We start from the raw sequence: 56,281 nt of genomic DNA, 5'->3' as shown, positions 1-56,281 counted from the left end.
CCCAACGAGATCATTGGGCAGGAAGCAAGGATTGCGCTCTATGCGAGCCGTCCCATTCACGCTGGCGATATCGGACCGCCAGCGCTCGTGGATCGCAACGATCTGGTGAAACTCATCTTTCGCCACGGCGGTCTCGAAATCTCTACAGAAGGTCGTTCGCTCGGCCGAGGCGCGGAAGGTGAACTGATCCGCGTTATGAACCTGTCCTCGCGCACCACGGTCACAGGCCGGATCAGGGCGGACGGAAATATTGAGGTAAATTGATGAAACCCCTTCTCGCAGTAAAATGTGCGGTTCTTGGCCTTAGTCTTGTGGGCGGGTGCGCCCGTATGGACCACATCGGTAAACCACCAAGCTTCACGCCAGCAGACGAAACGCAGGAACACGTGGCGATGCTCTATCAGGGCCTGCCGCTGACGTCTCAAACGCAACGCGCGGTAGACAATGCCTCGCTCTGGAGTGGATCTCGCGCTTCCCTGCTCGGTGATCGGCGTGCCACCAAAAAAGGTGACATCCTCACTGTGGTGATTGAGATCAATGAGAAAGCCTCAATTTCCAACGACACAAAGCGTTCCAGAAACTCCTCGGAAAGCATGCAGGTGCCACAGCTCTTGGGCTTGCCTCAGCGCCTTGACGAAAGGTTGCCCGATGGCGCGTCCAGCGCCGATTTGATTGACTTGGGGAGTAACTCCTCATCCGGTGGCAGTGGTTCAGTGAGCCGTAGTGAAAAGCTGGAACTGCGTGTCGCGGCGACGGTTGTGGATGTGCTGCCAAACGGCGTTCTTGCCATTAGCGGATCGCAGGAGTTGCGCGTTAACTTTGAACTGCGTGAACTACTTGTGTCCGGCTACGTGCGCCCCGATGATATCAGCCGGCAAAACGAGGTGACCTACGATAAAATCGCGTCAGCTCGTGTATCCTACGGTGGTCGTGGCCAGATTACAGATGTGCAGCAACCGCGCTATGGCCAGCAGGTTCTTGATGCCGTGCTGCCGTTCTAAAGGAGGTCATAATGGCGAAATTACTTCCTATAATCATGCTGCTTATCGGCATTGGCGGCGGCATCGGTGCGGGCATTATGCTCGCACCTGCGCCCGAAGATTCTGAGGTCGCTGCCGCGGGCGAAGGCCATGATGCAAGCCAAGAGGAAAACGCAGAAGAGCACGCCGAAGAAGACGCGGCCGAAGACGAAAACGCCGAACCCAATGAGTTCATCAAGATCAACAACCAATTCGTGATTCCGGTGGTCGAGCGTGACCAGATGACTGCAATGGTGGTCTTGTCGCTCAGCCTGGAAACAAAGCCCGGCATGTCTGGGAAGGTACATTCCTTCGAACCCAAACTTCGCGATGTATTCCTGCGCGTGCTGTTTGATCATGCCAATATGGGGGGCTTCCGTGGCGCATTCACCCGCTCTGAAATCTTGGATCCGCTTCGAACCTCTCTTCGTGAAGAGGCACGGCGTTTCCTTGGCAGTGACCTGGTTGATGTCCTGATCCTGGAAATTACACGTCAAGACGTCTGATCGGGCAACATACCCTCCAAATATGAGAAAGCCGCCTCCCCGATCGGGAGGCGGCTTTCTTATTGTTCGGGGTTGGCTGAGAGCTCAAAGCCGAGTTTTGTGTGGTGCGTTACCCGTATCACCAGACCCGGCCATGGTAAGAGCCTGTAGTCCAGATGCCGATCAATCCAGCTTCATAAGGCGGTCGAACAGCATCTTATTGCGGAGTTCCTTTGCATCAGACTTATGCTGGTTTTCCATGGTTTCCACAGCATGCTTACGTCCAAAAGCATGACGCAGCTTATCCATCGCTCGGAACTTCTGTGCGGTGACCTGCGCCAGATCCTGATTGATGTCGCGCCGCGCATTCGTATGCCATTTTTGCCATTGCAGATCGACGCCAAGCGCTTTCATCTCGTGACTTTGATCAACGAGCGCACGCGAGTCTTCGACTTGCTGCTTCAACATCGCAAGTTTGCCACGGAGTTGCGCTTCACGATCCAAGATCGGTTTCACCTTCGCATGCTCTCGCAAGTAAACCGCATTCGTCACAGCTTTCATCTGCGCAAGCATTTTGTCTTGTTTCATAGAATGCTCTCCTTGGCCTTTTTGCGCATCTCTTCTGCAAATCGAATAGCGGCTGCGACCGGTGCATAGTGTTCCTCGGCAATCTCATCACCGACCTCAACAGTCGCATACAACGCCCGCGCAGTTGGCGGGTCACTGTGAAGCGGCACCCCATTTTCCTGAGCGATCTCGCGGATCATGGCAGCAACACCGTCGACCCCTTTGGCCACACATTCCGGCGCACTGCCCGAGACGCGGCTCCACTTCAGTGCAACCGCATAGTGCGTCGGGTTCACGATCACCACGTCAGCCTCAGGCACAGCTGCCGCAATTTGCTTGCTGACAATCTCGCGACCTTTTTGTTTACGCTGGCCTTTCGTGTGGGGATCGCCTTCAGAGTTTTTCATCTCATCCATGACATCTTTGCGCGACATCATGTTCTTGCGGATGAATTCAGCTTGCTGAAACGGAGCATCCACCAAGCCAATCGCAAGCGCGATGATCAGCGTCAGAATGAGAAACTCCATCGCGAGTTGTACCAAAAACGGTACAACCGAATACGGGCTGGTTCCAACGGATGCGATCATTTCTGGTAAACGCCACGACAGATATATGCCTAGCGTGATGGAGTAGAGTAACAGCTTGAAAAAGCTCTTGGCGAATTCGAACAGTCCTGAACGACCAAACTTGTTCTTTGCGTTCTTGATCACTGACAGACGGGACAGTTTCGGCTCGATCCGTTTGGGTGCAAAAACCATCGCCTTTTGGGCAAATACCGCGAGCAAAACCAATGCTGCGGGCACAATAAACCATGCCATCACGGAGGTTAAAGCCGCTGAGATGAATTCTCCCGCAACCGGAGCGGCAATCCCATCGCCAAAAAACACCGGTGCCAGCCTATCAGGCTGATCGATCATGCTCATCAAGACGGTGCCGAGCGCCTCTACCGAGGAGCCCCCCGCAGTATAGAATGCGATCAAGAGCCCCAGATAGGAGGCCGCCTGCAAAAGGTCATTTGACTTTGGAACATCGCCTTCAAGCCGCGCTTTTCGCAGCTTCTCCGGTGTCGGTTCAAATGACTTATCTGAGTCGTCGCTATCGTCGCTCATGGCATCCCCACTCCAGGGTCCGCAAAGAACATCAATAGGTTACGCCCCCAGACCTCGAGCATCATAGGCGCGCCGATCATCAATATCGACAAGCCGCCGAATGTAATAACCGGCGCCCCCACAAAGACCACCATCAGCTGTGTCATCGCCCGGTTGATAACACCAAGCGTAAGGTTATAGATCACCGCCGTAATCAAAAACGGCGCAGCTAACGTAAACGCTTGGGCAAAGGTCGCCGACACGCGATGCACTCCCCATTCGGAAAGTCCTGCAGCATCCGGGAACCGACCGACAGGGAACAAATCGTAGGACCGGATCATCAATTGTGCGGCGTGGATGTGAAAATCGAGCATTACCGCGACCGCAATGCCGGAAATCCATAAAACCGCACCCAACGCCGGCATGGGATCCGCGCCCGCACCGCCAAGCACCTGACTAAGAGAAGTACACTGCGCGGCAATCGACCCAGCGGTTTGCAGCATATGCATGAACATCCGAAGCCCGAGCCCCAGCGAAAGGCCCACCACCACCTCCGTGGCTATAAGACCTGCATACTGCATGACCGTTTCCGGTATCGGCATTTGCGGCAGGGCTGGCGCTACAATTGCTGTAAACACCAACCCGGCAACGAGACGGATTTGCGTTGGGATCAGTTGTTCACCAAATCCCAGCATAATCGATGTCATCGCACCGATCCTAAGGAACACAATGGCTCCGTGCCAGAACCCTGCCCCGAACAACGCCATCAGCTCGGGTGTTATGCCGACAAAATTCATGCTGCGACCATGCCGACGAGGGCAGGACGTGCCTCCAATCCGATCTCCTCGAAGGACAGCACCGGGTTCTGAATACCCCGCGACCTCAGAATTGTACGCAAGTAGCGGCGGCGACGGGTCGAAGTTACAATCGCCGCAAAGATCCCCTGCTCCGTCACCTGATTGATTTTGTCGCTCATCGCGTCAACCAGCTTGTTGAACGTATCAGGCGGCAGAGCGATATCCAGCCCGGATTGCGTTTCAACCTGATAGGTCGTGAAGGCATCTTCCCATTCGGGTGCAAGTTGCACCAGAGGAATCGTCCCATCGTCGCGTTTCATTTCCGCCACCAGCTGGAAGCCCAGACGTTGACGAACATGTTCTGTGATAAGTTCCGGCGACGTGGTGCGCATCCGTGCTTCTGCAATCGACTCGAGAATGAGTGGCATATTGCGGATCGACACGCGCTCCTCCAGCAACAGGCGCAAAACAGCATGCAGCGTATCAATCGGAACCTTGTCTGGGATCAGTTCATCAAGGAGCTTCTTGTTGGCATTGGCACGGAATTCATCGCTCAGTTCTGTCATTTCGCGCAGCAGACGGCGCAGTGCTTTGAGTGTCAACAAACGTGGGAAGCTCTGTTTAACAACTTCCAATAGATGAGTCGCGAGGATCTCTGGCGGGGAAACGACGGTCGCCCCCATGAGCGCAGCATCCTCTTGATGCTTGGTCGCAATCCAGCGGGCAGGCGCACCGTAAACAGGTTCTGTCACATCATTGCCTGCAGGCAATGCGGCATGGTTGTCCGGCATCAGTGCCAACACCATATCAGGATGCAGCGTGCCGCGCGCCTGCTCGACACCCTGAATGCGAACCACATAGGTTCCGTTGTCCAACTCCGCTTCATCGGTCAGTCGGATTTCAGGTAGAATCAAGCCGAATGTTGTCGCCACATGCGTGCGCATGTTGGCAATTCGCGCATCCAGTCCGGTTCCCGGATCCAACACCATGGACACCAGATCCTGCGAAAACTCCAAATGCAGGTCGTCAAGATCAAGGATGTCGCCGAGGGCTTTGGATTTTTCTGGTGACTGAACTTCTTCGACTTTTGCATCAAGCTCTTTTTGAGCGGCTTCATCGTTCGTTTTCTTAACCCGGTACGCGAGGTAACCTAAGGCTGCGCTCCCCGCGATGAAGGGGATAAACGGCAAACCCGGAACCAATGCAAACAACGCCATCAGCACCGCCACAGCTCCTATAGCGCCTGGGTATTTTGCAAACTGCGAGAAGATTGCGGTATCGGTTGATCCGGATGCACCACCTCGTGCCAGCAAAAGCGCCGCAGCGATGGAAATGATGACAGAAGGAATTTGCGACACCAGACCATCACCCACGGTCAAAATCGCATAGGTTTCAAACGCAGTACCTACGGGCATACCGTGGATGAGAACCCCCATGATGAGGCCCACGATCAGGTTCAGAAGGGTGATGAGAAGGCCGGCAATTGCATCGCCTTTCACGAACTTCGACGCACCGTCCAAAGATCCAAAGAATGTCGTCTCACGCTGTTCGGTTTCGCGGCGTTCCTTTGCGGTCGCATGGTCAATCGCGCCTGCGGACATGTCGCTGTCGATAGCGAGCTGTTTCCCCGGCATCCCATCAAGAGCAAATCGCGCGCCCACTTCGGCCATGCGCGCGGCACCCTTCGTGATCACCATAAAGTTCACGATCAAAAGTACGCCGAACACCACAAGCCCGAGGAAAACGCTGCCCCCCATCACAAAGTTGGCAAACCCCTCGATCACGTTTCCGGCCGCGTCGGTGCCAGTATGACCTTGCCCGATGATGAGCTTGGTCGACGACACATTCAGCGACAATCGCAACATGAGCGAGCCGAGCAAGATCGTCGGAAAGGACGAAAAATCCAACGGTCGCTCAATAAAGAGCGTGATCGTGAAAATCAGGATGGCGAGAGCGAACGAAGTCGCAAGCCCCACATCCAGCACCCAGGCTGGCATCGGTAGGATCATCATCACGATGATCGCCATCAGCGCCATCGCTAGGAGAATGGTCGGACTAAAAATCTCTTTGACTGACAGATTCGGCACGGATTTTCTCTTATGTGAAAGCGATCAGAAGCGGTCCGGCGGTGCCTAGGCACCGGGAGTGAGAGTGGGAGAGTTTCTGATCTAGAGAGGCCGAAATGCCGCAAACCGCACCAACAAGTCCTGTCACCTGTTGCGCGGTTGCTAAAATCCGAGCTTTACGCCCGGTTTGTCTAATGTCGTTCACTGGCATTCTGCCCGTTCCAGATGAGGATTCTTCCCTGTCCCCAAGCTAGGCTGCTATGCTTTACAAAGTGTTAGCATCAGAATGTGAAATGGCCGCACCAATGGCACGGCCATGTCGTCGAAATTCGACGATTACCTTAATCTTCAGCCGCTTGAGGCGTACGCTCCACCTGACGCAGCAATTCTTCAATCGAAGATCTTGCGCCAGCGCTGCTTTCGACCAAAGCGCGCGCCTCGGCAAGCGGTGGCAGACCTTCGGGGTCGCGTACAGCCGAGTCGATCTGTTTGGTCACTTCAGCCACGGAGCGGAAAGGTGCTGCGTCCTGATCGATGGCTTCTGCTGCCTCAAGATCCTCAGAAAGCCAGTATCCTCGGGCGGCACCATTCAGATCTTCTGCGGACATCATGTATTCGCTAGCGCGCTCATATTCCTTATTGCGCCACAACGCCTCAGCGCGCATGCGGTCTGCCTGCTGCCCTTCTAGCCCCATTAGCTCAACCAATGCGCGTTGGGGTTGGTCCAGCTGCAAATGCGCCTCCGCACTCATCATGCGGCGCTCTTGATTCTGTGGCTCAAGGCTCATCTTGCGCAGAAGCATTTCAGCCTGTTCCGCGAAACCAAGGTCCAGCAGTCGACGGGCAACAAGATCACCGACTTGCGCCGCACGCGTAGCGCCGGATTCTTCTGCAAAGATAAGAGCGTACTTTAGGAATGTTACATCGTCTGCATTTTCAGCCAGCAGTGTCATAAGCGGAGCGTTCACCGCGTTTCGCGATGTCGGGCCGTCGCGTTCCTCAAGCTTTGTGGCTTTGTGAAATGCTGCGTCGAAACTTCCGGTGAGTGCCAAAGCCATAACCTCAGCTTTGCGCAGATCTGCACCGAGTGACGTCCCACGGTTCTCCAATTCATATGACGCTGTCAGGTCTGGCACATCCGGCGACAGTGCGCGCCGTTCAGCATAGCTCAATTCAATCAAGTCGATCAGGGCCCGCGGCGTATTTTGACTTTGCTCCGCAACCTCTTTTGTAAGGTTGCGAGCTACGGCTTCTGTATCCCCATCAAGCTCCGCAATCGCCGCTTCAGCCAGATTGCGATCGGGGATACCCTCGACCCCGGTGCGATCAACAGATCGCAATGTTGCCTTGGCGACGCTAGGATCGCCGGCTTTGGCAAACAATGTACTCATCCGCACCCCAAGTTGCACACGCAAATGGGCGGGCAAACGTGCAAACGCTTGCTGAATCGCATCCGTATTTGCACCTTTTTTAACAACCCCATCCGCCATGGCCGCCCAGAAAGCTACGCTCCCATTACAGGTTTGCTGACCGGAAAAGACCGTATTCACCGGAAGCTCGCCTCCATCAACAATCTTTGCCAAGGTAGTCATGACTTCACGTGAGCGCGGCTTCAGGCTGTTTTCAGGCAGCATGTGCAACATCGCAACCGCCTCAGCGCCAAAACCAAAGTAAAGATAGGTGCGCGCAAGTTTGAGCGTTGCGTCACGATCCACCTGATCAAATTCACCCAACATCGCGTTTCGTAAGGTGCCAATTTGCTCTGAGAAAGGTGTATCAGTGCCCCATTTGTGAACAGCAAGTTCACGGTCGGGGATACAATGCGAGTCGGCCTCATCCCTGCCGCCACCCACCGCAAACAATCCCGTTTCCCTGTCAATCGCTGATGTGACAGACATGTTGTCTAATGGGTTGAGAGGGCGATTGTCATTGCCCAACGGATCAAGATGCAGATTTTCTTGGCGTTGTTCGCTCGGCTCCAATAGCCCCTGATTGCTCGCTCGCCCAATTTGTTGCAGCAGACGGGCCTCGGTGTCATTTACCATCGCGGCGCGCTGGTTTTCCTCAAGATCCATGAGCAAGCTTGCGTCCGACGTCAGTGTCTCAGGCGCTGATTTACCATCTTCGTCTTTTACGTCCGCAGGGGCGGCCACCTCGCGCTTGCGATCAGACCTGATCGAAGGACGCTCATCTGACAACAGTGGAAGCTCTACAGGACCGGTGTGAACTGGTTGGCGTTTTGACGACCCAAATGTCTGCTCAACAGCATCTTCGAGCCCCATTGCAACCCGCGCACTCGCAAGGTCACGCGGGTCAATATTGAACTCTCGCCCCTCACCGTTGCTGGGAAACGTCAGAGGCAGGCTGCTGCGGTCAGCAGGTGCGGCAAGTGCCAGCGGACGCCCCTCGCGCACGTCAATCACAAGGTAGCCATCAGACTGCTGATAATAGTCAACGCTGCATTCACAGCCCAAATCGATCCGGAGCGGCTGCCCCGGACCGTTCTGGCTAACTGATTGAATGCGGGTTCTTGGAATGAGGTCAAATACGCTTTGTGTATTAAAAACCGCCGTCGGAGAGCCGACATTCACCGTTGCGACGTTCTCATTTTGGGTCAGTGACCACTCGACACCCTCAGGAAGGCGCATCACCAATCGGGTGAAATCCTCGTGCTCTCCTGAGCGTGTCACAATGGTTTGTGCTTCTGCATATCCGGCGACCACTACTGCAGTCGTCAATGCGATCGCTCGCGAAATCATGCTGCGTCCTGTTTCACTTCATTCAAAGCTTCCTCCAGCTCGGAGAACCCGGGCCGGATGTGGGAAGGCGTATTCTGACGCCCCACTTCGATACAGATGGCTGCCGCATGGTTGTGGAGATTGGCCACAAGAACCTCGCGGATCAGCTGATAAAAATGCGCGTCTTCTTCGACAACGGATTTTACTTTACCCGCAAACGGCGCCACCAGACCGTAGGACAGGAACACCCCAAGGAAGGTCCCCACCAAGGCACCACCGATCATCTTACCCAAAACCTCTGGAGGTTGGTCAATCGACGCCATGGTTTTGATAACACCCAAAACGGCGGCAACAATTCCGAGCGCAGGCAGGCCGTCGGCCATGGTCTGCAGCGCATGGCTAGAGTGCAGCGCATGGTGCAGGTTGGCCTCGATGCGTTTTTCCAGAACTTCCTCAACCTGATGTGGATCGTCGTAGTTCATTGAAGCGGAACGCATTGTATCGCTGATCAGGTTGATCGCTTCTTTGTCCGCGAGGATTTTGGGGTATTTTCCAAAAACGGTAGAATTTTCCGGGTCTTCGATATGTTGCTCAACTTCGACTGGATTGGCCCGAGCAATACGAATCAACGCGAAGAGCAGGCAGAGAAGGTCCTTGTAGTCGTCAGGCTTCCATTTCGGGCCTTTAAACACCTTACCCATGTCTTTGAGCGTGTGTTTCACACCGCCCATGTCATTGCTGATCAGGAATGCCCCGACAGCCGCACCGCCAATCATCATCATTTCGAATGGCAGTGACTTAATGATGATGCCCAGTTTACCGCCAGCCAGCAGATAACCACCAAACACCATGGCAAAGATCACAATGATCCCTACAATCCCGATCATAGGTAAGCTCCAAATTCCGTCACTGGCTCAAGAGTAGGATAGTCTTGTTAAAAAAGACTGAGTGAGGGCCCAAGTTACTCCTTGGGCACCTCGCCATTTCGACCGGCAAGCACCACACTGATGGTATAAGCTGCCTCTGGGCTAAGCCCCGCCATAACACCCGCAGCAGCCTCAGGCTTCATGCGTGCGAGAAAACCTGCCGCAAAGGTTGGGTCCATCTCTTCAAAGAGAGCTGCGGCGTCTTTGGGCTTCATCTGTTCATAAACGGTGGTGAGCTTGGTCACATCTTGTTCCGCAGCGCCATCCGCCAACGCGAGTGTGGCAAGCAGCTTTTGCTCGGCTTGTTGCAAGTCCTGAAGCTTCTTGTCGATTGCCTCATCAGCAATTTCCAAAGCTCTCATTCTGTCTTCAAGCTCAGCCTCTCGTTCAGCCAAATTGGCCTCACGCTTCTTGAAAGCTGTGAGCATGGCTTGCATTTCGGCCGAATCGGGAACCGATGCACGCCCCGGCGCGGATGGTGCCGCCTCGTCGCTCTCACCTGCTTTGATTTCGGCCACCTCGCGCGCGATTGCCGGCGCTGCCTCAAGTGCGATTCGAACCACCGCAGACCCCATCAGGAAAAGAGCCAACAGCATCAGTGTGCCGCGTCGGGCTTTCTCCATCTTTTGGGATTTATTTGCCTTCGCCATCACGCCACCCGATTTTGGTTGCGGCTGTGCCGCACAAACATCAGACCTGCCGGCTTGGCTTCTTCCTGTGGCTCGGGCTCAGCGACGTCTTCGGTCACTTCAGCCTGTGCGTCAGCTTCATAAGCCTCTGCGAGAGCATCATTTTCCTCGGTCGCTTCGGGTTGAGCCTGTGCCTCTTGCTGAGGTGCGATGTCGTGCATCGACGCCATCATCAACTCCAGCTTATGGGCCACCGATTCGGCGCGTCCGGTCAGCTGCTCCAGCGCTTGACTGGAGCCATCAGACATTTTTCGAGCCGCAACCAGCGACTTGTTCAGATCATCCACTTGCGATGAGAGCACTGCCACCGCGCCTCCTACCCCTTTTTCAAGATCGTTGAAGCGTTTCAATCGGCGCGACAGCACCAGGCAATAAAACCCGGCACCCAGTGCTCCGGCCGCAAGCAGGATATCAGCGATAAGTTCCATCCTGTCCTCCTAGTTGAGTACGAAATCCATGATCAGCAAATCACGCACGCGACCTTGTCCGGTTACGATGTTGATCCGCCGTAGCATCTGTGCCCGCAGTTTTGGCAGAGCCATCGGATCGGTCAGATCCTCAAGCTCCAGCGCCCGCAGGTAGCTGTTCAGAACGTCGACAACTCTGGGGAGGACTGTTTCAACTTCGGCCTGATCGGCTTGGTTGACCTCGAGTTGCGCACGGAATCGAAGTTGTTGCACGCCACTGGCTCTGTTCAGTGTGACAACAATCGGTTCCATTTCAATAAAGGCAAGATTGGCGATCTCTTCCGCCGACTCACCCTTGTCCACGCCTTCTGGCGCCTCTTTGGTAACCTGCGCAACTTCTGGCGCGGGCTTATTACCAAAGGGAAGAAGGCCTGACTGAACGGCAAAGAAGCCGCCCCCTGCGCCAGCGATTCCAAGTACGAGCCCTATGATAAGGGGCATCTTACTCTTCTTCGCCGGTTCGTCTGTTTCTACATCAGCTACAGCGTCTGTCATGGCTATCCCTAAAACGTCGTGCATCCCGTTCATAACCCGACAGGAACTAACCGAATGTTAAGGCCAATCGGAGAAAAGGGTTGCAGACCGGAGAGAACGCCGGTGCGACGGAGGTTAATGTGCAGCAGATCAAGAATGTCTGGGCAGGTTTGGACACGCGGAAGCGGATGATGGCGATCGGGGCGACCCTCGCTGTGATCTTTACTTTCTTCCTCATGTCCATGGTGGCGAATAAGCCATCCATGCAATTACTATATGCTGGGCTGGAGAGCAGCTCGGCCGGAGATGTGGTCAGCGCTTTGGAACAAAGCGGTGTCGACTATGAAGTGCGCGGCGGGTCGATTTATGTACCTTCCAATAAGCGTGACGAATTGAGAATGACGCTGGCGAGCCAAGGTTTGCCTGCAAATGGTGGCAAAGGGTACGAGCTGCTCGATTCGCTCAGCGGGTTCGGAACCACTTCGCAAATGTTTGACGCTGCCTACTGGCGCGCCAAAGAAGGCGAATTGGCCCGCACTATTGTAGCGAATCCGCACGTCAGCCAGGCGCGGGTACATATTGCCAATACTGGCAGCAATCCGTTTCAACGGACAATTGAACCCACCGCCTCCGTGTCGGTCACACCTATGGGCACGCCAATTACACCGGCACAAGCAAACGCGATTCGCTTTCTTGTCGCCTCGGCGGTTGCCGGGCTTGCGGTCGATAATGTTGCCGTAATCGATGCCAATGGTGCACTGATCGGCTCCCCAGAGGCTGCTGCGGCAGCTGGCGCTGGCACGGATGACAGATCCCAAACCCTGCGCGAGCGCGTGTTGCGACTGGTCGAAGCGCGGGTGGGTCACGGCAATGCTGTGGTTGAGATCAGCGTTGAAACAGTCACCGACACCGAATCAATCCGAGAAAAACTGGTCGATCCGCAAAGCCGTGTTGCCATCAGCACCGATGTCGAGGAACGTACCGATTCCTCTCAGAATCAGGCAGGAGAGGTCACCGTCGCCTCCAACATTCCTGATGGTGATGCAGGCAACGGAGAAGGGTCTCGCGCTAACACCAATGCTACACGGGAACGCGTGAACTATGAGATTTCTGAAACCGAAAAAGAAATTGTACGCGGTCCCGGAGCAATCAAGCGCCTCACCGTCGCGGTGCTGATCAACGGCGTCACGACCCCAACCGCTGATGGTCAGGCCACATTCGAACCGCGACCAGATGAAGAACTCGACGCTTTGCGCGAATTGATTTCTGCTGCGGTTGGCTTTGATGCTGAACGCGGAGACGTCATCACACTGAAGTCGATGGATCTGCCCAACGTGGAACCAGAAGGAACCGCCGTTACGTCGTCCATGTTCGACAATCTCTACTTTGATGTGATGTCGATCATTCAAATGGCCGCGCTTGCTGTCGTTGCACTGATCCTTGGCCTCTTTGTTGTGCGCCCGATTCTCGCAGGCAACGGCGCTTCGGTGCAAGCTCTGCCGTCGCCGGACGGAATGGCGGCTGGTGGCTTGCCGGAACTCCCCAACATGGGAGGCGGTGATGCGGGCTTTATGACCAATCCTGATCTGGGTTCGAATATCGCTCTGGACGGGGAGATCGACAGCGGCGGTGACGGGCAATTCCAACCCTTGGGCGGACTTCCCGGCATGGGTGACGGTCTCGCCACCTTCGGCGGCGGCGGTGGCATGAGCGACGACCCTGTGGATCGTCTGCGCTCCATGATCGGCGAACGCCAAGAGGAAACCGTGCAGATTCTGCGCGGGTGGCTGGAAGAAAACAATGAGGAGCGTGCGTAATGACAATTGCCCATCTTCTGGAAGATTTCGGCATTAAAACTCCTGTCGAACCCGTCAGCAGCTTTTCCGAGGAAATTGTCGAAGAAGCCAAGCTGGTCTCTTTCGAGAAAGGCTACACGGCAGGTTGGGATGACGCGATCGAAGCCAAAGACAAGGAGACAACGCATGTCTCCGCCACTCTTGCTACATCGCTCGAAGATCTGAGCTTCACCTACCATGAGGCGCAATCTCAGCTGATGGAATCACTCGATCCGATGTTCAAGGTCCTGACCTCAGTGATTCTACCTGACACAATGGCTGCAACATTCGGCCATCATGTGATTGACCACCTCAATGAGATGGCCAAAGGCCAGATCAACGAACCGATGGAAATCGTGGCGGCTGCTGGAGAAGGCAACGCTATCCGGGCTCTGTTGGGTGAAGATCCGACCTTCAACGTCCGGGTGCGTGAAGACGCAAATCTCTCCGCCGGTCAGGCACAACTCCGTGTTGGCAAAAGTGAACGTGAACTCAACTCCGAGGCCCTGATCGAATCCATTCGCGATTCTATCGATGCCTTCTCCTATCAATTCAAAGAGGACAGCCATTATGGATGAGACTGGCGAACTGAACCCAAAATCGGCCGATGCTGGCAATCCGTTTGTCTCAGTGCCGGTTGAGGTGATTGTTTCGGTCGGCAAGGCCCGCCCGCTGATCCGAGATCTCGTCAACCTTGGCGAAAATGCCATCCTCACTCTCGACAAGAAAGTCGAGGATCCGGTGGATCTCTATGTCGGCGACCGCCTGGTGGCGCGTGGACAATTGGAAGAAATGGAAGGCGATCAGGCAGGTCAATTGGCCGTACGTCTGACAGAAATCGCCGATCTGCAAAGCGGTTTGGGATGATACGGAAAACTCTCGCTCTGGGCGCGCTGGCAATCTTTGTATTGCTGGTGCAGCCACAGGTAGCGCTGGCGCAAGAATTGAGCCTCAACCTCGCCGATGGTCAATCAATCTCGGCCCGTACGATTCAGCTGATCTTATTGATCACCGTGCTCAGCGTCGCGCCGGGCCTGTTGGTCATGCTCACCTGTTTTCCGTTCCTGATTACGGTTCTGTCGATCCTACGTCAGGCCATCGGTTTGCAGCAGGCTCCACCGAATATGCTGATGATCAGCCTCGCGATGTTCCTGACCTATTTCGTCATGGAGCCCGTCTTTACCGAAGCTTGGGACACCGGCATTGCACCTTTGATCGACGAAGAGCTCGAGGTTGTCCCAGCACTGGAACGCGCCGTCGAGCCTTTCAGGGTATTTATGGCCAATCGACTGGACCCTGATACTTACTATGCAATTGCAGATCTGCGTCCCGGAACGCAAGGCAGTGACCCTTCGCCGGAATCACCGCTCTCCGTACTGATACCGAGCTTTATGCTGTCGGAAATCACCCGTGCTTTCGAGATCGGATTTTTGGTCTTTCTACCGTTTTTGGTGATCGATCTTGTGACGGCAGCAGTGCTGATGTCCATGGGGATGATGATGGTGCCGCCGGCGCTGGTATCATTGCCGTTCAAACTGGCGTTCTTTGTCGTTGCCGACGGCTGGAGCCTGATCGCAAGCGCCCTGGTGCGAAGTTACTACCCCTCCTAGCGCATTCAGCAAATATAATCCTACAAAGCCCCGGCCCGCTTAGCGGTTCGGGGCTTTTCATGTTTCCAGTACAACCTCAGGCGAACACGCGCACACGATGCCAATTCGAGGCTGACCACTTGCATCAGTGTCCCGCCATCTATCGGCAAAGAGCTTCGGGGGCGCGAGTAAGGTATCTCTATCCATATCGGTTCATGCAAAACCTGATCACCACACCGTTCCGGCGGTGGTCCCGGGCACTCGTCCCAGTGGTTTTATTCAGTGTGGAACCTGACGCCCCTCCCAGAACACCGTCATGTCGATCCTCAAATCGGTGCTCCTGACCTGAGAGCGCGACCAATCGGCGGTAAAGGCCGTCAGGAGATCAGGGGTGGGCAAGTCCCCTGCTCTGCAGGGCGTCACATCCGGCCTGAGTACGAGCAAATACCCGAACACGGGCACAAAAAACACCCCGGGCGGGTCTCCCGGGGTGTTGGTCAGGGGGCTGTGGTTAGCGGGTCAACGCACGACGAACTCCGCATGCAGCGCCCCTGCGGCCTTGAGGCTCTTCAGGATGTCGATCATGTCACGCGGCGATACCCCCAGTGCGTTCAGACCTGCGACGACTTCAGACAATGAGGTGGTTTCCGGGACTTCTGCCAGCTGAACACCTTCTTCTTCTTCGATGGCGGCGCCAGTACGGGGCACCACAACGGTTTCGCCTTCAGCAAAGGGGTTTGGTTGCGACACCAGCGGTGCTTCCTCGACCCGTAAGGTCAGGTTTCCCTGTGCAACAGCCACATTTGAGATACGCACATCGCTGCCCATCACAATGGTGCCGGAACGCTGATCCACCACAACCCGGGCCTTGCGCTGCGGCTCCACCAACACGTTTTCCATTCGACCCACCGCGTGGGCTGTGGAGCGCGCATTGGTCCGTTGGATATTGACCTCAACAGTGCCAGAATCCCGCATGACCGCGACGTTGCGACCAAATTCGCTGTTAATCGCCTGCTCAATGCGGCCAGCTGTGGTGAAATCCGGTTCCCGTAGGGCAAGGCGCATGGAATTCAGCGATGACAGATCAAAGTCGATCTCGCGCTCCACACGTGCGCCCGACGGTATCACGCCAGAAGTCGGAACGCCTTGCGTCACCGTCGCGGCTTCGCCTTCCGCAACGGCACCACCAGCGAGAATAGTCCCTTGCGCCACGGCATAGATCTGACCATCGGCTGCGTTTAGCGGCGTCATAATGAGCGTTCCGCCCAGAAGACTGCTGGAATCACCGATGGCAGAAACCGTAGCGTCAATCGTACCACCGACACGCGCGAAGGGGGGCAGCGTCGCAGTCACAAACACTGCAGCAACGTTCTTGGGGCGAAACTGCTCACCGCTGACGTTGACACCGAGGCGTTCCAGAATGTTGGCCATGATCTCTTCGGTGAAGGGTGAATTTCTAAGCCCATCCCCGGTTCCGTCTAGACCGACCACAAGCCCATAGCCCACCAGGTCGTTCCCCCGGACCCCGTCAAATTCGACGAGATCCTTGAGGCGAATTGCATTGGCCTGCGCCAGCGTCGGCAGCAACAGGCACGTCATCAGGATATGAAGAAACTTACGCATTACATGTAGTTCAACAAATTGAGTTGCGAGGAGCGCACAGTGATCGAATAGAGCGCTTCGAGTTGGAACTGCACTTCTTCTACCCGGCTGGCCGTTTCGGCTGGGTCAGCAAGGATCAGATCATTCAAAGTGGTCCCCATCGAGGTGAGCGCCGCAGTGTTCCGGGTCTGAGTTTCGTCGATGCGCGCCTGGATGAAACCGAGATCAGACTGAACATCCGTAAGTTCAGATTGCGCGTTCATCAGTTCTGTCCCGGCCCGCTTGATCAACGCAGACGACTCTACAGTTGAAAGATGAGAAAGGCTGTCCGAGCTCGCGAGTGCACCGAGCGCGAAACTCTGCATCGCTTGCTTTAGGCGGTCATCATCGGCGCGCAAGGCAAAGTTAACCTCTTCGTTTGCACCGATCCGCACTGCGCTCATATTGTTGGTGGAGCCGTTATACATAATCGCATCAAAGCCGGCAGGATCGTTGAACCAGTTCTCGACAGCTTGAACGATGTCATCGACATCCGTAAGCGCGCCGACTTCGGCGATAAGCGCAGTCATCATGGTATCTGCGCTTTCAAGTGGAGTAGAGCTGGTATCTGTGCCCGCAAAAAGGCTACGTCCGGAGAGCTTACCGTTCAGGTTCGCGATCGTCTCCGTCAGGAAATTCGCTGACTGCGTTGCCATTTCCTGCGTGGTGGTGTCGTTCGAGGTACTGGACAGCGCCAGAATATCCGAGCCGAGATTCAATGCGTTATCATTGATCCGTTCAAGATAGCTTTGTGCGGTGGAGGCAAAAAGACCTGCCTCCTGTGCCGCCACTTTATAGCTGTCCATTTTTGAAATTGAACGCTCAAGATCGACCACAAAGCCCAGATCACCACCCAGACGCTCCGGCAGATTGGACGCGATCCCAGTACTCATTTCCTGAGTCAGTGTATCAAGCGTTTTGTTCAGCTCTACCGAGCGGCGACGCAGGAAGAGATATTGCGCCATGTCTCCAAAGGATTGCACATTCATAGCTTAAAGCCTCATCAGTTCCTGCATCATTTCATCAATCGCCTGAAGCATCCGGGCGTTTGCACCATAGACCGTTTCGATCATCATCAGCGTTTGCAGCTCTGCATCGGTATCAACGCCTTGTTCCAGTTCACGGGACTGGATGTCGCTGTAAATCGCCGAGGAATAGGCCAGTTCCTGTTCCGCCCAGGTGTTTTCCTGAGTGAAATTGGTCATCAGGTTAGCGGCAATCGCATAGGCACTGTAATCACCCGACCCCAGACCGGGGGAGGTGATCGTGTTTGTGGCTTCCATCGCCTCGGCATAGTTGTTGAGGATTGTGGTATCGCCCCGGTCCCCAATCGCCGTAGCATTGAGGCCATCACGCAAACGCCAAGTCTCAGCGCTGCCGCTCATTGAAATCACTTCGTTGAGCTCAATCCGGTTGGCGGCCCCCAATGTATTGACGGGATCAAAGAAAGCACCCGCATCGGTAAAGATACCGGGATCCGTTGCACCAAGGGTCGGATCCACGGCGGGATCCTGAAAGCGCCCGATCAAATCAGCCGCCATAGTGTCCAGATCTTCCTGAGCTTGCACAGAAGCAACGTCACGCACATGGAACTGTGCAGCAAGGCTGCCGCCACCGATCTTACCGTTGATGGAGGTGTCAATGGATCTGCCATCGATTTCCAGCCCCGACAGCTGCCCATTGTCGATAGACATATATGGGGTGACCAAACGGGTTTCGTCGAAAGAAAACTCTGCAACCGATCCGCCGTCAATGAGCTTGATGCCAGAGTTGGTGTAGAGCGCTGTTTGATTGTTATCGCGCTTGTGCACCTGCACCGGGATCACCTCGTTGATGGCGTTGATCAGGTTATCACGCTGATCTTCAAGGCCCGAGGGATCCTGGCCACGGATTTCTGCGGCCAAGATCTTTTTGTTGAGATCGTTGAGCGTCTCCAGATTGGTCTGAAGCCCTTCTACAAGCGCTCCAATTGAATCCTCTGCTTTGTTCCGCAGAGTCGACACACCCTCTGCTGCATTGCGAATGGACATCGCCAACTCGCCCGCCTGCATCGACAAATCGTTCAGTCGCGCATCCGAATCCGGCAAGGACGTTGCTTCGATCAGCGCCGTTTCCATGTCCGTCATTCTCTGAGCGATCGAATAGTCATCATTGACTGTACCGACCTGGTCGGAGATGCGCGCATAAAATCCCGCCGTGACCGAGGTTGCTGCAAAGTTGGCCTCTGCAGATCGCACGCTCTTTTGAATCGCGGGATCGATCATGCGTTGGACGGAACCGATCCGCACGCCTCCTGCAGAACCATTGGAGCTAAGGTCCAAAGTCCGGCGGTAATACCCCTCTGTCAGGGCATTCGCGAGGTTGTCGGATACCACCGACGTCGACCTGCCGGCCGCCGTGATACCGGTCATCGCGCTACTGAGGGCAGTCGATAGAGACATCCCAAATCACCTTCTGTGACTAAGTTTTACCTGTTCGAAGCGCTGATTTTATCAGCGCTTGATGTTGGTGGTTTCCTGAAGCATCTCATCCACGGTCTGAATGACCTTCGCATTCGAGGAATAGGCGCGCTGCGTCTGGATCATCGAGGTCAGCTCAGTCGCGACATCCGTTCCGGATTCTTCCTGACGATAGCTCGCTACCTCACCAGTCGGGCCTGCGCCCGCATCCCACAGGTAGTACGCACCACTATCTGGAGAGGGCATAAATGTCTGGCTGTCCAGCGACTTCATTCCATTGGCGTTAGGCATATCCGCCAGCGGAATCTGGTAGACGATACGGCTGCTACCGTTTTCATAAAGGGCGTGCACAAAACCGCCCTCGTCCACCTCGACACCGGCAAAGCTGGCTGCTTCATAGCCATCCTTCTCGATGGTCGCGGCCGAGAAGGCGCTTGAGAGCTGCGTCATCACGCCAATCTCAATCTCTATTGGGCCACTATCCGTCGTCACGATGATCGTGCCGGTGGCAGCATCATACGCGCCGCCGGTCGTAGTCGCGACGGTGTCCAACGTGCCTTTGCCAGTTGCTGAGTCATCGAATGTGAGAGTGTATTCGCCAACAACGGTGCCTGTCGCCCCATCGGTAAGCGTCATGGTCCACTCATTGTCGTTGGCACCTGTCGGAGTATAGACGATGTCCAGTTCCTGCTGACCGCCAAGGTTGTCGTAGTATTGAATGGCGTTCTCTTCAGGGTCACCAGCCGCACCCGCGACGGCACTGCCAGCGGGCAGGTTCACACCAAGGCTTACTGCGGTGGTGGGCGCCGCACTCAGCTGAGAGGTGTCAAATCGAACGGGCTCCAAGGGCCCATCCGTATCACGGGCAACCGTGGGAATGGTTCCGTCCGCGTTCGCTGGCCATCCCAGCAGCACCAGACCAGACGTAGTCGTCAGATACCCTTCGTCATTGGTACGGAACGAACCTGAGGTGGTGAGGAGCATGGTGGGGTCGCCGCCAGAATCAACTTCTGCAAGGCTCGCGACCGGGAGGAAGCCACGTCCTGCGACCGCAAGGTCGGTGGCATTGCTGGTGGAAATCAGCGAACTGCGCTCATCAATCATACGCGTGTTGTTCACAGACACACCGCCCGCGGCGTAAGAACCGCCATTTTGCGAAATGACCATAGATTCAAATGAGGTCACCACACGCTTGTAGCCAGCAGTCGAAGCATTCGCGATGTTATCGGAAATGGCTGCCAAACGAGTGGAATTCGCGGCGAGCCCTGCTACGCCAGCATTCAGCGAGGAGGAAATAGTCATTAGATACGCCTTTCTGCTGCATCTTGATTTATTCTCGCTGAAAGGATTACCGCGCTTGTACTTAACGTGCGGCTAACAGATAAAATCCTATCTATCTGCCAGCCGCATTTGCCTTAGTTTTATGGCGCAATCATTTCCGCAGCAGCGTGATATTGATGCGGTTGTTGCGCGCCGACATGGGATTCTTGGAAGCCAGATCGCGATCCGCGTAGCCTGTTACCCGAGAGATTCGCTTGGCCTGCATACCGCCGGTTTCCAGCAATTCACGAGTGGCATCCGCACGGGCGTGGGACAGTGCCCATACCGGGTTATTGGCGATCACCACCGGGGTCGAGGCGACATGACCACCAATCGCCACGTTGTTCTCTACCGACGCCGTTACCCGTGCAACCATGCGCAACAGATCTCGCATCAAGATCGTCGGGCGTTCGCTTCCGTTTTCAAACAGCTTGGCATCTTCGGTTTCGAAAAGTTCGATGATCAGGCCCTCGTCAGTCACACGGGTCACGATATGGCGCGCCATATCAATGCTGACCATGCTCTCACCGCCACGCCCCATCAACGCTTCTTCGATCTTGAGGAAGTTGGCCTCTTCGGCCTCATCACTTTGTTGGTCATCAGCGACACCGGTATCGCCCTGCGAGCGCGAGGCGTCGGTTGGATTCTCTTTGGTCGCGCCGATCCCGTTTTGCGGCTTCACGTCTTCAGTGAACATAGTGTCCCCCTGAAACGCGCCGTTGCCGCCACCGGAGACACGGCTGAGCGGGATAGATGGCGAGAAGTAGTCTGCAAGCCCCTTACGCTGCTTCTCGGTTGTGGCGTTCAGGAGCCACATCAACAAGAAGAAGGCCATCATCGCAGTCACGAAGTCGGCATAGGCCACTTTCCAAGCGCCACCGTGGTGGCCGTCACCGCCACCCTTCTTCACCTTCTTGATAATAATAGGAGCTTCGTTGCTCTGTGCAGTCATGTTCCCACCACCTTTTCTGTTCACCCAAAACCGGGATACAGAGGGCTTTCTTAACTAGGTCTTAACAGATAAAATTGACCCGAGTAACACGTCTAAACGTATGTTTTTCAAGGCAAAATCAGGGCCATACTGGCTTTTCGGGGGAGAACCTGCGGCGCATTGCGGGCAGCAATGTGACCCAAATATGGCAGGACGCAGAAAGGCACAACTTGCTGCCATCTTTGCCCGCGCATTGGCGGTAGGTCACTATACGATTCGCGGAGGATGTTCTTCTGAACCTTGCCGGTTCCACCGAGCAGCAACTCCATCAAGAATGCCAGAGCATTCGAGGCCTGCCACCGAGTGATCCTGCCAGCATAGAGTTAAGAACCTCTACCCAATTGTGTAAATCAGCAATCTTTAGATGAGCGTCTCCACTCTCGCTGTTCTTTCGAGAACTCAAAATACCCGGAAGGCGCGAGCCATACCCAAAGTCCACTCGCATGGCGCACATGCGCTGAACATTGGCTTAACTTAATTGGTGTAACTTCGGGCCTCAGGAACTGTTCAAAAGAGGCGCCTCGCCCATGAAATATTCAATCCGTACCGCGATTCTGTCCATTGTCGGTTTGGCCGCCATTAGCATGTGCGCGCTCGTCGGGCTGTCTTTCTATACACATGATGCGCGGGACACGTCTCAAGCTGAGGTCGAGCGCGTCGAGAAATTGGACGCGACGTTGGTTCAACTCGAGTTGGCCTTCCTTCAGGCGCGTCGGGCAGAGAAAGATTTCCTCCTGCGTCGCGACGACAAATATGTCGACCGGCACGCAGAGGTCGTCACTCAGCTCAACAGCACCATGGACTCCGCCCGCAATCAGACTGTGGATTTGGCTGGCATGGAAGACATCTCTTCCAACCTTGATCTATTGCAAGATGCCGTAGCATCCTACGCCAGCAGTTTTTCTGATGTTGTCGCAACGTCCAGAGCGCTTGGTTTAGATGAAACCGTTGGCCTTCAGGGGGAACTCCGCAGTGCGGTCCATTCCGTCGAGGAGAGCCTGAAAGCGACGTCCTACCCCGAAATGCAGGTGAAGATGCTGATGATGCGTCGGCACGAGAAAGACTTCATCATGCGCAAGAATACAAAGTACCTGGATCGCCTGCAAAAACGGGTTGAAGAATTCCGTGCTTTTCCAGACAGCTATTATGATAGTGCCGCACAACAGACGGAGATAGACGCGCTGCTGGAGCACTACCGTGTTACCTTCGCAGCTTTTGTCGAAGAAACGATGGCGCTGGACAAACAAACCGGTGTCATGTCGGAGCGCTACGCCACTGCCGAACCTATTCTCGCAGATACGCTCAACCTGATCCATGATCGCCGCGATACCATCGTATCCAACGCTCGGATTGCGCAGGATGAGTTGATGCAGCGCTCGACATTGATGGCGGGTATCGGACTTCTCGTATTTATCGCCCTTGGTTTCGCGTTGGCTCAGAAGATCGCAAAACCGTTGCTGAAAATTCAGAACGTACTGAATAAGATGTTTGAGGGAAAATTCGACGTAGCAATCCCACAGTCTTCTATCAGCGAAGTGCAGGCTGTAAGCACAGCCATCGACAACTTCCGCAAAGGGCAAATCGAACGCGAGCGCTTTGCGGTTGAGATTACCAAAGTCATCAGTGCCTGCGCACAGGGGGATTTTTCCTTGCGCATCCCGGTTGAGGACGATGACAGCGAGTTTGCCGAGTTGGGTCACGGTGTGAATGCCATCGGAACAGTCGTGGAGAACGGACTCGCCGACGTCCGTTTCACCGTTGACGCACTTGCAAGCGGCGACCTCACGGTGCGGATGCCTGATACCCATCGCGGAGTGTTTGCAGACATCGCTATGGCTGTTGATACGCTCAGCCAAACGCAAACTGACGTCATCCGCCAACTCGCCGAAAGCAGCATCACGCTGAATAACACCGCGAATGAAATCGCTGCAGCGACATTTGATGCATCCAAACGCGGTGAAGACACCGCTGCGTCGCTTGAAGAAACCACTGGGGCCATCCAAGTACTGAACGATTCTGTTCAGGATACCGCATCCAACTCTCGCCAAGCCTATGATTTCGTGCGCGACGCCCAGAACCGGGTCAACTCCACTCTGAGAGTGGCCGAGGAAACAACCGCGTCCATCAACCGGATTCGCGAAGCCTCAGAAGCGATCAGCAAGATCACCGATCTGATCGAGGGTGTATCGTTTCAGACAAATCTACTGGCGCTGAATGCTGGCGTAGAAGCAGCCCGTGCAGGCGAGGCTGGAGCAGGTTTTGCAGTCGTGGCATCCGAAGTACGCGCCCTCGCACAACGTTCTGCGGCAGCCACCCAAGAGATCAATGAGCTGATCCGAAACAGCTCAAACGAGGTCACTCAGGGTGTTGAACTTGTTAGCCGCACGGGTGGTGAACTAAGCGCAATCAAAGAGAGTGTCGCCAGTATCGTCAAAATGGTCGACCAGATCAGTGCCGCAAATGTTGAGCAATCCAGCAGCCTCACTGAGGTGAACAGTGCGGTCACGCATCTAGATCAGAGCTCGCAAAAGAACGCCGCCATGCTGGAACAAACCGCCGCATCAACACAAATGCTGCGCGATGAGGCGGCTAAGCTGGTGGCATCGGTAAATCGGTTCAAAATCGAGGAGACGGGTTCAAGCCACTCCGCCAATCTGGATCAGGCCTACGACACTCCGGGCGAGGGGCATATGGTCGCCTAAAGTCTCGTCACTCTGCTGCTTGCAAAGGGCTGGTTCCATCAAGAACCGGCCCTTCTAACTTAAGACTGTGACCCTTTAGTACGCCGTCAACACGATAGTGGTGATAGAGAACCTCACGGGTGAGCACATCTTCCGGCATGCCTTCGGCCACCAATCGCCCCTCCTGCATCAAATGCACCGTATCGCAATAGCGCGCCGCCAGCCCGAGATCATGAAATGACACGATCGCGGTACGCCCACGGCGCCTGACCTCATCCAGCAGTCTGAGCTGGTAGTGCAAATCCAGATGGTTGGTCGGCTCGTCCAGAACATAGACCTCAGGATCGCAGGCCAGAAGCTGAGCGAAATAGCAACGCTGCAACTCGCCGCCAGAGAGGCTCTCGGCGTCTTGGTTCGCCTTGTCCTGAAGCCCAACCAATTGCAGCGCATCCTGCGTTGCTTCTCTGCGCTTTTCGCAAGGAATGTCCCGCATTGTCAGGCCAATCTCTACGATATCAGCAGGTGTCAGACCTGCGAGCAGCCCCCCACCCTGCACCAATGCTCCCACATGCCGAGACCATTCGATGGGGCTATACTCTGACTGCGCACGGCCATGCAGACGTACCTCGCCCGCCTGAGGCCGCAGCGCACGATACAGAACCCGCAGAAGTGTGGTTTTACCGGCGCCATTGGGACCAAGAAGCCCGTGGAATTGCCCGCGTTTGACCCGGAGCGACAGATCCCGCACATAAGGCTGCCCACCCACGTCTACCGAGAGATCACAAATTTCGAGTATTGGCTCATCGGACACGCGCCATCCCCCTCAGGATATATATGAACGGCGGGGCAGCCAGCAATGCGAGCAGAACCCCGAGCGGTAATTCCTCAGGCGCGAGGAGCACCCGACAAGCCAAATCCACGAGGATCAAGGTGATCGCTCCGAGGATCACAGCCTGCGGGATCAGCACCCGGTGGCGCGCGCCAACCAGCAGCCGCGCCATATGCGGCAAGATCAGACCAACAAACCCCACAATCCCCGCAATCGCAACTGCGATACCCGTCAGTGCAATGGTGACAAAGAACACCAATACCCGGATGCGCCCCACGTTCACCCCAAGAGATTGCGCACGCTCGTCCCCCAATAGGGTCGCATCCAGCTTGGATGCCGTTCGCAAGGCGAGAAACAGGGAGATCACCAGTATCACCAGCAACAGCGGCAGTTCATGCCAATCGGTGCCAGCGGCGGTTCCCATCAACCACCCCATGGCGTTGCGGGTGGCATGCGGATCGCCGACATAAAGGAAAAACGCAGTGAGCGCCTGAAACATCAGAGACACCGCAACGCCCGCAAGAATGACCACCAAAGGATCGAGGGATCGCCCACGGCGTGTCGATAGCGATATGGTGAGCAAAAACGCCGCAGCCGCACCAAGGAACGCGATCAACGGCACGCCCAGCGTCTGCGTAACGCTTGCGGGAAACCAAATAATCGCTCCAACCGCAGCAGCGGACGCGCCAGATGACACCCCCATGAGATAAGGGTCAGCCATCGGGTTGCGCAGCGCGGTTTGCATCAACAAACCCGCAAGGGTCAGCCCCGCACCGATCATGCCCACCGCAAGCACCCGAGGGATGCGCCACTGCCAAACAATCATCGACAAACCGCGCGGCGCGTCTTCACTGCGCAAAAGGATCGCCAGCCGTTCGCTCCAAGTGATCTCAGCCGTGCCCCAAAGGACACCGGCCGCCGTCGCGAGCAGTAGCACCGCAACAGAAAGTGGCAGCAAGAGCGGCGATCCTCGGCTCACTTATTTCAGCCCTGCAAGCTGATCGTTCAGGTTTTCAACACCATCGGCAAATCGCATCCCCAAGAGCGTTTCGGAAAACGGCACGGTAACAAAACGGCCCTCTTTGACAGCGCGCAACTCTCTCAACACCGGGTCCGCCTCCATGTAGGCACGCTTGTCGGCAGCCGTGGACCAGTCGGCCTCAATCAGCAGGATGACATCCGGATCAGCGGCCACAACGCGTTCCCACGACAGATCGACCCAAGTGCCCGGAACATCGCTGCTGATGCTATTGAGACCCGTGAGCTGAGACAGAAGCGCAGGCCCGCCGCAACAACCAATAGAAAACGGCGTATCGGTACCGCTGTCGTAGATAAACGCGGATTGGCCTTCGCCCGCAGGCGTGGCCGTCACTGCGTCCAGACGGGCTTTGAGCGTGCCCACTAGGTCTTCTGCACGATCTTCGACTGCAAAGAGTTTCCCAACCGTTTCAATGTCGTGGAAGATCGGCTCAACAGTCAAAGGCACGTCCTTGGGGTGCTTTTCCTTACATGAAGCATCCACCAGATAGGTGCCAACGCCAAGGTCATGCCATTTGGTCGCCTCGCCGAGATTGTCCTCAGAGAAAGCAGAACCAAATCCGGCAAAGAGGAAATCAGGCTCCTTTGCCAACACCACCTCAGCAGCTGGGTATTTTTCAGCCAGCACGGGCACGGTGTCATAGGCGGCCTTCCATTGTTCCGGGATGGCATCATCCATATAGGCGGTGCCAACCATCGCGTCCTGCAACCCCAACGCCAGCATGACTTCTGTCGCCTGCTGATTGAGGGTGATGGCGCGGCTCGGTGGGTTCTCAAAAGTATGTGAGACGCCACAGCTTTCAATGGTGACCGGATCGGCATGCGCCGCCGAGGCCAGCAACCCGAGCGGCAGCAGCAAATTACGCAGGTTCATGGGACACTCCCGTTTGATGAAAAATAAGATGTTCAAGTCGGCCACCCTTTGCGAGGACGGTCGCGACAAAGCTCTGGATGTCTGAGAGATCGGCCACGCGATACCAATCGCCGCGCGGGTAATGCACGATCACCGGTCCGGCGTTACATGGAAACACGCAACCGGTGGTGGTCACCAAGCAGCTGTCACTGAGCCCGGCGCGCCGAATTTCCACCTTGAGTGTGTCAGCAAGGTTGGGCGCGTCTTTCACATGGCAACGCGGACCTGTGCAAACCAACAGGTGGTGCCGATGCGCAGGCGGCAAATCCCAACCCTTCCCCATCTCACCCGCAGGTTTTTCACCAATCCGGCGCAGGGGTACCTCAGCCCGCGCAATAGCGCGCACGGTGGCCGCGTCGTGTTCCGGGCTGCTGGCAAAAAACAACTCCGGTGTTGAGCCCGATTGCTGGGCAAGCCATGCACCTGCTGCACTGGGCAGCCATTTCTCCAGCGATTGTGAAAACGGCATTCCGACCGGGCGCAGATCAATACGGCTGGCCCCCCGCGCGAGGAGTTCATCAAGCGCAGCCCAAAGACCTTGCCCCTCTGCCTCCAGTCGAATGGCCATGACGGGAACAGGAGCGGCGGCCTCAAGCCCTTGGGCCAGTGCTGCGAAACGCTTTGCGCTCACGTAAGTCGCTGAAATCAGGTAGAGATAAACGTGCATCCCAGCCCTCCAACGGGAGGTAGGCAACTGCAGTCCATCAGATACATCACATCTGGCATCGCGTCCTCCGCAGGCCCACCGCCCGCTTGGTTTATACATCGCGATGGCAGGTCTCCTGACTTGCGGGTCGTTGCGCGTCCGTCCCTTCCCGACCCATTTGGATCAGTGGTGTGTGACGGGGCACTTGCCGCTTACAGTTGCGGGGGCAGTTTCGGATTCGGCGCCCTTTGGCTCCTCCTCACCGAATTCCCTTTTCATCCCACTTGCCTTAGGCGTCGGGGAACCATCGCTACTCTCTTGCGTCAGTGAGACGGCCTGTGTCAAGCGACAGGGAGGAGCCGGATCAGACCATCACGACCGGCCGACCCTCAACCGTGCGCAATGGCGCGTCGGTTTCAAAGACGCTCTGGATCAGCGTCTCGGTAATCACATCCTGTGGTGCACCATCTGCACAAAGGCGCCCCTCCTTCATCACCAGAACACGGTCGGCGTAGGCGGTGGCAAAATTGATGTCATGCAGCACGATGATAACCGTGCGGTCCTTATTGTCTGCCAGATCTCTGAGGCGGGCCATCAGCGCGCGCGAGGCCGCCAGATCGAGATTGTTCAACGGCTCATCCAGCAGCAAATAATCCGTATCCTGCACATAGGTCATCGCCACAAACGCGCGCTGTCGTTGCCCACCGGACAACGTATCAAGCGACCGTTCTGCCAGCGGCAACAGATCAAAGAGGCGCATGCCATCCTCAACCATCGCGCGGTCATCAGGCGTTGGGCGTCCCCTGTGATAGGGATACCGGCCAAAGCCCACCAAATCGCGCACTGTCAAACGGCTTGCGGCGTGAACCGTTTGCGGCAGAATCGCGAGGCGCCGTGCCAAATCCTTGTCATCGCTTTCGCCCACGACAAGCTCATCCACCGTGATACGCCCCTGTTGCCGCGGTATTAGCCGCGCCATGAGCGACAGCAGCGTGGATTTACCCGCACCATTGGGACCAACAAGCGCGACAACGCCGCCTTTGGGGACAGAGACAGAAATATCCCTGAGGATCGGAGCACCATGGATATCATGGGACAGGTTCTGGACCTCGATCATCGTTTCAGTCCTTTCATCAACAACAGCAGGAACACCACCCCACCAAGGAATTCGACCACGACACTGAGCGGGGTGGTAAAGGCAAAGACACGCTCGAGCGCCCATTGGCCGCCAACAAGGATCACGCCGGAAATCAGCGCGCTACCCGGCAGCAGGATCGCATGGCGATAGGTTGGCAGAACCAGATAGGTCAGCGCAGAAACCAAGAGACCAAAGAAGGCCACTGGCCCCACCAATGCGGTCGAGACCGCAACCAGAACTGAAATCAGCAAGAGCGCCCAGCGCTGCCCGCGAAGTGGTGGTTCCCCCAGCGAGGTTGATGCCACCGGTCCGAGTGCCAGCACATCCAACCGGTGCCGCATACGCCACGCCAATCCCAGTGCACCACAGCAGAGAAGAGCGGAGACGCCCAGCAGATCCGTTTCGGCCCGCGAGAACCGCGCAAAAGAGGCCGCTTGTACTACAGCGTATTCACTTGGGTCGATCACACGCTGCAAGAGGCCAGTGATAGAACGCAGCATGACCGCCAAGACCACCCCGGTCAGAAGCATGCGCATCAGGTCGCCCTGCCCTTTGCGCAACAACAGGCCAAAGAGCATCACCGCCGCCGCACACATCAACGTCGCATTGGTCAGCATCAATAGCCCCGGATCGAGCTGTTGATAGGCAGGTGCTCCCAGTGCGACCACTGCGGCTGTCAGGATCAAAACGTAAAGCGCATCAAACCCCATGATCGCAGGTGTCAGGATGCGATTGCCGGAAATGGTCTGAAACATCACCGCCGCCACCGCCTGCGCTGCGCCAATCAACAATAATGCCGCGAGTTTTTTGCCGCGAAACATCAGCGCAAACTCAAGGCTCCCCTTCACGCCAGTGAACAGATAGGCGAGTGCGCAGGCCACGAGGGCGAGCGTGAGTAACAACAGGCGATTACGATACATGCTGCCCTCTGCCGTAAAGCATCCACAGGAAGACAGCCGCGCCGATGATGCCGATGACGGTCGCCACGGGCACCTCGAACGGATGCACCACAAGGCGCGCAAAAATATCCGAAGCCAAGACCAAACCTGCACCCGCCATTGCCGTCAGCGGCAGGCTGCGGCGCAGATTGTCACCGACGAGGCGGCTGACAAGATTTGGCACCACCAGCCCGATAAAGGGGATCGCGCCCACTGTCACAACGGTGAGGCCCGTCACCACAGAAATCACCACCAGACCGCTCAGGACGACCTGACGGTAGTTGAGGCCGAGGTTGAGGCTCACCGTTTCCCCGAGGCCAAGAATGGAAAACTGATCCGCCACCAGATAACTCAGCACGGCCGCAAGACCTGCAATCCACAGCAATTCGTATCGCCCACGCATCGTGCCGGAGAACTCACCGGTCAGCCAGATGTCGATGTATTGCAGCATATCAAGTTGAAAACCGATGTAGACGGCGGCCGAGCCAATCACACCGCCGTAGACGATACCCACGAGCGGCACCAACAGCGGCTCCTCTGGCGGCAGGCGGCGGGTGATCGCAAAAAAACCGATGCTCCCGATCAGGGCAGCAAAGGCCGCGAGCGCCATCTTGAGCCCAACGGAAGCCGCCGGCAGACAGACGGAAACGACCAACAGTCCGAGCATCGCGCTTTGACCGGTACCGGCGGTCATCGGCTCCACAAATCTGTTGCGCGCGATGAGTTGCATGATCTGACCGGCAATCGCCAGTGACGCACCGGTCAGGACCACAGCAAATGCGCGCGGCAGGCGACTGTCCCAGATTAAGGCCCTCGCCTCCGGCGTCGTAACGTCCATCGGCGAAAGAGGGGTCGCTCCAACAAAGAGCGACCCAACGAACAAGAGGCTGAGGGCCAGAACACCCAAGGCAGTGCGCGACATCAAAGATCAGTTTCCGTTGAAACCGGCCTCAATATCCGAAAGCGTGCGCATCATCGACTGAATGCCACCGCCGGAGATGTAGATATCTGATGCGTTGAGATAGACGACCTGATCGTTCTTCCACGCTTTGGTTTCGTGCATCAACGTGTTGTCGAGCGTGGTTTTCGCATCCTCGCCCGGCTGACCAATCGCAGCGAGACGGTCGATCACAATTAACCAGTCCGGGTTCACGGTCTGGATAAATTCAAAAGATATGCTTTCACCATGTGTGGAATCGCTGATCTCCGCCGCTGCTTCTGGCAGGTCGAGTGTGGAATGCACCCAGCCAAACCGGCCCGCCTTGCCATAAGCCGAAATTTTCGGACCGTTGGTCAGGATGATCAAAGCCGTCCCCTTATCTGCCACCGCGGCACGGGCGCTCTTTAGCTGCGCATCAAAATCCGCGCGCAATTCGGCCGCCTTATCTTCGCGACCAAAGATCTTGCCGTAGGTGTCCAAGCGCGCCAGCCCCTGTCCAACGACATCTTCCCAGATCGTCATATCAATGGCTGGAGCCAGCTCGCCCATCGTATCAACCTGATCGGAACTGCGTCCGCCCACGATGATCAGATCGGGCTGCAGCGCATGTACGGCCTCAATATCAGGCTCAAACAGGGTGCCCAGATCTTCGGCTTTGTCCGCAACGCTTTGGAGGTAGTCCACATAAAGGTTCTGCGGCGCGCCGCTTACATCGACGCCCAGCGCAGATAGCGTGTCTACAGCGGCGATATCAAAAACGGCGATTTTTTCAGGATTGGCGGGTACGTCTACAGCACCGCGGTAGGTGTCGACGGAAACAGTCTCCGCAGCAAAAGCAGGCACTGCAAGAAACAGTGCGGAGGCACAGGCGAGTGATCGAAACATAGAAAAGACTCCGGGTCTTTTGATGGTTTTGAGGGATCGGTCTCGCTGGCTGTTGCTTGTGCAATTGCTGGCATTGATTAACTGCCATAGCTCACACAGAAGAGCCATGGTCAATTCGAAAAGTTAGATTTCAGGACCAGTCAAGGCGCTCTAGTTTATCGCGGAAGGCAAAACGGATCAGATGGCTTTCGATGATCTCTTTGGATTGCTCTAGTCCCGCCTGATCTTCTGCCACCACAGTCATAACCAAGACATCGTCGCTGGCAGCAAAGGTTGCAGTGCCACAGGGAAACGCGACCTTGCCGGAATGAGCGTCACATGACGCCTCGACCTTATGCGCGAAATGTTTGCACAATTGCTGCAGATACTGGCTGGCTTTGGCGGTCTCGAACTGGCTTTCGGACGTCAACATTTATGTTCTCCTCTTTGCTACGCGTCTGAGTTGCGCCCTTGTCAGGCGCAATGGTTCGAACGTAGTAGAGCGGATCATCAACAATGACTACCGGCAGTTGCTTGCATCTGCCTGCGCCCGCCCGCATGGTCTGCCTCATGACTCAGGACACCACTCGCAAAACGCTTCTCTGCTTTGGATATGGCTATACCGCCCGCGCGTTGGCAAAAATTCTGCCGCGCAATGAGTGGCATATAATCGGTACAACCCGTGACACTCCTGATCATAGCGATGACGCGCATGTGGAGTTGATCACATGGCCGGGAGATGTCTTCCCGCTGCAAAACGTCACTCATATCCTCTTGTCAATTAGCCCGTCCGAGGCCGGCGATCCGGTACTGAACGCGCTGGGTACACAAATTGCCGCGCTGCCTTCGCTGGAGTGGGTGGGGTATCTGTCAACCACCGCTGTCTACGGTGACCACGATGGGGGGTGGGTGGATGAAGCCACTCCCGCCACGCCATCAAGTCAGCGCGGAGATTGGCGCGTGCAGGCGGAAAATGATTGGTCGGCGGTGCCAAAGCTACCACTTCATATTTTCCGCCTCGCGGGGATCTATGGGCCTGGTCGTGGTCCATTTGCGAAACTCATGGCAGGCAAGGCCCGTCGCATCGTCAAACCCGGTCAGGTATTTTCGCGCGCCCATGTGGATGATATCGCACAGGTTCTAAAGGCATCCATCGCTCACCCTGATCCGGGGGCGATCTACAATGTCTGTGATGATGAACCAGCCCCCCCACAAGACGTTTTGGGATATGCCGCCGAATTGTTGGGGCTGCCAATCCCCTCAGAAGTGCCTTTTGACGAAGCGGGCATGAGCCCTATGGCCCGCAGTTTTTATGGCGAAAACAAACGCGTGCGAAATGACAGGATCAAAGAAGACCTAGGCGTCGATCTGCTATATCCAGACTATCGCAGCGGTCTTCAGGCGGTTCTGGCTGCCGAGGACATGGAGAAATTCATCCCCCCTGCTGATCCGCCCGGTGTCTAAGGGCGGTTGAATTCGATCAATCGTGATCGCCGATGCACAGGCTGTGATCGCCCAACGCTCCCAACACCTTGCACGTCCCGCCGCTACCGCCTTCACACAGGTGGGTGATCCTTTCCAGCTCAGCCTCAAGCTGCTGGAGGCGTGAAATCCGTGCGCGGACCTTTTCCAGCTGTGCCTTCGCAATAATATCGGCCGCATGACAGTCCTGCCCCAACTCACCGTTGAGCGCCATGAGGTCTTTGATCTCTTCAAGCGCGAAGCCAAGATCACGGGCATGTTTGATAAAGCCGAGCCGCTCTAGCCCAGCTTGATCATACCGCCGCTGATTACCTGCATTGCGTGTTGCATGATCAATCAGGCCGATTTCTTCGTAATAGCGAATGGTTGGAACCTTGACCCCGGTGGCCTTTGACAATGCGCCGATAGAATACATCGAAATCCCCTCTTGAACCTCTAGTGGCTAGAGCAATTAGGTTCATACCGAATCGAGATCAAGGACAAGAGCAAAGGACCTGACCCATGGCAGGATGTTGCAACCACAACGCTCAGTTTGACGGCGTATCACGCGAATACAAGCGTCGTCTCTGGGCCGTAATCGTAATCAACGCGGCGATGTTCTTCGTTGAAATGGCAGCCGGTCAGGCCGCCAATAGCCAAGCACTGAAGGCTGACGCCCTGGACTTTCTGGGTGATGCGCTCACTTACGGGATTTCACTGGCGGTGATCGGTGCCAGCCTGCGCACACGTTCAATGGCGGCAATTGGTAAGGGCGTAAGCCTATTGCTGATGGGGAGCTGGGTCTTTGGCTCCACCGTGTGGAAAGTGTTCGTCGTTGGCGTCCCGGAGGCGCAAGTCATGGGCTATATCGGCTTCATGGCGCTCGCCGCGAACCTTTTGTCGGTGGCATTGCTGGCCGCCTATAAAGATGGCGATGCAAACGTACGTTCGGTCTGGCTGTGTTCGCGCAATGATGCGGTTGGAAACGTGGCAGTGATGATCGCGGCCCTCGGCGTCTGGGGCACCGCAACAGGTTGGCCCGATCTGATCGTTGCGGGCATCATGGCCGGTTTGTTCCTGAGTTCCGCCTACCAGATCCTGCGCCAGGCTCTTGCAGAGTGGCGCGATGGTGAGGCCAAGCCCGCGCAAGATGACCATGCCCACGGACACGCGCACTGACCGCGCCGAATTGTTGACCAGTAAATAATGTACCAGTTCAACCCTGCGCGCTTGCCATTCATCGGACAAGCGCGCAGGGTCCGCTCATGGTAAAAAGCTTAACATCGCATCGACCACTTTTGGCGATCACCCTGAAAGTGACCGCCATTGGGCTTTTCACCATCATGTCGGGTTTGATCAAAGAGATCACACAGACTGTACCCACGGGTCAGGCCGTGTTTTTTCGATCTTTTTTCGTGCTGCCTGTAATCCTTGTGTGGCTTGCCCTACGTGGCGATCTACCAAACGGATTGCGCACCAAAAGCCCGATGCTTCATTTTTGGCGTGGCTTAGTGGGGACCTCTGCAATGGGTCTGAATTTTGCAGCCCTGGCCATCCTGCCACTGCCAGAGGTTACGGCTCTGGGTTATGCCACCCCAATCTTTACACTGGTGCTGGCGGCGTTGCTGCTCGGGGAGCGTATTCGCATCATTCGCATCAGCGCCGTCGCAATCGGGCTTGTCGGCGTAGTGATCATGCTTTCTCCCCGACTTGGGGGATCTGAGGCGTTTCAGGATACGGCCTTCATCGGCGCGATGCTGGTCCTGACGGCCGCTGCCTTGCGCGGGTTTGTACAAATCCACATCCGGAAAATGGTACAGAGCGAGGAAACCGCAGCGATTGTCTTTTACTTCTCTGTGACCGCTTCACTGTTGTCGCTGCTGACCTTGCCCTTTGGCTGGATCATGCCCGATACCCCTTTGTTGGTGCTGCTGATCAGTACTGGCTTTATCGGTGCAATTGCCCAGATCCTGATCACCTCGTCCTATCGGTTTGCACCTGCATCGCTGCTAGCCCCTTATGACTACGTGTCGATGTTGTTTGCGCTGGTGATTGGCTACATTTGGTTCGCAGAATGGCCATCCGCGGTGATGCTGGCAGGGGCAGCGCTGGTCATTGTGGCAAATGGCATCGTAATCTGGCGTGAGAGCCGTTTGGGACTGGACCGAGGCAAAGCCAAGCCACTGACTGATCCAAAGGGCGGATGATTCAGGTTACCTTTGCTCCAGCTTGTCGCGCAGTGCGTGCAGTTGATCGCGCAAAGCCGAGAGTTCCTCAATATCCCCTCCCATTGCCTCCAAAACACATGCCGTAAGCTCAGTAGCTTTGTGCTCCAACACTCGCCCGTTTTCTGTGAGCGCTACAATCAGGCTGCGTTCATCTTCTGGGTTGCGCTGCCGTGTGAGAAGTCCGGCAGTCTCCATACGTTTGAGCAACGGTGTCAGTGTATTCGTATCCAGTTGCAACTCTGTTCCCAGATCGCTGACCCGACGGTGGTCCCTGTCCCACAGCGCAACCAGCACTAGATATTGTGGATAGGTCAGCCCCAACGGGGCCAGCAGCGGGCGATAGAGGCGCGAGATCGCATGGTTCACCGAATAAACGGAGAAACACAAAAGCTCATCGATTTTCAAAGGTCTATCCATGTGGGAAATTTAGATCTCGCACGATATAATCGCAAGCGGTTGACTTTCTGCTTGAGGCACCCAAGTATATCGCACACGATATAATCGCCCACGACAAAAGGAGCCGAACATGTCCGTATCCCCCGTTTACACCGCCCATGCCTCCGCCACCGGAGGCCGCGATGGTCAAGCCAAAGTAGCTGGCACCGATCTGGTTCTCGATCTCGCCCCGCCCACAGAAATGGGAGGCGATGGCAAAGGCTACAACCCAGAGCAACTCTTTGCCGCCGGGTATTCCGCCTGCTACATCGGCGCGATGAAGTTTGCGACGACCCAAGACGATAGCCTGCCAAAAGTTCCGGACAACGTCGAAGTCGAAACCGCAGTTGGAATTGGCCCGCGTGAAGCTGGTGGCTTTGGCCTCAAGGTCCACATGAAAGTGACACTTCCCGGCGTGGACAAAGAGGCCGCCGAGCGCCTGACTGAAGCCGGACATAAAATTTGCCCCTATTCCAATTCTGTGCGGGGCAACGTCGACGTCACTACAGAAATCGCATGATCCAGCGGAGCGCCTGCAGCGCACTGGTTTGTTCAGGAATGCGAGGCTCTGCCTCGCGCTCCGAGATATTTGAGAAAAGCTGAAGGGGCGACAAGCGCCCAACGGCACCGAAGGTGCTCATACAGAAAAAGCGCGGGGCGTATGTCCCGCGCTTTTGCATTTTAGTAGCCAGAATAGTGTCAGCTACGGACCAGCGCCTCATATTCCTCGGCAATTTCACGGGTCATCTGGCCAACCTCAAATTTATAGGAGCCGATTTCACCCACAGGTGTCACTTCGGCGGCAGTGCCGGTCAGCCAGCACTGTTCAAATCCATCCATTTCTTCGGGCATGATATGGCGCTCATGTACGGTGATGCCCTTGTCCTTGAGCATCTGGATCACAGTTTGTCGGGTGATACCGTTGAGGAAGCAATCCGGTTTCGGCGTATGTACCTCGCCATCTTTTACGAAGAAGATATTCGCCCCGGTCGCCTCGGCGACATAGCCGCGATAGTCCATAAACAACGCGTCAGAGCAGCCTTTGGCTTCTGCTTTGTGCTTGGAGATCGTGCAGATCATATAAAGACCCGCCGCCTTGGCATGCACCGGGATCGTTTCTGGAGAGGGACGTTTGAATTCCGCGATATCGAGCTTTGCGCCCTGCATTTTGGCATCGCCGTAATAGGCCCCCCACCCCCAGACAGCGACCGCCATCCGGACCGGGTTTTTCGCTGACGCAACACCCATATCCTCGCCCGAACCACGCCAGACGACAGCGCGCACATAGGCATCCTGAAGACCCGATGCTTTCAAGGTCTCTTCCTTGGCTTTCTCGATATCATCCACCGAGTAAGGCATCGGCATATCCAGCGCCTCTGCTGACGCAATCAGGCGTTCGGAATGCGCGCGGCTTTTGAAGATCTTGCCATTGTAGGCGCGCTCACCTTCAAACACAGAGGAAGCATAGTGCATTGCATGCGTCAGGATGTGGACCTTGGCATCGCGCCAGTTCACCAATTCGCCATCCATCCAGATCAGACCGTCGCGGTCATCATATCCAGCCATTCCGCATTCCTTTTCAGCGCCGTATTATTTTCGGTTATTGCGCAACATAACGTTATTTCATTCACATAATTGCGCCAAACTCGTCACTCGGTACATCTCGGGTCTTGGAATGTCAATAATGCTGACATAAACTGGCCCGCAAAACAAAGGAGAGGCGATAATGTCTGACGGGCGTTCCGGAGCAGGGTTTGGCGGTGAGAGCCTCCTGTTTCTGACAGATGAGCAGTTGCGCCAAGGGATCGAGGCGATGTTCTTTGCCTATCAGGGCTTTACTGCTGACCCTGACCGTATCCTCGCCGATCTGGCCTACGGGCGGGCGCATCACCGGGCACTGCATTTTATCAACCGCTCTCCGGGTACAACGGTCAACAATCTCCTCAGCATCCTCGGGGTCACCAAACAATCCCTGAACCGCGTGCTTCGTGCGTTGGTTGAGGATGGACTGGTCGACAGCCGGGTTGGAACGCTCGATAAACGGGAACGCAATCTTTATCTGACAGAACGCGGAGTGGATCTGGAGCAACGTCTCTCCGACGCCCAGCGCGTGCGCATGCGGGCCGCTTACAAACAAGCGGGTCCAGAGGCCGTTCAAGGGTTTAAAAAAGTACTCGAAGCCATGATGGATGCGGACATGCGTCGCGCCTACGCCGATCTGCGGGAGAGGTCACAATGAACCATAATGATCCGCATCTTCTGATCGTCGATGATGACGAACGCATCCGCGATCTTTTGAAAAAGTTCCTGATCCGGGCCGGATTTCTAGTGACTGCCGCGCGCGATGCGGCACATGCGAGGCGGGTGCTTTCCGGGTTGGATTTTGATCTGATCGTGTTGGATGTGATGATGCCGGGTGAGGATGGGCTATCCCTCACCACTGCGCTGCGCGAAACGATGACGACACCGATCCTGTTGCTGACCGCACGTGGCGAGACCGATGATCGGATTAAAGGGCTTGAGGCTGGCGCGGACGATTATTTGCCAAAACCCTTTGAGCCCAAAGAACTCCTGCTCCGTATCAATGCAATACTGAGGCGCATGCCCGAGAGCCAGCCCGAAGATATCACCCCGAAATTCTTGCAATTGGGTGCTATCCGGTATGATATTGACCGTGGCGAGATGTGGCAGGGCGAGGATCTGATCCGGCTCACCTCAACCGAAGTTCAATTGATGAAAATCTTCTCCTCGCAACCCGGTGAAGCGGTAAGCCGCGCCAAGCTGGTTGAGGATCTGGGGCGTGACCGCGGCCAAGCACAGGAGCGTGCGGTCGATGTTCAAATCACCCGGCTGCGGCGCAAGATCGAGCCGAACCCAAAGCAGCCACAATACCTGCAAACCGTGCGCGGTGCAGGTTATATGCTGGCACCGGACTGAGGCAGATCGGGACCTAAGCTGTCTTGATCTTGCCTTATGCAGTCTGACAGCACTTTAACGGCATCCCCCTTGAAATGCGCCCAGTGGCGGGAGATCGTCCCTTCCAACAAAGGAGAGATGTCATGGCCACCGCATTCATAACCCACGCGGACTGTCTCACCCATGTGACGCCGCACGGCCATCCTGAACAGGCGGCACGTCTGGAACATGTGCTTCATGCGATAGAGGGGCTCAACCTAAAGCGCGTGACAGCGCCGATGGCGGCCGAAGACGATGTATTGCGCATCCATCCTGCAAGTTACCTTGCAGACCTTCGCCGCACCTTGCCTAGCGAGGGCCGCAAAGAGCTCGACGCGGACACATGGATGTCGCCCGGGTCACTTGATGCTGCTTTCCGGGCGGCGGGCGCTGCAGTGCGCGCCGTGGATATGGTTCTGGCAGGCGAGGTCCGTAACGCCTTTTGCGCGACGCGACCGCCCGGTCATCACGCAGAAACGGATACACCAATGGGGTTTTGCCTGTTGGGCAACGCAGCGCTGGCGGCAAAACACGCGCTTGACCACCACAACCTACGCCGTGTCGCAGTGGTGGATTTCGACGTACACCACGGCAACGGCACACAAGACCTGCTCTGGGATGAGCGGCGGGCATTGGTCATCAGTTCACAACAAATGCCGCTTTGGCCCGGTAGTGGGCATGCGGAAGAAGACGGTGCTTACGGCAATGTTATGAACCTACCACTCCCGCCCGAAAGCACCGGCGCAACAATGAGAAACGCTTACACTGAGCAGGTCTTTCCTCGTCTGAGAGCGTTCAAACCAGAACTTATCATTCTGTCGGCTGGATTTGATGCGCATAAGGACGATCCGCTGGCGCAGCTTAACTGGAAAACAGACGATTTTCGGTGGCTCACCGCAGAACTTTGCGCGCTTGCTCAAGAGCTGTGCCAGGGTCGTATCGTCTCGACTTTGGAAGGCGGATATGATCTGAACGCGCTAGCCGACGCCGCCAAGGCGCATGTGGAAGAATTGATAAAGGCCGCGACATGACAACCGAGACCCCCGTCGAAGAGATGAGCTTTGAAACTGCGATGCAGGAGTTGGAACGCGTCGTCGATCAGCTGGAGCGCGGTGACGTGGCTCTGGATGCCTCCATTGCGCTCTACGAACGTGGTGCTGCACTCAAAAAGCGGTGCGAGGACGAACTAAAGCGCGCCGAGGAAAAGGTCGCCGCGATCACGCTTGACGCAAATGGTCAGCCATCCGGCACTCAACCGCTCGACGCGGGATAAGATCAGATGACGGCAGGGTTTACCGCTGCGCTCTCGCAAGCGCAGGCGAAGATCTCTATCCATATGGAACACCGCTTGCCGCAGACAGATCTGCTGCATCAAGCGATGCTTTACGCCTTGCGTGGCGGCAAAATGCTGCGTGGCTTCCTCGTTCTCGAAAGCGCACGGCTGCATCATGTCCCCGAGACGGCCGCACTTGAGGCGGCGCTGGCGATTGAATGCATCCACGCGTACTCGCTGGTGCATGATGACCTGCCCTGTATGGATGATGATGATTTGCGTAGAGGCCAGCCCACCTTGCACCGCAAATGGGACGAAGCTACCGCTGTTCTGGCAGGCGATAGCCTGCAAACACTGGCGTTCGAACTCCTCGCCCGTGAGGAAGTCGGTCCCCATGCGATAAGCCTCATTCGCACGATGGCAGAGGCTGCGGGCAAGGACGGCATGGTCTCCGGCCAGATGCTGGACATCGCCGCAGAAACGGCTGAGGCACCGCTGACACTTGAACAAATTACCACGCTTCAGGCGCGCAAGACCGGCTGCCTGATCGAATGGTCCGCCTGTGCCGGTGCGCGGCTGGCAGGTGCGGACCCCGCACCGCTGCGTCACTATGCCCAAGCATTGGGACTGGCTTTTCAGATCGCCGACGACATCTTGGATATAGAGGGCGATGCTGCAACCGTAGGCAAAGCCGTGCGCAAGGACGAAGACGCGGGCAAAGCCACCTTTGTGTCGCTCCTTGGGCTGGAGGGCGCAAAACGCCGCGCGCAGGAACTAGCCGATCAGGCTTGTGCTGCCCTTGTCCCATATGGCGCGGCAGGCGATACCTTGAAGGACGCCGCCCGCTTCGTTATCTCGCGCGACAGCTAAATCGCGCCCCGAAGGAGCCACGACCCACATGACCGACCGGCCACAGACCCCGCTCCTTGATCAGATCGCATCGCCTGCGGATCTGAAACGTCTCTCTGACGCGCAGTTGGAGCAAGTCGCGCATGAGTTGCGGCAAGAGACTATCTCTGCCGTCTCCGTCACCGGTGGACATCTGGGGGCTGGCCTTGGCGTTGTGGAACTGACGGTGGCGCTTCATGCGGTTTTTGATACGCCCAAGGACAAGGTGATCTGGGACGTCTCGCATCAGTGCTATCCGCACAAGATCCTGACCGGACGTCGTGACCGTATCCGCACCCTGCGGATGAAGGACGGTCTTTCGGGCTTTACCAAACGCTCCGAGAGTGCCTTTGATCCCTTTGGTGCGGCGCATAGTTCCACGTCAATCTCTGCCGCGCTCGGGTTTTCCGTCGCCCGTGATCTGGGTGGCGTCACCGAAGAAGGCCTTGGCGACGCGATTGCGGTGATCGGCGATGGCGCCATGAGCGCGGGTATGGCGTTTGAGGCGATGAACAACGCGGGCCACCTTGGCAAGCGGTTGATCGTGATCCTCAACGACAACGAAATGTCGATTGCGCCGCCGGTTGGTGCGCTCTCCTCATATCTCAGCCGCCTTTATACCGGGGCACCGTTTCACGACCTCAAAGCCGCAGCCAAGGGCGCGGTCTCTTTGTTGCCGGAACCTTTCCGCGAGGGCGCCAAACGCGCCAAGGACATGCTGAAGGGCATGGCCATGGGCGGCACTTTGTTCGAATCGCTGGGCTTTTCCTACATCGGTCCCATTGATGGTCACGATATGGACCAACTTCTGCCGGTTCTACGCACCGTCAAAGCGCGCGCAAACGGGCCGATCCTGATTCACGCGGTTACCAAAAAGGGCAAAGGCTACCGCCCGGCGGAAGTGGCGCGCGACAAAGGTCATGCGACGGCAAAGTTCGACATGGTGACGGGGGAGCAGAAAAAAGCGCCCTCCAACGCACCTTCCTACACGTCGATCTTTGGCAAAACACTGGCGGAACTGGCTTCACAGGACTCCAAGATCTGCGCCGTTACCGCTGCGATGCCCGATGGCACTGGCCTCAACTTGATGGCGGAGCGCTATCCGTCACGCACCTTTGACGTGGGCATTGCAGAACAGCATGGCGTGACCTTTGCCGCCGCGCTGGCGGCGGGCGGGATGAAGCCGTTCTGTGCGATGTATTCGACCTTCCTGCAGCGCGGCTACGATCAGGTCGTGCATGACGTTGCGATCCAGCGTCTGCCAGTTCGTTTTGCGATCGACCGTGCAGGTTTGGTCGGGGCCGATGGGGCCACCCATGCAGGGTCGTTTGACATTGGGTTTATGGCGAACCTGCCCGGCATGGTGGTTATGGCCGCGGCAGACGAAGCCGAGCTAAAGCACATGGTTGCAACCGCCGCCGCCTATGACGACGGCCCCATCGCGTTCCGCTACCCCCGTGGCGAAGGCGAAGGCGTAGAGATGCCAGACCAGCCTGAGATATTGGAAATCGGCAAGGGTCGGATGATTCAGAACGGTAAACGCGTGGCGCTCTTGTCCTTTGGCACCCGCCTTGGCGAGGTGCGCAAAGCCGCAGAGGCACTCGCGGCCCGTGGCATCACGCCGACCATTGCCGACGCGCGCTTTGCCAAACCGCTAGACCGCGACATGATCCTGAACCTCGCAGCTGAGCACGAAGCGCTCATCACGGTTGAAGAAGGCGCGGTCGGTGGTTTTGGTTCTCATGTGGCACAGTTGCTTTCTGATGAAGGCGTGTTTGACAAGGGCCTGAAGTTCCGCTCCATGGTGCTGCCCGATACCTTTATCGATCAGGCTAGCCCCAAAGATATGTACGACAATGCCGCGATGAACGCGGAACATATCGAAGCCAAAGTGCTGGATGTACTGGGCGTTGCGCGCCTCGATGAACGACGCGCCTAACTGCGTGTGCCCTGTGCTGACAACACCTAAAACACAGGCTTTGTCAGCATCAGCCAGACAATGGCGAGCACCGCAGCAAATGCCGGAAATCCAAAGGCAAACCACCAGCGATAGAGCCTGAAATAGGCTGCCGGAAGTGGTTCTGAATTGTCACGCGCCGCGCGTGCAAGATTGCGCATGCGCAGTTGCATCCAGACCACCGGCAGCCAGAAGCATCCGACAAAAGCATAAAGACCAAGCGAGGCGGCGACCCAGCCCTCTGTCAGGGGCCAGCCAACCTCTCGTGCCAGCAGATAGCCGGTAACAGGTTGTGCAATCGCCGCCGTTGCCGTGAACACCGTATCTGCAATGACCACAATACCGGAGACATGCGCGATCAGCCGTGCATCCTTGCTTTGATGTGACATCACCATAAAAAAAGCGATACCTGCTCCGGTGCCCAAAAGAACTGTGGCGCCAAGCACGTGCAGGAACAGCAGAACCTCGTAGATCATCTGTCCTCCAAAACCAGCGCAGCAAAGCCTGCAAGCATCATGCCCGGCAGGACTTTGACCATCGGATCAAGCGGGTCGAGCCAGAGGTCTGCTGCTGTTATGAGGCTCCCCAAGACATAGGCAGCTGACAGGGCGATCATGCCCATGGCAGCACGCGCCGCCCATCGCCGCCAAAGGATTGCCATGCCCAATGCCACGTCGAGTACCGCCCCACCAATCACCGCGAGGGCGCTTAGCCAGGAAGGGGCACCGCGGTCAGTAAGGATGGAAATCGTTCCGGGGAGATCGAAAAAGGGGATCAGTCCAGATATAACCCAAAAGAAAGAGAGCGTCGCAATCGCGAGGGGTAACGCCAGATATACCCGCGCGAACACGCGATCCTGACGGGTTGCGGGCATGCGCGACAGGGTTTCCTGCAGCGACATGAAAGGAGAACCGCCAGTGGCCACCCAGTTCGAGGGATCACCGCGAACCCCATCGCGCAACACCTGAACGGCAGAGCGACGCAGTGGCGAACGCCACCCCAACTGCCCGAGCAAATCCGCAAAGGATGACATGGCCCGCAACGCCCAGTCCGGTAGGGTCGGCCTGAAGATCGGGGGCGATACCCCGAGCCAGTCCCGCATGGTCTCAGTTAGCGTTGCGAGGCTCTGTGTGCCCTCCTCCGTCAAATCCAAAATAGTTGCGGGTGCGATCTCTTTCCGGGCGGCTTTCACCACCGCCGAGGCCACATCCTCGATCGAGACTGTCTGGATCATCGCATCCGGCAGCACCTTGGGCTGTACCAAAGGTATGGCCGCCGCCGCGCGCAACAACGCCGTGCCGCCATAGGCCTCGGGCGCCAATACCAATGTCGGGCGCAGAATGACCCAATCGGAGAGTCCACGTGCGATCACTGCGTCGCCACGTGCCTTACTTCGGAAAAACTCTGTCGAGGCATCCTCCGCTACGCCAGCGGCTGAGATTTGTACCACCCGCAGAGGCATTGTCTCGGCCGCTCGGGTCAGCGCCTTCAACGCTGTGACGTGAATGGCTTCTAGGCGATCCCGCGCACCATCCTGCAATGCCCCAGCTGCGTTCACTACGACGTCGCATCCCTCCAAAAGGTCCTGCCATTCGGCAATCGTTAGCTGCGCAATATCGCGGATAACCCAATCCACAGGCAAGTTGGACCGCTGCGCTGCCTGGCTTGAACGTCCCAAGCCAGTGACGTCAAACCCCGCATCCACAAGTGCACGTGCGCAAGCCGACCCAATCAGCCCATAGGCCCCGAGAACGAGGGCGCGCGCCACCTCTACCTGACCCAGACTTCGACGCGACGGTTGGCCTGACGGCCCCAAGCACTGTCATCGCACGCGATGGGCAACGCTTCGCCATAAGCCGCCGTTTCTATCGTTATGCGATCGAGATTTGCAGTTTCGGCCGCGCGCTCCACCGCACGACGCACAGACTCGGCGCGTTTCAATGCAATCGCACGGTTGCCTTCTGCTGGGCCTTCCCCATCAGAGAACCCTACAAACACCATGCGCTTGCCGTCATACACTCCGGCCTCCAATTCGCGCGCGATCAGATCGATGTTGTTTCGAGATTGCGCATCAGGGCGGGACGAGCCGGCCTCAAACCGAAACGACGTCGTCAATCGCTGCAAACCATCAAGCCCTGAAATCATTCGCTTCAACTCCCCCAAGGGGATGTCGTCACCTGCAGATTTAATCGCATTGCTGAGGCGCTCTCCCTGCATGCGCATGGGAATATACTCCGGTGCCTGATCCACGAATCCGGCTCTGCGAATGACAATTTGCGCGGCAGGTCCCCGCACATAGGTTAGAAAATCCCGTGCAATACGCGGCAAACGGTGTGCAGGCAGATAGAGAAACATTGGCGCGGTCAAAGGATAATCTTCGGTCTTGATGCTGCGGCGGGCCGCCGAAAGTGAGAACCCACAGGTCCCCGTAAGAGTCAGCATCCGCGTCTGGCCCGTTTCCGCAAAGCTCGCAATGCCAATAGCAAAAGGATCAGTGGCGACGGTACGCACCAATGTACTGCCACGATCATGACGCCGGATAGTCTTGGCAAGCGTCAGCCCAGCAGGCGACAACAGCTTATCCTCAACCGCTTGCGCAAGCCCTGCCCCGGCGACGGGCAAATGCGCGGAAATGGGTGCATCCGCGCCACCCAGTTCTTGCCAGTTAGTGATCTTGCCCGCGTAGATATCCGCAAGCTGCGGCAGGGAAATACGCCGCACCGGATTGGAAGGCGCCACAACCGGAACCATCGCGTCCAGCGCAAGTACCCGTCCCCGATTAGAGAGCGACATATCGCCAAGGCCTGCCTCGGATGCGAGCAGATGCTCCGCCTCGCGAATTTCGCGCAAGGCCATCACGATATCGGCTTGGTTCGCCAAAACGTCGGCAAACCCTTCGTCCGTATTGCTGACGTGAAAGGTAAACCGCCCTACCACATGGCCCTCGCGCGACAGGGTGTATTCGAACTGGCGCGGGTCAAGTTGCTCTCTGGCGGTCTGGAACCCGTTGCGCAGCGCGAAACCTTCGATAAGCGCAGGCAGCAAAACCTCTGCCATGGTAGAAGAGCCAGACAGGGTAATCTCGGCGACGAAATCCGAGAGGCTGGGGCAACCGGGCCCGTCGCAGCGCACCCCGGAGCCATCCACGGTCAGCTCACCAAATTGCGTTTCGACACGGTAAAATTCACCGTCAAAACCCAGTAAATCTCCGCTCACCTCGATGGCACCATCGGGCGATGACAGCGTTACATCCTGTCCGAAAGCCGGAACGCTTGCGCTGAAAAAGCAGAGTGCGGCGCAAACCGCCGCACGATAATAGCTCATGAGAAATCCCGGTGTCGCCCCAGTTAGTTGGAGGCGATTTTCAGGCTTTCTACCAGATTATTCAACACCAGAAAGTCACCTGTTGCAGAACATTCCGGGATGTTCAGCACAAGATCGCGTGTCCGCAACCTGTCACCACGGCGTTCAACCAATTGCGCGGCGACGACCTGATCACAGTTGTCGCTCGTGATCTCTGCCTCGACAGAAATGTTGACGACGCCATAACCACTGTTTTTAGGGAGCGTATAGACTTGCAGCAGACGTGCGGCGACCTGCGCTGGATCGCCTAGAAACAGAACCTGCCCTGCGCCTTGCCCCGATTCAGAGCCTTTCCACACGTGTCCAACGCTCCCATAGGTCGCGCCAAACTCCAGCGCATGCAGCTCAAGCCCGCTGTCGCCTTGCCATTGCATGACGACACGCTCGACACTGTCGAGATCGCTCACCTCTGCAACGGCCTCCAAATCTCGACCCGACGCAAAATCTGCAATAACCACGGCGCGCGTTGCCAGCGCAGGCAACACACCGCTGAACTCACCCGCAACATCCAGAGATTGAGTCACCATCACGCCGCTATGATGAAGTGTAAATCGCTCGCCACCCCGGCAGGGAGCGGAGACTTCGACGCGCACCAAGGCATCGGGCATTGGCGTGAGTTTTAGGTCACTTGCACATTGCAGCAGTGATGTATCGACATCGCGCAACGGCTGTCGTGGCGTGCGCGTGTCTGTGCGTGCGGACGTATAGGCCACATCCTGAAACACAAGTATTCCGGTTTCAGGCTCTGTTGGCAGAGGTGCGGGCTGATCGAGCGCCGCGTTGGACGCCGGCGATCCCTGCATGTCGGCTGTACGCTGCATATACACGCCTGTGCCCAAGGCGCAGACGACAGTGGCCGCAGCAATAAGACCTGTAACTCGGATACCCATTACACCCTCCTTACCCCAAAAGGTTAAGGATTCGTATCTCGGGAAGGCGGCCAGACTGTGGCAAAGGCCGGGAGGAAACACGACCTTTGCCACAGTCTTTAATAGTTCTGGGCAGTTAGACCGCCCAATTGCGCATCAGCCCAGCCGACCGTGGCAGTGTTTAAACTTTTTCCCAGATCCGCAGGGGCATTTGTCATTGCGCGAGGGATTACCCCAAGTTGAGGGGTCGTCTTCGACAAAACCCGCAAGCGGTTCTTCTGAGGCGTCTGCACTGGCGGGCGCTGCGGCTTGCTGCATCCCAGCCTGACGGGCGGCCATTTGCATCATCATCTCGCGCTGCTCTTCTTCGCTGAGCGGGCGCACACGGGACAGCTGCTGCGTCACCGTTTCGCGCAGTGAATCGAGCATGGATTCAAACAGCTGGAAGCTCTCGTTCTTATACTCGTTGAGCGGGTCACGTTGCGCATATCCACGGAACCCCACAACAGAACGCAGGTGCTCCAGCGTCAGAAGGTGTTCGCGCCATTTGGCGTCAATGGATTGCAACAACACCTGCTTTTCGATGTTGCTCATACCTTCCTGACCAAACGCTTCCACCTTTTCGGCCATGAGCTTGTCAGAGGCCTCGATGAGACGCTCGCGGATTTGCTCGTCATCGACCCCTTCTTCTGCGGCCCACTCGACCACAGGAACGTCGATGCTGAGCTTATCGCGCACATCCTCTTGCAGGCCTTTGGTATCCCACTGGTCGGCGTATGTCTTGGGCGGCATGTAGAGGTCGATCAGATCGTCGATCACCTCATGGCGCATGTCCGTGACAATCTCATGGGTGTCATCAGACGCCATGATTTCGCGGCGCTGTGCAAAAACCACCTTCCGCTGGTCATTCATCACATCGTCGAACTTCAGCACGTTCTTGCGCATGTCAAAGTTGCGGCCTTCGACCTTGGCCTGTGCGCGTTCCAGCGATTTGTTCACCCACGGGTGAATAATCGCCTCGCCTTCTTTCATGCCAAGTCCAGAGAGCAGCTTGTCCAGACGCTCAGACCCAAAGATACGCATCAGGTCGTCTTCGAGGCTGAGGTAAAAGCTGGTGCGGCCCGGATCACCCTGACGACCGGAGCGGCCCCGCAGCTGGTTGTCGATACGGCGGCTTTCATGGCGCTCAGAGGCCATCACATACAAGCCACCAGCATCAAGCACCTTTTGTTTTTCCTCGGCGTGCTTAGCTTCTTCTTCTGCGCGCAACGCAGCAGGATCAGCGTCCGGGTTGGCCTCAAGCGCTTCCATCACCTTCAGGTCGATGTTGCCACCAAGCTGAATATCCGTGCCTCGACCGGCCATATTGGTGGCGATGGTCACAGCACCCAAGCGGCCTGCGTCGGCAACGATCTTGGCTTCTTGCTCGTGGTGGCGCGCGTTGAGGACGTTGTGTTCGATCCCCTCCTGCTGCAACAAATGGCTCAGCAGCTCGGATTTCTCAATCGAGGTTGTCCCCAGCAGAACCGGCTGACCCTTTTCATGTGCAACCTTGGTTTCTGCAATCATTGCCGCATATTTTTCGTTGGCTGTGCGGTAGACCTGATCGTCCTCGTCCACGCGGGCAATTGGCCGATTGGTCGGAACTTCAACCACGCCAAGGCCATAAATCTCGGCAAATTCTTCGGCTTCGGTCATGGCCGTGCCGGTCATGCCCGAGAGTTTGTTATAAAGACGGAAGTAATTCTGGAACGTGACCGAGGCCAGTGTGGTGTTTTCAGGCTGGATCGTTGTGCCTTCTTTGGCTTCGATCGCCTGATGCAGGCCTTCCGACAGGCGGCGCCCCGGCATCATTCGGCCCGTAAACTCGTCAATCAGCACAACATTGCCGTCGCGCACGATATAGTCCTTATCGCGCTGGAACAGCTTGTGCGCACGCAGTGCTTGGTTGACGTGGTGCACCACGGTGGTGCTTTCCGGGTCGTAAAGGCTCGCACCTTCCTCAAGCAAACCGGCCTTTAGAAGCGAGTCCTCAAGGAACTCATTGCCTTCTTCGGTAAAGGTCACACCACGGGTTTTCTCGTCGATCTCATAATGCTCTTCGTCAAGCGTCGGAATCAGCTTGTCGATGGTGTCATAGAGTTCGGACCGATCTTCGGCGGGACCGGAGATGATCAAAGGGGTGCGTGCTTCGTCGATCAGGATCGAGTCGACCTCATCCACGATGGCAAAGTTGTGCTGCTTTTGGAAAACCTGATCCAGCGAAGGCTTCATGTTATCGCGCAGATAGTCAAAGCCCAGCTCGTTGTTGGTGGCGTAAGTGACGTCACACTCATAGGCGGCCATCTTTTCCGCCTCGGGCTGATTGGAGTAGATCACGCCAGTGGTCATCCCCAGTGCCTCGAACACCTTGCTCATCCACTCGCTGTCACGCTTGGCGAGATATTCGTTCACCGTAACAACATGCACACCCTTACCCGTGAGTGCGTTCAGATACGCGGGGAAGGTCGCCACAAGGGTTTTACCTTCACCCGTCTTCATCTCGGAAATGTTACCTTGGTGAAGGAACGTTCCGCCCATCAACTGGGTGTCAAATGCGCGAAGACCCAAAGCACGACGCGCGGCTTCGCGAACATTGGCGAATGCTTCGGGCAGAAGATCATCAAGGCTTTCACCAGCAAGAGCCCGCTTGCGCAGGTCTTCGGTCTTGTCCTTTATCCCCTGGTCGCTCAGCGCCTCGAACTCAGGCTCCAGCGCGTTGATTTTTGCAATCAGCGGCCGTGTCGCCTTGATTTTGCGGTCATTCGGCGTGCCGAAGACCTTTTTGGCGAGAGTTCCGATACCCAGCATGTGCGCTCCAAAAGTCCTGTTCACGGCCTTGTTTAGCGGCAGGCTTGCCCGCCGTGTTCGCAACCCATAAACAAAGGTGGAAAGACGGTCCTGCCGCAGGCCCTATGGCGATGTAAGGGGCAGGAAAATAAGTGTCAACGCCACGACCCGCCGTGGCAGGAATATAGGAAGGTTTCCATGCGCAAAGGTCTCACTTTTTTGCGGAGCGTCGCATTTGCGGCTGCTTTCGGCCTCGCGGCACCTGCATATGCCGAACTGAATGCCAATACGGTGGTCGCAAAGGTCAACGGTGAAGAGATCACTGTTGGAAATATGATCGTCGCACGCGCCAAACTGCCCGCCCAGTACCAAAGCCTGCCAGATGATCTGTTGTTCAAGGCGCTGCTGGACCAATTGATTCAACAAACCGTTCTTAAGCAACAGCTACATGGCGACACCCCAGAGTACGTGCGTCTGTCGGTCGAGCACGAGGAGCGGTCTCTGCTGGCGTCCGATGTCATCGAATCCGTGATGGAGGATGCTCAGACCGAAGACGCGATCCGCGATGCCTATGATGCGCGCTACAGCAGCGATGATGGTGGCGACGAATTCAACGCCTCTCATATCTTGCTGGAAAGCGAAGAAGATGCCGTGAGCATCAAAGAGCAACTTGATGCAGGTGCGGATTTTGCGGCATTGGCCAAGGAATCCTCCACCGGACCAAGTGGCCCCAACGGCGGTGAGCTTGGTTGGTTTGAAAATGGTCGCATGGTGCCGGAGTTTGAAGCCGCTGTCGCCGAGATGCGTCCGGGTGAGGTTTCTGACCCGGTGCAGACCCAATTCGGCTGGCACATCATCAAGCTGAATGACCGCCGCAAACTGGAAGCCCCGGATTATGAAGACGTCCGCGAAGAGATCGGACTTGAACTGGCACAACAAGCGGTTGAGGATCGAATCAATCAGTTGACCGCCAGCGCAACGATTGACCGGCCTGAAATCGAAAATCTCGAGCCTTCAGTTCTGCGCGACATGAGCCTGATCGAGAACTGATCTCACATCATTTTCAAACTGGAAGACCAAAATGGCAAAAACCCTGCCCCGCTCTCCGCTTGCCCCCGCCACTTTTCCCGCTCTGCCGGAAATCGGCGGTCTGCGTTTCGCATCCACCGCAGCTGGGGTGCGTTATCAGGGCCGAACGGATGTCATGTTGGCGGTGATGGACCCCGGTACTTCGGTCGCCGGTGTCTTCACCCGCTCCGCAACGCGCTCGGCTCCGGTTCTGGACTGTCAGGCCAAACTTGGCAGCAACACCGAGCAAGGTGCTGCCATTTTGGTCAACTCCGGCAACTCCAACGCCTTTACCGGTCACTACGGCCAAACCTCAGTTGCGGAGATCACTGCCGCTGTTGCCGATAAAACCGGGCTGCCGAAGGATCGCGTGTTTACCGCCTCAACCGGTGTGATCGGTGAACCCCTGCCCCACGACCGTATCCTGTCCAAACTGGACGAGTTGAATGGTGCTCTGTCTGCCTCGGCAATGAAAGACGCCGCCGAGGCAATCATGACCACGGACACCTTCCCCAAAGGGTCTGCTGCGACTGTCGATATTGACGGCACGCCTGTTCAGATCGCAGGGATCGCCAAAGGATCGGGCATGATCGCTCCGGATATGGCTACGATGCTGGTCTATATCTTCACCGATGCTGTGTACGACCAAGGCAAACTACAGGCGCTGTTGTCGGCAGAGAACGATACCTCGTTCAACTGCATCACCGTCGACAGCGATACCTCAACATCCGATAGCCTGATGCTCTGCGCAACAGGGGCTTCGGGCGTGGATGCCACCGATCACCCTGCCTTTACTGAGGCCTTGCGAGGCGTCATGCTGGATCTGGCCCATCAAGTGGTGCGCGACGGCGAGGGTGCCGCGAAATTCGTTGAAATCCAGATCACAGGTGCAGCAAGCGATGCCGACGCCAAGATCCACGGTCTGGCTATCGCAAACTCTCCGCTGGTGAAAACCGCGATCGCGGGCGAAGATCCCAACTGGGGCCGCGTCGTCATGGCGATTGGGAAATCCGGCGCCAAGGCAGACCGCGATCTGCTGTCGATCTCTTTTGGTGATGTTCTCGTGGCTGAAAAAGGTTGGGTCGCCCCTTCTTACAAAGAAGAACTGGGCGCGGCAGAGATGAAGAAAGAAGAGATAACGCTGAAAGTAGATCTTGGGCTAGGTGACGGAAGTGCAACCATCTGGACCTGCGATCTGACCCATCAGTACATCACGATCAATGCGGACTATCGGTCATGAGCGAACAGAAAAAGGTCGTTCTAGTCTCTGCGGTAGCGCTCATTGATATTGAAGGCCGTATCCTTCTGGCACAGCGCCCAGAAGGCAAATCGATGGCGGGGCTGTGGGAGTTTCCCGGTGGCAAAGTCGAGGAAGGAGAGACCCCTGAAGTCGCCTTGATTCGCGAGCTACAGGAAGAGCTTGGTATCAACACCTGGTCCAGCTGCCTTGCCCCACTAACCTTTGCGAGCCACTCTTATGAGAAGTTCCACTTGTTGATGCCGCTTTTCGCCTGCCGAAAATGGGAAGGCATTCCGCAGGCACGCGAAGGTCAGGTGCTGAAATGGGCCCGTCCGCAAGAGTTGCGGGACTATCCTATGCCCCCCGCAGACATCCCACTGATCCCAATTCTACGAGACTGGCTCTAAAGCCGCTGAGATCGTTAATTCACCAATACGACCCCAGATCTATTAGGTTAGGTCTGGGGTTTTCTATATGTAGATGTGCCCAGCGCCCATCGAAACCTTTTGTTAACCATTTTCCGGCAACCTGAACGTGTTTTCATCGGGATGGCAGGATCACTCAGAACAGAACAACCTCTAAGGTTTAGATATCCGAACTCATGTGGCAGCACCTCATGGTTTGACATCGGATACGTGTCAGAACACCTCGTTCACCGCTACTTGCGGGACAATCTATCAGCAGATGTGTTGTCAGGGCAGACAATACAGACGTTCCCGGCGCAAAGGCTACGGCAGCTCCAATACCGGGAATGTAAACTCATAACCGAAGGCGAGGCTGGCAGCACCGTCTTCGGTTTTTTTATTGTACCGCCTTAAAATCAAGACATCACCTCAGATGCAGCGATCTGATTAAGAGTAGGTTTTGCAACGAAAAAGCCCCGGCCATTTCGAACCGGGGCTTTGATATTTGATCTGATATCACGATCAGTCGAGGGTGCGGGTAACTTCCTCGCGCTCGAAGATCTCGATGACATCTTTCGGACGGATATCATCGTAGTTCTCGAATGCCATACCGCATTCCTGACCCGACTGAACCTCGGATACTTCGTCTTTGAAGCGCTTCAGGGTTTTCAGCGTCCCTTCGTGGATAACCACGTTGTCGCGCAGCAAACGGACACCGGCGGAGCGGCGTGCCACACCTTCGGTGACCAGACAGCCAGCAACTTTGCCGACGTTGGACACTTTGAAGACGTCCTTGATCTCGGCATACCCGATGAAGTTCTCTTTGATCTCTGCCGAGAGCAGACCGGAAGCAGCCGCTTTGACGTCATCCACAAGATCGTAGATCACCGAGTAATACCGGATCTCCACGCCTTTTTGGTTGGCGGTGTTGCGCGCGGAGGCATTGGCACGGACGTTAAAGCCCATGACCGGCGCGCCAGACGCTTCGGCGAGGCCGATGTCGGTCTCGGTGATGGCGCCCACACCGGAGTGCAGAACACGCACGCGAACCTCGTCGTTGCCGATTTTTTCCATCGCCTGGACGATCGCCTCGGCGGAGCCCTGCACGTCAGCTTTCACAAGGATCGGCAGCTCGGAGACGCTTTCGTCATCCTTGGCCTTCTGCATCAGCTGTTCGAGCGTGGTCGCCGCACCAGCAGCAGCGCGCTTTTCCTTGGCAGCATGTTCGCGGTACTCGGCAATCTCGCGCGCCTGAGCTTCGGTCTCGGTCACGTTCAGAACGTCACCTGCCTCCGGCGTACCATTGAGACCCAGAACCTCGACCGGAACCGAAGGTCCTGCTTCCTGAACGCGCTCGCCCTTGTCGTTGATCAGCGCACGGACCTTACCGTACTGCTCACCCACAACGAAGATGTCGCCCTGACGAAGTGTACCGGTCTGAACCAGAACGGTTGCAACCGGACCACGGCCCACGTCGAGCTGTGCTTCGATCACTGCACCCTGTGCCGCACGGTTCGGGTTAGCTTTCAGTTCGAGAATTTCTGCCTGCAGCGCAATCGCTTCGAGCAACTCATCCAAGCCTTGGCCAGTGTGGGCAGAGACTTCTACGTCCTGAACCTCACCGGACATCGCCTCAACGATAACCTCGTGCTGCAGCAGCTCTGCGCGCACCTTGTTCGGATCCGCAGCAGGTTTGTCGACTTTGTTGATCGCAACGATCATCGGAACACCAGCAGCCTTGGCGTGGTTAATCGCCTCGACAGTTTGCGGCATGACCGAATCATCGGCAGCGACCACAAGAACCACGATATCCGTCACCTGCGCACCACGAGAGCGCATGGAGGTAAAGGCCGCGTGGCCGGGTGTATCAAGGAACGACAGAACCGCGCCGCTATCGGTTTTGACCTGATAGGCCCCGATGTGCTGCGTGATGCCGCCTGCTTCGCCTGCAACAACCTTAGCGTCACGAATCGCATCCAGAAGCGAGGTCTTACCATGGTCAACGTGACCCATGATGGTGATGACCGGCGGACGCGATTGCAGATCTTCTTCTTTGTCTTTGATTTCCTTGATGACGTCTTCAACGTCAGCATCGGAAACGCGAACGACCTTGTGGCCAAACTCTTCGATGATCAGCTCAGCGGTGTCAGCATCGATGGTTTGGTTCTGCGTGACCATCATACCCATGTTCATGAGCGACTTCACCACGTCAGCCACACGCTCTGCCATGCGGTTTGCCAATTCGGAGACCACAATGGCTTCGGGCAGCTGCACGTCGCGAATGATCTTTTCGCGCTCAACCTGACCCATGGCTTTTTGACGGGCGCGCTCTTGCTTGCGCTTCATGGATGCAACGGAGCGCTGGCGTCCGCCCTCCCCACCAGTTGCCTGGCTGAGGGTCAGTTTACCAGAACGGCGTCCACCGTCGTTACGGCCCTTGGCACCACGACCACGCTCTTCGCGTTCGCGCTCTGCCTTGCGAGGGCCCACCGCAGGTTTCGGCGCACCGCCACCGGGTGCAGGGCGCGCAGCAGGCGCGGCGCCTGCGTCCGCTTTGGGCGCAGCAGCGGCAGCTTTGTCGGCAGCAGCGCGCTTTTTGGCGGCTTCTGCTTCTTCCTGACGTTTACGCTCTTCTTCCTCGGCCTTTTGGCGTGCCTTTTCTTCGGCCTCGCGCTGTTCGCGCTCTTTGGCCTCTTGTTCGGCACGGCGGCGCTCACGCTCTTCGGCGCGGGCCTTCTCTTCGGCCTCACGCTGGGCGGCCTCGTCGGCCTCGCGCGCCTTCGCTGCCTGAAGTGCCTTCAGGCGGCGGTCCATTTCCGCATCAGAAATACCAGCAGGGCGCCGCGAAGCATCGCCGGCAGCAACGCCACCGGCGCCGCCTTTGCCTGCGCCCGGCTTGGGGACAACCACGCGCTTACGCTTGGTTTCCACCACAACATTCTTGGTCCGACCGTGGCTAAAGCTCTGTTTCACATTGCCGGGTCGAGACCCGCTACCACGAAGACCCAATGTCTTTTTGCCGTCACTATCGCTCATAAAGCTCTTTATCCTTCCGTGCGGCCGATGCCGCCCTTTTCGCGCAAACCCTGCAATCGCTGGGCTTCCTCTACAACACGTTGGCTGAGTCCACCAGAGGCGAGCGCGGCATGTATGACAGTTTCACGCCCAAAAGCCATCCCAAGCTCGTCTGCCGTCATGCATCCGATGTATTTGCCGCGGTGCGGCGTGCTCAGTTTTGACTTCCCTCGCCCGGACCCGTCGGAGGCTTGGATCAGAACCCGGGCCTCTTCTTTATCCAACCAATCCTTGACCTTCTCGTAACCACCCACGGCATCTCCCGACTTGCGGGCAAGGCTGATCAGGTCAACCAACCGGCGCAGCACCAGCCGCTCCACTTCGTCGACCAGACCATCCTGAACCGTCACCTGCGACTTGAACCCGCGTGCAAAGATTTTCTTCTTCACCGCTTGTTCTAGCGCCGCCTTCGTGGCGGAGACATAGACTCCACGACCCGGCAGCTTTCCCATTACATCGGGATAGACCTGATTATCAGGCCCCAGCACAAAACGGATCAGCCCGGCCTTGGGCTGTGTCTCGCCGGTAGCGAGACATTTCCGTTCTGGCCCGTCAGCACGGGATTTTTCTGCACCACCACGGGTCATTCACATCTCCTCAGAGCAGGGAAGCCGGTCAGGCTTCCGCTTCTCCTTCGGCTTCTTCCTCGAGATCTTCGGCATCGGATTCAAGTTCTGCCGGATCCACCCAGCCGAGCATGATGCGTGCCGTCATCACTAGATTTTGCGCCTCTTCAAGGCTCATATCGAAGGGTTCGAGAATACCTTCGTCCTTCACACGCTCGCCATTGACAGTGGTCCAGCCCCCCGCCAGTTCCCAGTCGGCGCAAGTTGCGAAGTCCTCGAGCGATTTCACATCGTCCTTCGCAAGTGCTTCCACCATCTGGGGTGTCAGGCCCTCAAAGTCAATAAGGCTGTCCTCAGCGCCCATGCTGCGCGCATTGTCGAGCGCCGCCTTGGCTTGCGCTTCGAGGTAGTCACGGGCCCGCGCCTGAAGCTCTTCTGCGGTGCCTTCATCGACACCGTCGATGACCAGAAGTTCGTCAAGCTCCACATAGGCAACCTCCTCGAGGTTGGTGAAACCTTCAGAGACCAGCAG

At 56.6% G+C, this 56,281-nt stretch carries 55 protein-coding genes and 1 riboswitch (2 of these 56 only partly in view); of the genes, 21 read left to right on the top strand and 34 right to left on the bottom strand.

Going from position 1 to position 56,281, the window contains the following annotated elements; genetic code table 11:
* The 3 genes in view from flgA to QNI81_RS14385 are tightly spaced (at most 11 nt apart) and all read left to right on the top strand, a layout consistent with a single transcriptional unit that may run on beyond the window.
* Positions 1 to 264, top strand: partial view of a flagellar basal body P-ring formation chaperone FlgA gene (gene flgA, locus QNI81_RS14395; RefSeq protein ID WP_065325526.1) — the 3' portion only. 153 nt of this gene lie to the left of the window's left edge; the window shows 264 of its 417 coding nt (coding positions 154–417); its start codon lies beyond the left edge, outside the window; the stop codon is at positions 262 to 264.
* Positions 264 to 1,001 (top strand): flagellar basal body L-ring protein FlgH, encoded by a 738-nt coding sequence (flgH, locus tag QNI81_RS14390; protein WP_039983277.1) that lies wholly within the window; start codon positions 264 to 266, stop codon positions 999 to 1,001. Before flgA ends, flgH begins: the two co-directional genes overlap by 1 nt.
* Positions 1,002 to 1,012: 11 nt before the next feature.
* Positions 1,013 to 1,525, top strand: a complete 513-nt coding sequence (locus tag QNI81_RS14385; RefSeq protein WP_283966938.1) for a flagellar basal body-associated protein FliL — start codon at positions 1,013 to 1,015, stop codon at positions 1,523 to 1,525.
* Between the two features lie 162 nt (positions 1,526 to 1,687).
* On the opposite strand, the gene QNI81_RS14380 is transcribed toward QNI81_RS14385, so the two are convergent.
* The 9 genes from QNI81_RS14380 to QNI81_RS14340 form a co-directional block, all read right to left on the bottom strand.
* Positions 1,688 to 2,092 (bottom strand): hypothetical protein, encoded by a 405-nt coding sequence (locus QNI81_RS14380; protein WP_283966937.1) that lies wholly within the window; start codon positions 2,090 to 2,092, stop codon positions 1,688 to 1,690.
* Positions 2,089 to 3,180, bottom strand: coding sequence for a flagellar type III secretion system protein FlhB (gene flhB, locus QNI81_RS14375; RefSeq protein ID WP_005607919.1), 1,092 nt, complete (start codon positions 3,178 to 3,180; stop codon positions 2,089 to 2,091). The genes QNI81_RS14380 and flhB overlap by 4 nt, the downstream gene beginning before the upstream one ends.
* A complete protein-coding gene (locus tag QNI81_RS14370; protein WP_005607917.1) occupies positions 3,177 to 3,956 on the bottom strand; it encodes a flagellar biosynthetic protein FliR in 780 nt (259 codons plus the stop codon). Before QNI81_RS14370 ends, flhB begins: the two co-directional genes overlap by 4 nt.
* The gene (flhA, locus tag QNI81_RS14365; RefSeq protein WP_410482648.1) at positions 3,953 to 5,992 is read right to left on the bottom strand and encodes a flagellar biosynthesis protein FlhA; all 2,040 of its coding nucleotides are present in this window, start codon (positions 5,990 to 5,992) and stop codon (positions 3,953 to 3,955) included. The genes QNI81_RS14370 and flhA overlap by 4 nt, the downstream gene beginning before the upstream one ends.
* Positions 5,993 to 6,363: 371 nt before the next feature.
* Positions 6,364 to 8,781 (bottom strand): hypothetical protein, encoded by a 2,418-nt coding sequence (locus QNI81_RS14360; RefSeq protein ID WP_283966936.1) that lies wholly within the window; start codon positions 8,779 to 8,781, stop codon positions 6,364 to 6,366.
* The gene (gene motA / locus QNI81_RS14355) at positions 8,778 to 9,647 is read right to left on the bottom strand and encodes a flagellar motor stator protein MotA (RefSeq protein WP_009177477.1); all 870 of its coding nucleotides are present in this window, start codon (positions 9,645 to 9,647) and stop codon (positions 8,778 to 8,780) included. Before motA ends, QNI81_RS14360 begins: the two co-directional genes overlap by 4 nt.
* A 74-nt stretch (positions 9,648 to 9,721) precedes the next feature.
* Entirely contained in the window at positions 9,722 to 10,336 is a 615-nt protein-coding gene (locus QNI81_RS14350) for a MotE family protein (RefSeq protein WP_065333522.1), read from the bottom strand.
* Positions 10,336 to 10,803, bottom strand: coding sequence for a hypothetical protein (locus tag QNI81_RS14345; RefSeq protein ID WP_005607909.1), 468 nt, complete (start codon positions 10,801 to 10,803; stop codon positions 10,336 to 10,338). The genes QNI81_RS14350 and QNI81_RS14345 overlap by 1 nt, the downstream gene beginning before the upstream one ends.
* 9 nt (positions 10,804 to 10,812) lie before the next feature.
* Positions 10,813 to 11,337: a flagellar basal body-associated FliL family protein gene (locus QNI81_RS14340; protein ID WP_039983434.1), complete on the bottom strand. Its 525-nt coding sequence runs from the start codon at positions 11,335 to 11,337 to the stop codon at positions 10,813 to 10,815.
* A gap of 119 nt (positions 11,338 to 11,456) precedes the next feature.
* Here QNI81_RS14340 and fliF point away from each other — a divergent pair, with 119 nt between their 5' ends.
* Genes fliF through fliP form a run of 4 tightly spaced genes read left to right on the top strand, consistent with a single transcriptional unit; the run spans position 11,457 to position 14,761 of the window.
* Complete coding sequence (gene fliF, locus QNI81_RS14335; protein ID WP_039983432.1) at positions 11,457 to 13,133, top strand: flagellar basal-body MS-ring/collar protein FliF; 1,677 nt, start codon at positions 11,457 to 11,459, stop codon at positions 13,131 to 13,133.
* On the top strand, positions 13,133 to 13,729 hold the full coding sequence (locus QNI81_RS14330) for a hypothetical protein (RefSeq protein ID WP_005607901.1): 597 nt from the start codon (positions 13,133 to 13,135) through the stop codon (positions 13,727 to 13,729). The genes fliF and QNI81_RS14330 overlap by 1 nt, the downstream gene beginning before the upstream one ends.
* Positions 13,722 to 14,018 carry a FliM/FliN family flagellar motor switch protein gene (locus tag QNI81_RS14325; RefSeq protein WP_005607898.1) on the top strand — a complete coding sequence of 99 codons (297 nt, stop codon included), beginning with the start codon at positions 13,722 to 13,724 and terminating at the stop codon, positions 14,016 to 14,018. The genes QNI81_RS14330 and QNI81_RS14325 overlap by 8 nt, the downstream gene beginning before the upstream one ends.
* Positions 14,015 to 14,761 (top strand): flagellar type III secretion system pore protein FliP, encoded by a 747-nt coding sequence (fliP, locus tag QNI81_RS14320; RefSeq protein WP_005607893.1) that lies wholly within the window; start codon positions 14,015 to 14,017, stop codon positions 14,759 to 14,761. Before QNI81_RS14325 ends, fliP begins: the two co-directional genes overlap by 4 nt.
* A gap of 498 nt (positions 14,762 to 15,259) precedes the next feature.
* Here fliP and QNI81_RS14315 read toward each other — a convergent pair whose 3' ends face one another.
* The 5 genes from QNI81_RS14315 to QNI81_RS14295 form a co-directional block, all read right to left on the bottom strand.
* Positions 15,260 to 16,363, bottom strand: a complete 1,104-nt coding sequence (locus QNI81_RS14315; RefSeq protein WP_065325532.1) for a flagellar basal body P-ring protein FlgI — start codon at positions 16,361 to 16,363, stop codon at positions 15,260 to 15,262.
* Positions 16,363 to 17,370, bottom strand: coding sequence for a flagellin (locus tag QNI81_RS14310; RefSeq protein ID WP_005607888.1), 1,008 nt, complete (start codon positions 17,368 to 17,370; stop codon positions 16,363 to 16,365). Before QNI81_RS14310 ends, QNI81_RS14315 begins: the two co-directional genes overlap by 1 nt.
* 3 nt (positions 17,371 to 17,373) lie before the next feature.
* On the bottom strand, positions 17,374 to 18,822 hold the full coding sequence (gene flgK, locus QNI81_RS14305; protein ID WP_009177495.1) for a flagellar hook-associated protein FlgK: 1,449 nt from the start codon (positions 18,820 to 18,822) through the stop codon (positions 17,374 to 17,376).
* Positions 18,823 to 18,873: 51 nt separating this feature from the next.
* Complete coding sequence (locus QNI81_RS14300) at positions 18,874 to 20,142, bottom strand: flagellar hook protein FlgE (protein ID WP_065330218.1); 1,269 nt, start codon at positions 20,140 to 20,142, stop codon at positions 18,874 to 18,876.
* 130 nt (positions 20,143 to 20,272) lie between these two features.
* Entirely contained in the window at positions 20,273 to 21,112 is an 840-nt protein-coding gene (locus QNI81_RS14295; RefSeq protein ID WP_009177434.1) for a flagellar motor protein MotB, read from the bottom strand.
* 566 nt (positions 21,113 to 21,678) lie between these two features.
* Here QNI81_RS14295 and QNI81_RS14290 point away from each other — a divergent pair.
* Complete coding sequence (locus tag QNI81_RS14290) at positions 21,679 to 23,853, top strand: methyl-accepting chemotaxis protein (protein WP_283966935.1); 2,175 nt, start codon at positions 21,679 to 21,681, stop codon at positions 23,851 to 23,853.
* A 7-nt stretch (positions 23,854 to 23,860) separates the two neighbouring features.
* Here the strand turns inward: QNI81_RS14290 and QNI81_RS14285 are convergent, their stop codons facing one another.
* From QNI81_RS14285 to QNI81_RS14245, 9 genes are all read right to left on the bottom strand, one after another.
* The gene (locus QNI81_RS14285; RefSeq protein WP_283966934.1) at positions 23,861 to 24,643 is read right to left on the bottom strand and encodes an ABC transporter ATP-binding protein; all 783 of its coding nucleotides are present in this window, start codon (positions 24,641 to 24,643) and stop codon (positions 23,861 to 23,863) included.
* Positions 24,633 to 25,640 carry a FecCD family ABC transporter permease gene (locus tag QNI81_RS14280; RefSeq protein ID WP_283966933.1) on the bottom strand — a complete coding sequence of 336 codons (1,008 nt, stop codon included), beginning with the start codon at positions 25,638 to 25,640 and terminating at the stop codon, positions 24,633 to 24,635. The genes QNI81_RS14285 and QNI81_RS14280 overlap by 11 nt, the downstream gene beginning before the upstream one ends.
* Entirely contained in the window at positions 25,641 to 26,573 is a 933-nt protein-coding gene (locus QNI81_RS14275) for an ABC transporter substrate-binding protein (protein ID WP_283966932.1), read from the bottom strand.
* Positions 26,560 to 27,279 carry a (2Fe-2S) ferredoxin domain-containing protein gene (locus QNI81_RS14270; protein ID WP_283966931.1) on the bottom strand — a complete coding sequence of 240 codons (720 nt, stop codon included), beginning with the start codon at positions 27,277 to 27,279 and terminating at the stop codon, positions 26,560 to 26,562. The genes QNI81_RS14275 and QNI81_RS14270 overlap by 14 nt, the downstream gene beginning before the upstream one ends.
* Before the next feature lie 88 nt (positions 27,280 to 27,367).
* A riboswitch (cobalamin riboswitch) is annotated at positions 27,368 to 27,582 on the bottom strand.
* A gap of 40 nt (positions 27,583 to 27,622) precedes the next feature.
* Complete coding sequence (locus QNI81_RS14265) at positions 27,623 to 28,375, bottom strand: iron ABC transporter ATP-binding protein (RefSeq protein WP_283966930.1); 753 nt, start codon at positions 28,373 to 28,375, stop codon at positions 27,623 to 27,625.
* The gene (locus tag QNI81_RS14260; protein ID WP_005607855.1) at positions 28,372 to 29,316 is read right to left on the bottom strand and encodes an iron chelate uptake ABC transporter family permease subunit; all 945 of its coding nucleotides are present in this window, start codon (positions 29,314 to 29,316) and stop codon (positions 28,372 to 28,374) included. The genes QNI81_RS14265 and QNI81_RS14260 overlap by 4 nt, the downstream gene beginning before the upstream one ends.
* Positions 29,306 to 30,256 carry an ABC transporter permease gene (locus QNI81_RS14255; protein WP_168576542.1) on the bottom strand — a complete coding sequence of 317 codons (951 nt, stop codon included), beginning with the start codon at positions 30,254 to 30,256 and terminating at the stop codon, positions 29,306 to 29,308. Before QNI81_RS14255 ends, QNI81_RS14260 begins: the two co-directional genes overlap by 11 nt.
* Positions 30,257 to 30,262: 6 nt before the next feature.
* Positions 30,263 to 31,159, bottom strand: a complete 897-nt coding sequence (locus tag QNI81_RS14250; RefSeq protein WP_065330227.1) for a siderophore ABC transporter substrate-binding protein — start codon at positions 31,157 to 31,159, stop codon at positions 30,263 to 30,265.
* Positions 31,160 to 31,289: 130 nt separating this feature from the next.
* Positions 31,290 to 31,571, bottom strand: coding sequence for a DUF2218 domain-containing protein (locus tag QNI81_RS14245; RefSeq protein ID WP_081293291.1), 282 nt, complete (start codon positions 31,569 to 31,571; stop codon positions 31,290 to 31,292).
* Positions 31,572 to 31,654: 83 nt separating this feature from the next.
* On the opposite strand from QNI81_RS14245, the gene QNI81_RS14240 reads away from it, so the two are divergent.
* Complete coding sequence (locus QNI81_RS14240) at positions 31,655 to 32,602, top strand: SDR family oxidoreductase (RefSeq protein ID WP_283966929.1); 948 nt, start codon at positions 31,655 to 31,657, stop codon at positions 32,600 to 32,602.
* 16 nt (positions 32,603 to 32,618) lie between these two features.
* On the opposite strand, the gene QNI81_RS14235 is transcribed toward QNI81_RS14240, so the two are convergent.
* Positions 32,619 to 33,035: a MerR family transcriptional regulator gene (locus QNI81_RS14235; RefSeq protein ID WP_065325543.1), complete on the bottom strand. Its 417-nt coding sequence runs from the start codon at positions 33,033 to 33,035 to the stop codon at positions 32,619 to 32,621.
* A gap of 86 nt (positions 33,036 to 33,121) precedes the next feature.
* On the opposite strand from QNI81_RS14235, the gene QNI81_RS14230 reads away from it, so the two are divergent.
* Together QNI81_RS14230 and QNI81_RS14225 are read left to right on the top strand one after the other, a co-directional pair.
* Positions 33,122 to 33,778, top strand: coding sequence for a cation efflux transmembrane domain-containing protein (locus QNI81_RS14230; protein ID WP_168576544.1), 657 nt, complete (start codon positions 33,122 to 33,124; stop codon positions 33,776 to 33,778).
* Between the two features lie 86 nt (positions 33,779 to 33,864).
* On the top strand, positions 33,865 to 34,806 hold the full coding sequence (locus tag QNI81_RS14225) for a DMT family transporter (protein WP_283966928.1): 942 nt from the start codon (positions 33,865 to 33,867) through the stop codon (positions 34,804 to 34,806).
* Between the two features lie 6 nt (positions 34,807 to 34,812).
* Here QNI81_RS14225 and QNI81_RS14220 read toward each other — a convergent pair whose 3' ends face one another.
* Positions 34,813 to 35,244, bottom strand: coding sequence for a MarR family winged helix-turn-helix transcriptional regulator (locus QNI81_RS14220; RefSeq protein WP_110365061.1), 432 nt, complete (start codon positions 35,242 to 35,244; stop codon positions 34,813 to 34,815).
* A gap of 109 nt (positions 35,245 to 35,353) precedes the next feature.
* Between QNI81_RS14220 and QNI81_RS14215 the strand changes: the two genes are divergently transcribed.
* Entirely contained in the window at positions 35,354 to 35,782 is a 429-nt protein-coding gene (locus QNI81_RS14215; RefSeq protein WP_283966927.1) for an organic hydroperoxide resistance protein, read from the top strand.
* A gap of 179 nt (positions 35,783 to 35,961) precedes the next feature.
* Here QNI81_RS14215 and QNI81_RS14210 read toward each other — a convergent pair whose 3' ends face one another.
* Positions 35,962 to 36,828 carry a branched-chain amino acid aminotransferase gene (locus QNI81_RS14210; protein ID WP_168576546.1) on the bottom strand — a complete coding sequence of 289 codons (867 nt, stop codon included), beginning with the start codon at positions 36,826 to 36,828 and terminating at the stop codon, positions 35,962 to 35,964.
* A gap of 160 nt (positions 36,829 to 36,988) precedes the next feature.
* Here QNI81_RS14210 and QNI81_RS14205 point away from each other — a divergent pair, with 160 nt between their 5' ends.
* The 6 genes from QNI81_RS14205 (at position 36,989) to dxs (ending at position 42,317) form a co-directional block, all read left to right on the top strand.
* Positions 36,989 to 37,501 carry a MarR family winged helix-turn-helix transcriptional regulator gene (locus tag QNI81_RS14205; RefSeq protein WP_005607826.1) on the top strand — a complete coding sequence of 171 codons (513 nt, stop codon included), beginning with the start codon at positions 36,989 to 36,991 and terminating at the stop codon, positions 37,499 to 37,501.
* Entirely contained in the window at positions 37,498 to 38,199 is a 702-nt protein-coding gene (locus QNI81_RS14200; protein WP_126136007.1) for a response regulator, read from the top strand. Before QNI81_RS14205 ends, QNI81_RS14200 begins: the two co-directional genes overlap by 4 nt.
* A 122-nt stretch (positions 38,200 to 38,321) precedes the next feature.
* The gene (locus QNI81_RS14195; RefSeq protein ID WP_283966926.1) at positions 38,322 to 39,248 is read left to right on the top strand and encodes a histone deacetylase family protein; all 927 of its coding nucleotides are present in this window, start codon (positions 38,322 to 38,324) and stop codon (positions 39,246 to 39,248) included.
* Positions 39,245 to 39,490, top strand: a complete 246-nt coding sequence (locus tag QNI81_RS14190; RefSeq protein WP_009178003.1) for an exodeoxyribonuclease VII small subunit — start codon at positions 39,245 to 39,247, stop codon at positions 39,488 to 39,490. Before QNI81_RS14195 ends, QNI81_RS14190 begins: the two co-directional genes overlap by 4 nt.
* Positions 39,491 to 39,496: 6 nt before the next feature.
* Positions 39,497 to 40,360 carry a polyprenyl synthetase family protein gene (locus QNI81_RS14185; RefSeq protein ID WP_283966925.1) on the top strand — a complete coding sequence of 288 codons (864 nt, stop codon included), beginning with the start codon at positions 39,497 to 39,499 and terminating at the stop codon, positions 40,358 to 40,360.
* Between the two features lie 28 nt (positions 40,361 to 40,388).
* Positions 40,389 to 42,317, top strand: a complete 1,929-nt coding sequence (dxs, locus tag QNI81_RS14180) for a 1-deoxy-D-xylulose-5-phosphate synthase (protein WP_283966924.1) — start codon at positions 40,389 to 40,391, stop codon at positions 42,315 to 42,317.
* Between the two features lie 26 nt (positions 42,318 to 42,343).
* Here the strand turns inward: dxs and QNI81_RS14175 are convergent, their stop codons facing one another.
* From QNI81_RS14175 to secA, 5 genes are all read right to left on the bottom strand, one after another.
* Entirely contained in the window at positions 42,344 to 42,811 is a 468-nt protein-coding gene (locus QNI81_RS14175) for a DUF2269 family protein (protein WP_283966923.1), read from the bottom strand.
* The gene (locus QNI81_RS14170; protein ID WP_283966922.1) at positions 42,808 to 44,103 is read right to left on the bottom strand and encodes an SDR family oxidoreductase; all 1,296 of its coding nucleotides are present in this window, start codon (positions 44,101 to 44,103) and stop codon (positions 42,808 to 42,810) included. Before QNI81_RS14170 ends, QNI81_RS14175 begins: the two co-directional genes overlap by 4 nt.
* 2 nt (positions 44,104 to 44,105) lie before the next feature.
* Positions 44,106 to 45,659, bottom strand: a complete 1,554-nt coding sequence (locus tag QNI81_RS14165; protein WP_283966921.1) for a phosphate ABC transporter substrate-binding/OmpA family protein — start codon at positions 45,657 to 45,659, stop codon at positions 44,106 to 44,108.
* Between the two features lie 23 nt (positions 45,660 to 45,682).
* Positions 45,683 to 46,588, bottom strand: a complete 906-nt coding sequence (locus QNI81_RS14160; protein WP_283966920.1) for a hypothetical protein — start codon at positions 46,586 to 46,588, stop codon at positions 45,683 to 45,685.
* Positions 46,589 to 46,723: 135 nt separating this feature from the next.
* Positions 46,724 to 49,417, bottom strand: a complete 2,694-nt coding sequence (gene secA, locus QNI81_RS14155) for a preprotein translocase subunit SecA (RefSeq protein ID WP_283966919.1) — start codon at positions 49,415 to 49,417, stop codon at positions 46,724 to 46,726.
* 177 nt (positions 49,418 to 49,594) lie between these two features.
* Here secA and QNI81_RS14150 point away from each other — a divergent pair, with 177 nt between their 5' ends.
* From QNI81_RS14150 to mutT, 3 genes are read left to right on the top strand one after another with little or no spacing between them, the layout of a single operon-like run.
* Positions 49,595 to 50,446 carry a peptidylprolyl isomerase gene (locus QNI81_RS14150; RefSeq protein ID WP_114961955.1) on the top strand — a complete coding sequence of 284 codons (852 nt, stop codon included), beginning with the start codon at positions 49,595 to 49,597 and terminating at the stop codon, positions 50,444 to 50,446.
* 31 nt (positions 50,447 to 50,477) lie between these two features.
* Entirely contained in the window at positions 50,478 to 51,704 is a 1,227-nt protein-coding gene (gene argJ, locus QNI81_RS14145; protein WP_283966918.1) for a bifunctional glutamate N-acetyltransferase/amino-acid acetyltransferase ArgJ, read from the top strand.
* The gene (mutT, locus tag QNI81_RS14140) at positions 51,701 to 52,111 is read left to right on the top strand and encodes an 8-oxo-dGTP diphosphatase MutT (RefSeq protein WP_005607784.1); all 411 of its coding nucleotides are present in this window, start codon (positions 51,701 to 51,703) and stop codon (positions 52,109 to 52,111) included. Before argJ ends, mutT begins: the two co-directional genes overlap by 4 nt.
* A 519-nt stretch (positions 52,112 to 52,630) precedes the next feature.
* Here mutT and infB read toward each other — a convergent pair.
* The 3 genes in view from infB to nusA are tightly spaced (at most 28 nt apart) and all read right to left on the bottom strand, a layout consistent with a single transcriptional unit that may run on beyond the window.
* Positions 52,631 to 55,144 (bottom strand): translation initiation factor IF-2, encoded by a 2,514-nt coding sequence (infB, locus tag QNI81_RS14135; protein WP_065334766.1) that lies wholly within the window; start codon positions 55,142 to 55,144, stop codon positions 52,631 to 52,633.
* Between the two features lie 8 nt (positions 55,145 to 55,152).
* Entirely contained in the window at positions 55,153 to 55,770 is a 618-nt protein-coding gene (locus tag QNI81_RS14130) for an RNA-binding protein (protein ID WP_005618812.1), read from the bottom strand.
* Between the two features lie 28 nt (positions 55,771 to 55,798).
* Positions 55,799 to 56,281, bottom strand: the 3' portion of a protein-coding gene (gene nusA, locus QNI81_RS14125) for a transcription termination factor NusA (protein ID WP_005618810.1). It continues 1,134 nt past the right edge of the window; 483 of the gene's 1,617 nt are visible here — the last part of the coding sequence; the start codon falls outside the window, past its right edge — the gene reads right to left on this strand; it ends in the stop codon at positions 55,799 to 55,801.

The organism is Tritonibacter sp. AK171 (assembly GCF_030127025.1).
In the GTDB taxonomy this organism is placed as follows: domain Bacteria; phylum Pseudomonadota; class Alphaproteobacteria; order Rhodobacterales; family Rhodobacteraceae; genus Epibacterium; species Epibacterium mobile.
Note: the sequence above shows the minus strand (reverse complement) of the source record. Positions and strands in the feature narration are given on the sequence as shown.

What these genes read in the sequence shown, in the direction of transcription:
- flgH (WP_039983277.1), top strand. Translation starts at nt 264, where the DNA reads ATGAAACCCCTTCTCGCAGTAAAATGTGCGGTTCTTGGCCTTAGTCTT.
- QNI81_RS14385 (WP_283966938.1), top strand. Translation starts at nt 1,013, where the DNA reads ATGGCGAAATTACTTCCTATAATCATGCTGCTTATCGGCATTGGCGGC.
- QNI81_RS14380 (WP_283966937.1), bottom strand. Translation starts at nt 2,092, where the DNA reads ATGAAACAAGACAAAATGCTTGCGCAGATGAAAGCTGTGACGAATGCG.
- flhB (WP_005607919.1), bottom strand. Translation starts at nt 3,180, where the DNA reads ATGAGCGACGATAGCGACGACTCAGATAAGTCATTTGAACCGACACCG.
- QNI81_RS14370 (WP_005607917.1), bottom strand. Translation starts at nt 3,956, where the DNA reads ATGAATTTTGTCGGCATAACACCCGAGCTGATGGCGTTGTTCGGGGCA.
- flhA (WP_410482648.1), bottom strand. Translation starts at nt 5,992, where the DNA reads ATGGCGCTGATGGCGATCATCGTGATGATGATCCTACCGATGCCAGCC.
- QNI81_RS14360 (WP_283966936.1), bottom strand. Translation starts at nt 8,781, where the DNA reads ATGATTTCGCGAGCGATCGCATTGACGACTGCAGTAGTGGTCGCCGGA.
- motA (WP_009177477.1), bottom strand. Translation starts at nt 9,647, where the DNA reads ATGATCGGGATTGTAGGGATCATTGTGATCTTTGCCATGGTGTTTGGT.
- QNI81_RS14350 (WP_065333522.1), bottom strand. Translation starts at nt 10,336, where the DNA reads ATGGCGAAGGCAAATAAATCCCAAAAGATGGAGAAAGCCCGACGCGGC.
- QNI81_RS14345 (WP_005607909.1), bottom strand. Translation starts at nt 10,803, where the DNA reads ATGGAACTTATCGCTGATATCCTGCTTGCGGCCGGAGCACTGGGTGCC.
- QNI81_RS14340 (WP_039983434.1), bottom strand. Translation starts at nt 11,337, where the DNA reads ATGACAGACGCTGTAGCTGATGTAGAAACAGACGAACCGGCGAAGAAG.
- QNI81_RS14330 (WP_005607901.1), top strand. Translation starts at nt 13,133, where the DNA reads ATGACAATTGCCCATCTTCTGGAAGATTTCGGCATTAAAACTCCTGTC.
- QNI81_RS14325 (WP_005607898.1), top strand. Translation starts at nt 13,722, where the DNA reads ATGGATGAGACTGGCGAACTGAACCCAAAATCGGCCGATGCTGGCAAT.
- fliP (WP_005607893.1), top strand. Translation starts at nt 14,015, where the DNA reads ATGATACGGAAAACTCTCGCTCTGGGCGCGCTGGCAATCTTTGTATTG.
- QNI81_RS14315 (WP_065325532.1), bottom strand. Translation starts at nt 16,363, where the DNA reads ATGCGTAAGTTTCTTCATATCCTGATGACGTGCCTGTTGCTGCCGACG.
- QNI81_RS14310 (WP_005607888.1), bottom strand. Translation starts at nt 17,370, where the DNA reads ATGAATGTGCAATCCTTTGGAGACATGGCGCAATATCTCTTCCTGCGT.
- flgK (WP_009177495.1), bottom strand. Translation starts at nt 18,822, where the DNA reads ATGTCTCTATCGACTGCCCTCAGTAGCGCGATGACCGGTATCACGGCG.
- QNI81_RS14300 (WP_065330218.1), bottom strand. Translation starts at nt 20,142, where the DNA reads ATGACTATTTCCTCCTCGCTGAATGCTGGCGTAGCAGGGCTCGCCGCG.
- QNI81_RS14295 (WP_009177434.1), bottom strand. Translation starts at nt 21,112, where the DNA reads ATGACTGCACAGAGCAACGAAGCTCCTATTATTATCAAGAAGGTGAAG.
- QNI81_RS14290 (WP_283966935.1), top strand. Translation starts at nt 21,679, where the DNA reads ATGAAATATTCAATCCGTACCGCGATTCTGTCCATTGTCGGTTTGGCC.
- QNI81_RS14275 (WP_283966932.1), bottom strand. Translation starts at nt 26,573, where the DNA reads ATGAACCTGCGTAATTTGCTGCTGCCGCTCGGGTTGCTGGCCTCGGCG.
- QNI81_RS14270 (WP_283966931.1), bottom strand. Translation starts at nt 27,279, where the DNA reads ATGCACGTTTATCTCTACCTGATTTCAGCGACTTACGTGAGCGCAAAG.
- QNI81_RS14265 (WP_283966930.1), bottom strand. Translation starts at nt 28,375, where the DNA reads ATGATCGAGGTCCAGAACCTGTCCCATGATATCCATGGTGCTCCGATC.
- QNI81_RS14260 (WP_005607855.1), bottom strand. Translation starts at nt 29,316, where the DNA reads ATGTATCGTAATCGCCTGTTGTTACTCACGCTCGCCCTCGTGGCCTGC.
- QNI81_RS14255 (WP_168576542.1), bottom strand. Translation starts at nt 30,256, where the DNA reads ATGTCGCGCACTGCCTTGGGTGTTCTGGCCCTCAGCCTCTTGTTCGTT.
- QNI81_RS14250 (WP_065330227.1), bottom strand. Translation starts at nt 31,159, where the DNA reads ATGTTTCGATCACTCGCCTGTGCCTCCGCACTGTTTCTTGCAGTGCCT.
- QNI81_RS14245 (WP_081293291.1), bottom strand. Translation starts at nt 31,571, where the DNA reads ATGTTGACGTCCGAAAGCCAGTTCGAGACCGCCAAAGCCAGCCAGTAT.
- QNI81_RS14240 (WP_283966929.1), top strand. Translation starts at nt 31,655, where the DNA reads ATGACTACCGGCAGTTGCTTGCATCTGCCTGCGCCCGCCCGCATGGTC.
- QNI81_RS14235 (WP_065325543.1), bottom strand. Translation starts at nt 33,035, where the DNA reads ATGTATTCTATCGGCGCATTGTCAAAGGCCACCGGGGTCAAGGTTCCA.
- QNI81_RS14230 (WP_168576544.1), top strand. Translation starts at nt 33,122, where the DNA reads ATGGCAGGATGTTGCAACCACAACGCTCAGTTTGACGGCGTATCACGC.
- QNI81_RS14225 (WP_283966928.1), top strand. Translation starts at nt 33,865, where the DNA reads ATGGTAAAAAGCTTAACATCGCATCGACCACTTTTGGCGATCACCCTG.
- QNI81_RS14220 (WP_110365061.1), bottom strand. Translation starts at nt 35,244, where the DNA reads ATGGATAGACCTTTGAAAATCGATGAGCTTTTGTGTTTCTCCGTTTAT.
- QNI81_RS14215 (WP_283966927.1), top strand. Translation starts at nt 35,354, where the DNA reads ATGTCCGTATCCCCCGTTTACACCGCCCATGCCTCCGCCACCGGAGGC.
- QNI81_RS14210 (WP_168576546.1), bottom strand. Translation starts at nt 36,828, where the DNA reads ATGGCTGGATATGATGACCGCGACGGTCTGATCTGGATGGATGGCGAA.
- QNI81_RS14205 (WP_005607826.1), top strand. Translation starts at nt 36,989, where the DNA reads ATGTCTGACGGGCGTTCCGGAGCAGGGTTTGGCGGTGAGAGCCTCCTG.
- QNI81_RS14200 (WP_126136007.1), top strand. Translation starts at nt 37,498, where the DNA reads ATGAACCATAATGATCCGCATCTTCTGATCGTCGATGATGACGAACGC.
- QNI81_RS14195 (WP_283966926.1), top strand. Translation starts at nt 38,322, where the DNA reads ATGGCCACCGCATTCATAACCCACGCGGACTGTCTCACCCATGTGACG.
- QNI81_RS14190 (WP_009178003.1), top strand. Translation starts at nt 39,245, where the DNA reads ATGACAACCGAGACCCCCGTCGAAGAGATGAGCTTTGAAACTGCGATG.
- QNI81_RS14185 (WP_283966925.1), top strand. Translation starts at nt 39,497, where the DNA reads ATGACGGCAGGGTTTACCGCTGCGCTCTCGCAAGCGCAGGCGAAGATC.
- dxs (WP_283966924.1), top strand. Translation starts at nt 40,389, where the DNA reads ATGACCGACCGGCCACAGACCCCGCTCCTTGATCAGATCGCATCGCCT.
- QNI81_RS14175 (WP_283966923.1), bottom strand. Translation starts at nt 42,811, where the DNA reads ATGATCTACGAGGTTCTGCTGTTCCTGCACGTGCTTGGCGCCACAGTT.
- QNI81_RS14165 (WP_283966921.1), bottom strand. Translation starts at nt 45,659, where the DNA reads ATGAGCTATTATCGTGCGGCGGTTTGCGCCGCACTCTGCTTTTTCAGC.
- QNI81_RS14160 (WP_283966920.1), bottom strand. Translation starts at nt 46,588, where the DNA reads ATGGGTATCCGAGTTACAGGTCTTATTGCTGCGGCCACTGTCGTCTGC.
- secA (WP_283966919.1), bottom strand. Translation starts at nt 49,417, where the DNA reads ATGCTGGGTATCGGAACTCTCGCCAAAAAGGTCTTCGGCACGCCGAAT.
- QNI81_RS14150 (WP_114961955.1), top strand. Translation starts at nt 49,595, where the DNA reads ATGCGCAAAGGTCTCACTTTTTTGCGGAGCGTCGCATTTGCGGCTGCT.
- argJ (WP_283966918.1), top strand. Translation starts at nt 50,478, where the DNA reads ATGGCAAAAACCCTGCCCCGCTCTCCGCTTGCCCCCGCCACTTTTCCC.
- mutT (WP_005607784.1), top strand. Translation starts at nt 51,701, where the DNA reads ATGAGCGAACAGAAAAAGGTCGTTCTAGTCTCTGCGGTAGCGCTCATT.
- infB (WP_065334766.1), bottom strand. Translation starts at nt 55,144, where the DNA reads ATGAGCGATAGTGACGGCAAAAAGACATTGGGTCTTCGTGGTAGCGGG.
- QNI81_RS14130 (WP_005618812.1), bottom strand. Translation starts at nt 55,770, where the DNA reads ATGACCCGTGGTGGTGCAGAAAAATCCCGTGCTGACGGGCCAGAACGG.